General features: G+C 42.8%; 59 protein-coding genes (2 of these 59 cut by a window edge). 15 read left to right on the plus strand and 44 right to left on the minus strand.

All coding sequences use genetic code 11. The annotated features are described in order from the left end of the window. The 12 genes from AEQ18_RS05530 to rpsP all read right to left on the minus strand — a co-directional run. On the minus strand, positions 1-162 hold the start of the coding sequence (locus tag AEQ18_RS05530) for a GAF domain-containing protein (protein WP_054115377.1). It extends 300 nt beyond the left edge of the window; only the first 162 of its 462 coding nucleotides appear in the window; it begins with the start codon at positions 160-162; the stop codon falls past the left edge of the window. A 100-nt stretch (positions 163-262) separates the two neighbouring features. Next, positions 263-901, minus strand: coding sequence for an NAD(P)H-binding protein (locus tag AEQ18_RS05535; protein WP_054115378.1), 639 nt, complete (start codon positions 899-901; stop codon positions 263-265). Between the two features lie 143 nt (positions 902-1,044). Beyond that, positions 1,045-1,479, minus strand: a complete 435-nt coding sequence (locus AEQ18_RS05540; RefSeq protein WP_054115379.1) for an Rrf2 family transcriptional regulator — start codon at positions 1,477-1,479, stop codon at positions 1,045-1,047. A 141-nt stretch (positions 1,480-1,620) separates the two neighbouring features. Next, positions 1,621-2,025, minus strand: coding sequence for a glyoxalase (locus tag AEQ18_RS05545; protein ID WP_054115380.1), 405 nt, complete (start codon positions 2,023-2,025; stop codon positions 1,621-1,623). A gap of 89 nt (positions 2,026-2,114) precedes the next feature. Continuing rightward, entirely contained in the window at positions 2,115-2,672 is a 558-nt protein-coding gene (locus AEQ18_RS05550) for a sugar O-acetyltransferase (protein WP_054115381.1), read from the minus strand. Positions 2,673-2,920: 248 nt separating this feature from the next. Further along, positions 2,921-3,268: a 50S ribosomal protein L19 gene (gene rplS, locus AEQ18_RS05555; protein WP_054115382.1), complete on the minus strand. Its 348-nt coding sequence runs from the start codon at positions 3,266-3,268 to the stop codon at positions 2,921-2,923. Between the two features lie 154 nt (positions 3,269-3,422). Further along, positions 3,423-4,157: a tRNA (guanosine(37)-N1)-methyltransferase TrmD gene (gene trmD / locus AEQ18_RS05560; protein ID WP_152911891.1), complete on the minus strand. Its 735-nt coding sequence runs from the start codon at positions 4,155-4,157 to the stop codon at positions 3,423-3,425. Further along, complete coding sequence (gene rimM, locus AEQ18_RS05565; protein ID WP_054115384.1) at positions 4,147-4,668, minus strand: ribosome maturation factor RimM; 522 nt, start codon at positions 4,666-4,668, stop codon at positions 4,147-4,149. The genes trmD and rimM overlap by 11 nt, the downstream gene beginning before the upstream one ends. 180 nt (positions 4,669-4,848) lie before the next feature. Then, positions 4,849-5,667: a hypothetical protein gene (locus AEQ18_RS05570; RefSeq protein ID WP_054115385.1), complete on the minus strand. Its 819-nt coding sequence runs from the start codon at positions 5,665-5,667 to the stop codon at positions 4,849-4,851. 79 nt (positions 5,668-5,746) lie between these two features. After that, entirely contained in the window at positions 5,747-6,010 is a 264-nt protein-coding gene (locus AEQ18_RS05575; RefSeq protein WP_054115386.1) for a hypothetical protein, read from the minus strand. Positions 6,011-6,125: 115 nt separating this feature from the next. Next, positions 6,126-6,371, minus strand: coding sequence for a KH domain-containing protein (locus tag AEQ18_RS05580; RefSeq protein WP_054115387.1), 246 nt, complete (start codon positions 6,369-6,371; stop codon positions 6,126-6,128). Between the two features lie 11 nt (positions 6,372-6,382). Beyond that, complete coding sequence (gene rpsP / locus AEQ18_RS05585; RefSeq protein WP_054115388.1) at positions 6,383-6,658, minus strand: 30S ribosomal protein S16; 276 nt, start codon at positions 6,656-6,658, stop codon at positions 6,383-6,385. A gap of 247 nt (positions 6,659-6,905) precedes the next feature. Between rpsP and AEQ18_RS05590 the strand changes: the two genes are divergently transcribed. Next, positions 6,906-7,457, plus strand: coding sequence for an NADPH-dependent FMN reductase (locus tag AEQ18_RS05590; RefSeq protein WP_054115389.1), 552 nt, complete (start codon positions 6,906-6,908; stop codon positions 7,455-7,457). Positions 7,458-7,505: 48 nt separating this feature from the next. Here AEQ18_RS05590 and AEQ18_RS05595 read toward each other — a convergent pair whose 3' ends face one another. Together AEQ18_RS05595 and AEQ18_RS05600 are read right to left on the minus strand one after the other, a co-directional pair. Next, complete coding sequence (locus tag AEQ18_RS05595; RefSeq protein ID WP_054115390.1) at positions 7,506-8,030, minus strand: dihydrofolate reductase family protein; 525 nt, start codon at positions 8,028-8,030, stop codon at positions 7,506-7,508. A 34-nt stretch (positions 8,031-8,064) separates the two neighbouring features. After that, complete coding sequence (locus AEQ18_RS05600) at positions 8,065-8,634, minus strand: DNA-3-methyladenine glycosylase I (RefSeq protein WP_054115391.1); 570 nt, start codon at positions 8,632-8,634, stop codon at positions 8,065-8,067. A gap of 98 nt (positions 8,635-8,732) precedes the next feature. On the opposite strand from AEQ18_RS05600, the gene AEQ18_RS05605 reads away from it, so the two are divergent. The 4 genes from AEQ18_RS05605 to AEQ18_RS05620 all read left to right on the plus strand — a co-directional run bounded on the left by AEQ18_RS05605 (position 8,733) and on the right by AEQ18_RS05620 (position 12,331). Beyond that, positions 8,733-9,119, plus strand: a complete 387-nt coding sequence (locus AEQ18_RS05605) for a GntR family transcriptional regulator (RefSeq protein WP_054115392.1) — start codon at positions 8,733-8,735, stop codon at positions 9,117-9,119. Next, on the plus strand, positions 9,116-9,997 hold the full coding sequence (locus AEQ18_RS05610; RefSeq protein ID WP_054115393.1) for an ATP-binding cassette domain-containing protein: 882 nt from the start codon (positions 9,116-9,118) through the stop codon (positions 9,995-9,997). Before AEQ18_RS05605 ends, AEQ18_RS05610 begins: the two co-directional genes overlap by 4 nt. A gap of 10 nt (positions 9,998-10,007) precedes the next feature. Beyond that, complete coding sequence (locus AEQ18_RS05615) at positions 10,008-11,165, plus strand: ABC transporter permease (protein ID WP_054115394.1); 1,158 nt, start codon at positions 10,008-10,010, stop codon at positions 11,163-11,165. Positions 11,166-11,257: 92 nt separating this feature from the next. Further along, the gene (locus AEQ18_RS05620) at positions 11,258-12,331 is read left to right on the plus strand and encodes an endonuclease/exonuclease/phosphatase family protein (protein WP_054115395.1); all 1,074 of its coding nucleotides are present in this window, start codon (positions 11,258-11,260) and stop codon (positions 12,329-12,331) included. Positions 12,332-12,379: 48 nt separating this feature from the next. Here AEQ18_RS05620 and AEQ18_RS05625 read toward each other — a convergent pair whose 3' ends face one another. The 4 genes from AEQ18_RS05625 to AEQ18_RS05640 all read right to left on the minus strand — a co-directional run bounded on the left by AEQ18_RS05625 (position 12,380) and on the right by AEQ18_RS05640 (position 14,963). After that, entirely contained in the window at positions 12,380-12,574 is a 195-nt protein-coding gene (locus AEQ18_RS05625; RefSeq protein ID WP_054115396.1) for a CsbD family protein, read from the minus strand. Between the two features lie 154 nt (positions 12,575-12,728). Next, positions 12,729-14,147: a signal recognition particle protein gene (gene ffh / locus AEQ18_RS05630; RefSeq protein ID WP_054115397.1), complete on the minus strand. Its 1,419-nt coding sequence runs from the start codon at positions 14,145-14,147 to the stop codon at positions 12,729-12,731. Between the two features lie 14 nt (positions 14,148-14,161). After that, entirely contained in the window at positions 14,162-14,500 is a 339-nt protein-coding gene (locus tag AEQ18_RS05635; protein ID WP_054115398.1) for a putative DNA-binding protein, read from the minus strand. Further along, positions 14,490-14,963, minus strand: a complete 474-nt coding sequence (locus AEQ18_RS05640) for a DUF523 domain-containing protein (protein ID WP_054115399.1) — start codon at positions 14,961-14,963, stop codon at positions 14,490-14,492. Before AEQ18_RS05640 ends, AEQ18_RS05635 begins: the two co-directional genes overlap by 11 nt. 145 nt (positions 14,964-15,108) lie before the next feature. Between AEQ18_RS05640 and AEQ18_RS05645 the strand changes: the two genes are divergently transcribed. Then, on the plus strand, positions 15,109-15,813 hold the full coding sequence (locus AEQ18_RS05645) for a response regulator transcription factor (protein ID WP_054115400.1): 705 nt from the start codon (positions 15,109-15,111) through the stop codon (positions 15,811-15,813). Then, positions 15,810-17,534 carry a sensor histidine kinase gene (locus tag AEQ18_RS05650; RefSeq protein WP_054115401.1) on the plus strand — a complete coding sequence of 575 codons (1,725 nt, stop codon included), beginning with the start codon at positions 15,810-15,812 and terminating at the stop codon, positions 17,532-17,534. Before AEQ18_RS05645 ends, AEQ18_RS05650 begins: the two co-directional genes overlap by 4 nt. A 76-nt stretch (positions 17,535-17,610) precedes the next feature. On the opposite strand, the gene AEQ18_RS05655 is transcribed toward AEQ18_RS05650, so the two are convergent. The 3 genes from AEQ18_RS05655 to AEQ18_RS05665 all read right to left on the minus strand — a co-directional run bounded on the left by AEQ18_RS05655 (position 17,611) and on the right by AEQ18_RS05665 (position 22,125). Then, positions 17,611-19,596 carry a GH25 family lysozyme gene (locus AEQ18_RS05655; RefSeq protein WP_152911888.1) on the minus strand — a complete coding sequence of 662 codons (1,986 nt, stop codon included), beginning with the start codon at positions 19,594-19,596 and terminating at the stop codon, positions 17,611-17,613. Between the two features lie 251 nt (positions 19,597-19,847). Then, positions 19,848-20,759, minus strand: a complete 912-nt coding sequence (locus AEQ18_RS05660) for a phosphate ABC transporter substrate-binding protein PstS family protein (RefSeq protein ID WP_054115402.1) — start codon at positions 20,757-20,759, stop codon at positions 19,848-19,850. 193 nt (positions 20,760-20,952) lie between these two features. Next, the gene (locus AEQ18_RS05665) at positions 20,953-22,125 is read right to left on the minus strand and encodes a pyridoxal phosphate-dependent aminotransferase (RefSeq protein WP_054115403.1); all 1,173 of its coding nucleotides are present in this window, start codon (positions 22,123-22,125) and stop codon (positions 20,953-20,955) included. A gap of 173 nt (positions 22,126-22,298) precedes the next feature. Here AEQ18_RS05665 and AEQ18_RS05670 point away from each other — a divergent pair, with 173 nt between their 5' ends. Then, complete coding sequence (locus tag AEQ18_RS05670; protein WP_054115404.1) at positions 22,299-23,018, plus strand: DUF2087 domain-containing protein; 720 nt, start codon at positions 22,299-22,301, stop codon at positions 23,016-23,018. Between the two features lie 80 nt (positions 23,019-23,098). On the opposite strand, the gene AEQ18_RS05675 is transcribed toward AEQ18_RS05670, so the two are convergent. The 8 genes from AEQ18_RS05675 to map all read right to left on the minus strand — a co-directional run bounded on the left by AEQ18_RS05675 (position 23,099) and on the right by map (position 30,815). Then, positions 23,099-23,623: a prevent-host-death protein gene (locus AEQ18_RS05675; protein WP_054115405.1), complete on the minus strand. Its 525-nt coding sequence runs from the start codon at positions 23,621-23,623 to the stop codon at positions 23,099-23,101. Between the two features lie 113 nt (positions 23,624-23,736). Then, the gene (locus AEQ18_RS05680) at positions 23,737-25,884 is read right to left on the minus strand and encodes a heavy metal translocating P-type ATPase (RefSeq protein ID WP_054115406.1); all 2,148 of its coding nucleotides are present in this window, start codon (positions 25,882-25,884) and stop codon (positions 23,737-23,739) included. A gap of 37 nt (positions 25,885-25,921) precedes the next feature. Beyond that, on the minus strand, positions 25,922-26,134 hold the full coding sequence (gene copZ, locus AEQ18_RS05685; RefSeq protein WP_054115407.1) for a copper chaperone CopZ: 213 nt from the start codon (positions 26,132-26,134) through the stop codon (positions 25,922-25,924). 32 nt (positions 26,135-26,166) lie between these two features. Further along, the gene (locus tag AEQ18_RS05690) at positions 26,167-26,610 is read right to left on the minus strand and encodes a CopY/TcrY family copper transport repressor (protein WP_054115408.1); all 444 of its coding nucleotides are present in this window, start codon (positions 26,608-26,610) and stop codon (positions 26,167-26,169) included. 113 nt (positions 26,611-26,723) lie between these two features. Continuing rightward, the gene (locus tag AEQ18_RS05695) at positions 26,724-27,710 is read right to left on the minus strand and encodes an aldose epimerase family protein (protein ID WP_054115550.1); all 987 of its coding nucleotides are present in this window, start codon (positions 27,708-27,710) and stop codon (positions 26,724-26,726) included. A gap of 108 nt (positions 27,711-27,818) precedes the next feature. Continuing rightward, positions 27,819-29,033 (minus strand): undecaprenyl/decaprenyl-phosphate alpha-N-acetylglucosaminyl 1-phosphate transferase, encoded by a 1,215-nt coding sequence (locus AEQ18_RS05700; protein WP_054115409.1) that lies wholly within the window; start codon positions 29,031-29,033, stop codon positions 27,819-27,821. A gap of 19 nt (positions 29,034-29,052) precedes the next feature. Beyond that, on the minus strand, positions 29,053-29,976 hold the full coding sequence (locus AEQ18_RS05705) for a YihY/virulence factor BrkB family protein (RefSeq protein ID WP_054115410.1): 924 nt from the start codon (positions 29,974-29,976) through the stop codon (positions 29,053-29,055). A gap of 74 nt (positions 29,977-30,050) precedes the next feature. Beyond that, a complete protein-coding gene (gene map, locus AEQ18_RS05710; RefSeq protein ID WP_054115411.1) occupies positions 30,051-30,815 on the minus strand; it encodes a type I methionyl aminopeptidase in 765 nt (254 codons plus the stop codon). A gap of 176 nt (positions 30,816-30,991) precedes the next feature. Between map and AEQ18_RS05715 the strand changes: the two genes are divergently transcribed. Beyond that, positions 30,992-31,435 (plus strand): flavodoxin, encoded by a 444-nt coding sequence (locus AEQ18_RS05715; protein ID WP_054115412.1) that lies wholly within the window; start codon positions 30,992-30,994, stop codon positions 31,433-31,435. 39 nt (positions 31,436-31,474) lie between these two features. On the opposite strand, the gene AEQ18_RS05720 is transcribed toward AEQ18_RS05715, so the two are convergent. Beyond that, complete coding sequence (locus AEQ18_RS05720; RefSeq protein WP_054115413.1) at positions 31,475-32,050, minus strand: TetR/AcrR family transcriptional regulator; 576 nt, start codon at positions 32,048-32,050, stop codon at positions 31,475-31,477. Positions 32,051-32,280: 230 nt separating this feature from the next. On the opposite strand from AEQ18_RS05720, the gene AEQ18_RS05725 reads away from it, so the two are divergent. The 6 genes from AEQ18_RS05725 (at position 32,281) to AEQ18_RS05750 (ending at position 37,777) form a co-directional block, all read left to right on the plus strand. Further along, positions 32,281-33,516 (plus strand): aminopeptidase, encoded by a 1,236-nt coding sequence (locus tag AEQ18_RS05725; RefSeq protein ID WP_054115414.1) that lies wholly within the window; start codon positions 32,281-32,283, stop codon positions 33,514-33,516. A 140-nt stretch (positions 33,517-33,656) separates the two neighbouring features. Further along, the gene (locus tag AEQ18_RS05730) at positions 33,657-34,304 is read left to right on the plus strand and encodes a metal-dependent transcriptional regulator (RefSeq protein ID WP_054115415.1); all 648 of its coding nucleotides are present in this window, start codon (positions 33,657-33,659) and stop codon (positions 34,302-34,304) included. A gap of 12 nt (positions 34,305-34,316) precedes the next feature. Further along, on the plus strand, positions 34,317-35,840 hold the full coding sequence (gene zwf / locus AEQ18_RS05735) for a glucose-6-phosphate dehydrogenase (RefSeq protein ID WP_054115416.1): 1,524 nt from the start codon (positions 34,317-34,319) through the stop codon (positions 35,838-35,840). 102 nt (positions 35,841-35,942) lie between these two features. Next, positions 35,943-36,734: a hydroxymethylpyrimidine/phosphomethylpyrimidine kinase gene (locus AEQ18_RS05740; protein ID WP_054115417.1), complete on the plus strand. Its 792-nt coding sequence runs from the start codon at positions 35,943-35,945 to the stop codon at positions 36,732-36,734. After that, positions 36,731-37,210 (plus strand): ECF transporter S component, encoded by a 480-nt coding sequence (locus tag AEQ18_RS05745; protein WP_054115418.1) that lies wholly within the window; start codon positions 36,731-36,733, stop codon positions 37,208-37,210. The genes AEQ18_RS05740 and AEQ18_RS05745 overlap by 4 nt, the downstream gene beginning before the upstream one ends. A gap of 6 nt (positions 37,211-37,216) precedes the next feature. Then, the gene (locus tag AEQ18_RS05750) at positions 37,217-37,777 is read left to right on the plus strand and encodes a TIGR01440 family protein (RefSeq protein WP_054115419.1); all 561 of its coding nucleotides are present in this window, start codon (positions 37,217-37,219) and stop codon (positions 37,775-37,777) included. 66 nt (positions 37,778-37,843) lie between these two features. On the opposite strand, the gene AEQ18_RS05755 is transcribed toward AEQ18_RS05750, so the two are convergent. The 14 genes from AEQ18_RS05755 to mraY all read right to left on the minus strand — a co-directional run. Beyond that, entirely contained in the window at positions 37,844-39,283 is a 1,440-nt protein-coding gene (locus tag AEQ18_RS05755) for a glutamate synthase subunit beta (protein WP_054115420.1), read from the minus strand. A gap of 2 nt (positions 39,284-39,285) precedes the next feature. Beyond that, positions 39,286-43,797 (minus strand): glutamate synthase large subunit, encoded by a 4,512-nt coding sequence (gene gltB / locus AEQ18_RS05760; RefSeq protein ID WP_054115421.1) that lies wholly within the window; start codon positions 43,795-43,797, stop codon positions 39,286-39,288. 385 nt (positions 43,798-44,182) lie between these two features. Next, on the minus strand, positions 44,183-46,978 hold the full coding sequence (ileS, locus tag AEQ18_RS05765; protein WP_054115422.1) for an isoleucine--tRNA ligase: 2,796 nt from the start codon (positions 46,976-46,978) through the stop codon (positions 44,183-44,185). Between the two features lie 572 nt (positions 46,979-47,550). Then, on the minus strand, positions 47,551-48,315 hold the full coding sequence (locus tag AEQ18_RS05770) for a DivIVA domain-containing protein (RefSeq protein ID WP_054115423.1): 765 nt from the start codon (positions 48,313-48,315) through the stop codon (positions 47,551-47,553). Between the two features lie 18 nt (positions 48,316-48,333). Then, entirely contained in the window at positions 48,334-49,116 is a 783-nt protein-coding gene (locus tag AEQ18_RS05775) for a YlmH family RNA-binding protein (protein ID WP_054115424.1), read from the minus strand. Between the two features lie 19 nt (positions 49,117-49,135). Further along, positions 49,136-49,390: a YggT family protein gene (locus tag AEQ18_RS05780; RefSeq protein ID WP_054115425.1), complete on the minus strand. Its 255-nt coding sequence runs from the start codon at positions 49,388-49,390 to the stop codon at positions 49,136-49,138. A gap of 35 nt (positions 49,391-49,425) precedes the next feature. Then, complete coding sequence (locus AEQ18_RS05785) at positions 49,426-50,052, minus strand: cell division protein SepF (protein ID WP_054115426.1); 627 nt, start codon at positions 50,050-50,052, stop codon at positions 49,426-49,428. A gap of 13 nt (positions 50,053-50,065) precedes the next feature. Next, positions 50,066-50,740, minus strand: coding sequence for a YggS family pyridoxal phosphate-dependent enzyme (locus AEQ18_RS05790; protein ID WP_054115427.1), 675 nt, complete (start codon positions 50,738-50,740; stop codon positions 50,066-50,068). A 12-nt stretch (positions 50,741-50,752) separates the two neighbouring features. Continuing rightward, on the minus strand, positions 50,753-51,997 hold the full coding sequence (gene ftsZ / locus AEQ18_RS05795; protein WP_054115428.1) for a cell division protein FtsZ: 1,245 nt from the start codon (positions 51,995-51,997) through the stop codon (positions 50,753-50,755). Between the two features lie 32 nt (positions 51,998-52,029). Next, positions 52,030-53,352, minus strand: coding sequence for a cell division protein FtsA (gene ftsA, locus AEQ18_RS05800; protein ID WP_054115429.1), 1,323 nt, complete (start codon positions 53,350-53,352; stop codon positions 52,030-52,032). A gap of 151 nt (positions 53,353-53,503) precedes the next feature. Beyond that, positions 53,504-54,484: a cell division protein FtsQ/DivIB gene (locus AEQ18_RS05805; RefSeq protein WP_235505493.1), complete on the minus strand. Its 981-nt coding sequence runs from the start codon at positions 54,482-54,484 to the stop codon at positions 53,504-53,506. A 77-nt stretch (positions 54,485-54,561) separates the two neighbouring features. Further along, entirely contained in the window at positions 54,562-55,656 is a 1,095-nt protein-coding gene (murG, locus tag AEQ18_RS05810) for an undecaprenyldiphospho-muramoylpentapeptide beta-N-acetylglucosaminyltransferase (RefSeq protein WP_054115430.1), read from the minus strand. A 5-nt stretch (positions 55,657-55,661) separates the two neighbouring features. Next, positions 55,662-57,029 carry a UDP-N-acetylmuramoyl-L-alanine--D-glutamate ligase gene (gene murD, locus AEQ18_RS05815; protein ID WP_054115431.1) on the minus strand — a complete coding sequence of 456 codons (1,368 nt, stop codon included), beginning with the start codon at positions 57,027-57,029 and terminating at the stop codon, positions 55,662-55,664. A gap of 15 nt (positions 57,030-57,044) precedes the next feature. Further along, positions 57,045-57,671, minus strand: partial view of a phospho-N-acetylmuramoyl-pentapeptide-transferase gene (mraY, locus tag AEQ18_RS05820; protein WP_054115432.1) — the 3' portion only. The gene runs 336 nt beyond the window's last position; only the last 627 of its 963 coding nucleotides appear in the window; the start codon falls outside the window, past its right edge; it ends in the stop codon at positions 57,045-57,047.

Genomic DNA, 57,671 nt, shown 5'->3' on the forward strand with positions numbered 1-57,671 from the left:
ACCTTCATCAAATAAATAATAGCCCGCAAAAACAGTGTCTATTAAGGTTTCATTTAATAAAGCAGCAGAATTGGCTAAGTTTGCGATCCAATTGCTCTCTGCCTCCAAAAGCCCCTTCAATTGAAGCAACATTAATTCATACATCTCGATTTTTTTATCCATTTGATCACCTCTGTTCTTGATTATAAGCATTCCGCAGTGATTTGTCTTGTAAAAAAACCAATCTTCTCAACAAAATGCGTTGAGAAGATTGGGCCATTTATTAGGCATCAATGACTGTAAATCGTGTATTGTGCTGTTGTGGTGTTTCGATCTCGTCAAGAATTGCTTTGGCTAACGTACCGCTGGAAGTGACTGATTGTTTTTGGTCGTTGAACAACAAGTGATCTTTTCCTGAAATTGCCGGTACAGCTTCCCCTGTTTGGAATAAGTTCCCTGGGGAAATACCTACCCAATCAACATTTTTGACCGTTTGTAAAAACAGATACTCATCTAGCTGATTTTCTGGAATGGCGATCCAGCTTTCACTGCCAGGTGCTTTTTTCAAATCGTTGATATTGCGCTCACCTTGTTCGTTTAGCAAACTGCCCGCGCCTAAAATAAAAAAGAGTCTGGTTTTTTGCTCGCGGAAAAATGCCACTAATTTCGTTGCCAGATCAACATGCAAATATGCTTGATCAGGACTCGTTGCAAATGCATCAATGATCACATCAAAATCCTGCAGATCTGATTGCGCTAAAGAAAACGCATCTTTTTCAATGATCAGACTATTTTCACCTAACTGCGCTTTGGCTTTGGCCGCATTTCTGACAATGGCTACTACTTCATAACCTCTTTGTTGTCCTTCTTTAAAAATAGCAGCCCCTGCATTGCCCGTAGCGCCAATAATTCCGATTTTCATATGATTCATCCTCTCTTCATTTTCATGTCTTCTCTACATAGTTGTTACTAAATTAATTACAACTAAAGTATAGAAGAATCCTTACTTGCTGTCAATCATTTGACTTTCCAGTAAAGCCTTCACGAAAAAGAATCCTTATGCCATCACTTTATGCTGTTCATAGATTGTGTCTGAATGCCTTCGATGATCGATTGCAACGAAATCGCCGCCATCTCAGCTTCTATTTTTTGTTGCAATGAGGCGTATGTATGCTCAAGCACGGTTTGGATATTACCGCCAATCAGGCAATTGGGATTGGTTTTTTTATCCGCGTGTAATAAATGATGATCCTTTTCGACACTATCATAAATATCAAGCAACGAAATATCAGTTGGCGCCTTGGTCAAAGTTGGGTTTGGTTTTCCTCGCTGGCTATCGATCAATCCTGCCATCCTAAGATCACTCATGATCCGTCGAACATACGCTGGGTTGGTTTCGACACTTTGGGCAATACGGTCACTTGACAGATCAGTTCCTTTGAACAAATGGATATAAGCAAGGATATGGATGGCATCGCTATATTTGGTTGAATATTTCATCCTCTCACTCCTTTTCTATCTTGATATCATACCTCTTTTTGCCCAATATGACAAAGGGGGATGACGTTTTGCGTGCCTTGCGTCATTCCCCTTCTTCTATCTGCATAGATCAATCATATTTACGGTTCTGTCAAAGAATCTTTAATACCCTTTCATCCAGGCTGACTCTAGTTGATTGCCATCTAAATCAATGATCTCATACCCGACCATCACATCTTCTGGTATCCCCATGTCTACTTGAAAATAATCCCCGCCGTTGGCCTTGGCTGTTTCAGCAAAGTGCTTTGCTCCTTCTGGCGTATCAAAGCTAAAAGCCGTCAATGCCCCACTGGTTTTTTGCGTATCGGCAATCTCTCTGCCATTTAAAAAGCGACGATAAAAGTCATGTGACAAAAGCATGACCCAAATCGAATCGTTCCACATCATTCCACTACTGGTTTCGTTGGAGAATTCATCATTTTTTACAAACCCTAGCGCTTCATAAAAAGCCGTAGCACGTTTGACATCAGTAACTGGTAAATTGACAAAGACCATTTTTTGCTGCATATTTAATCGTCCTCTCTGCACCATTTAGTGTGTGCGGTTTCATTATACACCAGTTCTTGTCTTCTCCCCTATCAATGCACACGCATTGTTCAGAGATGTTTCGTCACTACACAAGGTGAACCTACTGCCACGCAATTGGCAGGGATATCTTTGGTGACGATACTGCCGGCACCGATGACTGTATTTTTGCCGATGGTCACACCAGGCAAGACAATACTCCCTGCCCCTAGCCAGACATTGTCCTCAATCGTGACAGGCAAATTATACTGCGCTTTCTTCAAACGTAATGCTGGATCCAATGGATGGGTGCCTGCGGCAATCGTCACATTGGGTCCGATCATCACATCATTGCCGATCTCGATGCGGGTATCATCGACTAATGTCAAATTGAAATTGGCGTAGACATTGTTGCCGATATACGTATTGGCTCCCCAGTTCGCCCGTAATGGTGCTTCGATATAGACATTTTCTCCTAATGCACCTAATAATTGAGCTAAGATCTTTTGTTTAGCTGGCTCATCGGAGGGTCTGATTTGGTTAAAATCATAAAGCAATTCGTTGTATTTCTTTTGTTCTTTGCCAATCTCCGAATTTTCATAATAGATTGAACCATTGTGCATGCGTTGTTTGATTTCTTCTAAGTTCATTTGACACCCCTTACATTCTAACTGATGATTTACTGTACAATAAACTAAATACTGTGCTCGACTACATGCGAGACATCACTTGCAAAAAAGCAGGTGTGCACCTCAATCTATTTTATGTACAAGACCATTTTATCATGTTTGTTGCTAAGAGAAACCGCTTTTAGACAAATATGTCAATCAATGTATTAGTCGACAAAAGAAAAAAGCCCTTGAAACCAAGGGCTTTTGCTTCATCTGATAATAAATGATTAACGACGAATTTCTTTGATACGCGCTGCTTTTCCGTGTAATGCACGCAAGTAGTACAATTTTGCACGACGCACTTTACCGTAACGAACAACTTCGATTTGTGCAACACGAGGTGTGTGCAATGGGAAGGTACGTTCAACACCGACACCATTTGATACTTTACGTACTGTATATGTTTCGCTGATTCCAGCACCGCGGCGTTTGATCACAACACCTTCGAATAACTGGATACGTTCCCGTGTACCTTCGACAACTTTCGCATGGACGCGAACAGTGTCACCAGGGCGGAAAGCTGGGATATCACTACGTAATTGTTCTTGAGTTAGTTCTTGAATCAATGGATTCATCTTTATCATTCTCCTTATTCCCAAACATTCATAAAGCCATCAGCTCCAGCGGAACATCGTAATAGTTGAGTTTACACTCACTGAAATATCTTACCATAGAATATACTCTACTGTAAAGAAGATTTTCTTGTCAGATATAAATTACTCCGATGGATCAATCTTCAGCTTTGATCTCCTCAAGCAGCTGCGCCATTTCAGGTGTCAAGGGATACTCAGCCAACATATCGGGCCGACGCAGATAGGTGCGACGCAAAGATTCTTTTAATTGCCACGCTTCGATCAGCTTATGGTTGCCATTCATCAAGACAGCTGGCACTTCCATCCCTTCAAAGACAGCCGGACGGGTATATTGCGGATGTTCTAATAAACCAGTCGAGTGAGAATCTGTTTGGGCAGACACATTGTTGCCCAGTACTTCTGGCAACAAACGAACTGTGGCATCGATCATCACCATCGCCCCTAGCTCACCACCTGTCAGCACATAATCCCCTAAAGAAACTTCATCTGTCACCAAACTGCGGATCCGTTCATCATACCCTTCATAATGACCGCAAATAAAAACCAAATGCTGTTCTGCAGAAAACTCCTCGGCCATTTTTTGATTGAAGGGTTTCCCTGCGGGGTCTAATAAAATGATCCGCTTTTTGACATCTGGTGCCTGTGCTTCAATGGCTTTCAAGTTGTCATAAACCGGTTGGACTTTCAACAACATCCCCGCACCACCGCCATAAGGATAGTCATCAACGGTTTGATGCTTGTTGTCCGAGAAATCGCGGAAATTTGAGACATTGATTTCTAACAATTCTTTTTCACGGGCTTTGCCTATGATCGATTCACCTAGCGGCCCATCGAACATGCGTGGAAACAACGTCAACACATCAATCCGCATCATCCAACAACCCTTCTGGAATCTCCACTTGAACTTCTCCATTGGCAAGGTCGATTGCTTTGACGACCGATTCAATGTATGGGATCAACGCATCTTTCTTTCCTTTGCGTTGGATGACCCAGACATCATTGGCACCTGGTGACAAAATTTCTTTGACTTTGCCGATCACTTGATCGTTTTCTAAAACGGTCAAACCAATAATATCATGGTAATAAAATTCATTTTCTTCTAGCTGCGCCAAATCTTCTTTGGATACTTTTAGGATACCGTTACGGAATGGTTCAACATCATTGATGTTCGGATAGCCTTCAAAGGTCAGCAAATCAAAGTTTTTATGTTTGCGGTGACCCGAAACGGTCAAGTCCAACGCTGGCTGATTTTCACGAAACAAGGTCAACTGCTTGCCTTTGCGGTAGCGTTGTTCCGGAAAGTCGGTTTGGGAGATCACCCGCACTTCTCCACGAATACCATGGGTATTGACGATCTTGCCTACATTTAAATATTCGGTCACGTTCGTTCCTCATTTCTTCTGATTTCTATCCTATTTTAGCACAGGCAATGTCTGAATTCTACCTGTAAAACCCGTCGCTCCTTTTCGTTTGATGGACAAAACGCGCCTCTCTTCGATGAATCGATTATCGAAGAGAGGCGCGTCGAATCCCCTATTTCTACTCAGAGATACTAGTGATGATTATTGATTCATCGATACAGCCATCTCTAGTGCCGAAATGGCCTCTTGATGTTCAACAGTATAGACCCGATCGTCTTCTTGCCACACAACAGTCGTGGCCAAATAATCATCTTGTCCCATATCGATTGTGATTTGACCCACATCTGGCACAGGCAGCATATGTTCTTCTAGATAGGCAACGACTTCTTTGGCTTGACCTGTCGGATCTTGCTGGTCTTGGTTTACTGCGCGCACGGTCAACGACCAATTGCCTTCTTGCCAGCTCAGGTATGTGGATCCAGCTGCCCCTTGGCTATGTCCGGTGATGCCATGCCCCAAATCGACTGCTTGTCCACCTTCATCTGCTGTGACATTGACCGCTGCAGCAGCATCCTCTGTTGCGTCATAGACTTTTGTCTTATATCCCGCAATCGCCGTTTCATTATTCAATGTCGTATCGTTGACTGCTAGTTGCGTATCCAATCCATAGTAAAGGATCGACAAATCATTTTCATCGCCATCCGTGGCTGCATTGACGATTTTATCTTCACCAACTGGTACTTTGGCAGGCAAAGTGATGTTCGGAAAGTTTTTTGCCAATTGATCAAATACACTGGCCTCACCTGTCGCAGTGTCTTCTCCGCTGTCACTATCCATATCGGATGACACTGACGACATCTCAGTGCTCGTGCTGTCAGTTGTCATACTTTCACTCGTTTGGGTACTTATTTGTTCACTGGTTGATGTACTTGTCTGGGTTTCATCTGTATCGCCACTGCTGCAAGCTGCCAAAACGCCAACAGTCAATAAGGTCATCAATAAGCCAACTTCTTTTTTCACAATAAATTCCCCCTTCACTTAAGCATACGCCTGCCAAAAAAAAATGACAAACAATGTACACTGTTTGTCATTTTTCTCATTAAAATGAAAGATTACTGATCCAGCGTTGGATCGTTGATCCGATGTCTTTGAGCCATTGGACAAGTTGATCGCCTAGCGTGGATAGATCACCCCAGCGAAAGTTTTGTGTCCATTGGTTTAGCTGCGTCATAATTTCCTCGCGATAGACCCATAGCAGAAAGAGCAACAATAAAATACCTAATGTCCGCCATAAAAATGAACCGACTTTATAAATAAAGACCACGATCAGCAATACCACGATCCATGCAATGATTTGTGACATTTGCTCCACCTCCCTCTCGCATATTATCGCAAAAAACAGACCTTTTGTCATACATCTCGAGAATGAGATCATACAAAAAAAGCATTCCTTAAAAAAGAATGCTTTCGTTTCTTACTTATTTGCCATCAATGATATTCAAACGAACTTTTTTGGGTCCATTGGTGCGCACACCGTAAACGATCGTCCGTATCGCTTTCGCGACACGACCTTGTTTGCCGATGATGCGCCCGATATCTTCAGGTGCTACGGTAAGATTATACTCTAAGAAATCATCTGATTCGACCACATCAAGTTGAATCTCATCAGGCTTGGTAACCAATGGTGAAACGATCATTAAGACTAATTCTTGCAAATCTTTCATCCGAGGTCACCTTATTTCTTTGCGTATTTTGCTTCGTGATGTTTTTTCATAACGCCTTCTTTAGAAAGGATATTACGAACTGTATCAGAAGGTTGTGCGCCTTTAGACAACCAATCTAGAACTAAATCTTCTTTGATCGTTACTAGAGCTGGATCTTGTAAAGGATTGTAAGTACCTACTGTTTCGATGAAACGTCCATCACGAGGAGAACGTGAATCTGCTACGACAATACGGTAAAAAGGTTTCTTTTTAGAACCCATACGTTTTAAACGAATTTTAACTGCCATTATTTACACCTCCATATGTTTTAATCACAAGAGCTAGTTTAACAGGTTTTCACGACGGTGTAAAGAGTTTTTTCTTTACAGTTAAAAAAAAGCGCAATTTCCCTTCATGGATATCTTTTGCCAGAATAAAAAATCACGCGTATCATTAGTAGTAGCACAAGATCTTTACGCACAATACTTTTTATTTGCACTTTTAACTTACTTTTGGTAAGTTAAAAGAGTAATCAAACACGAGGAGGAATTTTATATGTCAAAAAAAATTGGTTTTATCGTAGGTAGCTTACGCGAAGGCTCATTCAACAAAATCGTGGCCAAAAAATTTGCCGAATTATTGCCTGAAGGTTTCGAAGCGGTCTTCCTTGAGATTGGACAACTGCCATTTTATAACGAAGACTTGGATGTAGAAGGCCATGTCCCAGCTGAATGGACTAGCTTCCGTCAAGACGTGCAAGGTGTAGATGGGGTCTTCTTCTTCACACCGGAATACAACCGATCTGTACCAGCCGCATTAAAAAATGCCTTAGATGTTGGTTCTCGTCCTTACGGCGCAAGCAGCTGGGGAGGCAAACCTGCATTGGTTGTCAGCGTATCACCTGGTGCGATCGCAGGTTTCGGTGCCAATCATCACTTGCGTCAATCTCTTGTATTCTTAGATATGCCAACCTTGCAACAACCTGAAGCATACATTGGCGGTATCACAAACTTGATTGATGAAAACAATGAGATCAAAGCAGATACTGTGAACTTCTTCCAAACCATCACAGACAAATACATTGAATTTTTCAATCGCTTCAACTAAACAGCCTATTAAAGAGGTGCAGCATTTGCTGCACCTCTTTTCATTGCGCTATTGATTTCTTGCGGGCCGCACATAATGCAATTCAATCAGTTCCCCCATTTGCGTTGTATCGACGAATTGCAACCGTGATGTGTAGTCCCCTTCTTGAAACAATCGTTTCCCGGATCCCAGCAGCACTGGCGCGATTTGGATGTACCACTCATCGATCAGGTCTGCTTCTAGAAGCGGTTGCAGCAGCTGCCCCCCGCCAACGACCCAGATGTTTTTTGCTTTATGGGCGTGTATGAATGCAACTGGATCTTCTTCTACAATCGTAGCATCTGGCAAAGGAGCAGAAAGCGTGCGTGAAAAGACATAGTTTTCTTTCTCTGGATAAAGCAATGCACCTGAAAGCAGCTTCTTTGCTTCTTGATAGGTCTTACGTCCCATCAATGTCGTATCGATTGTCTTGAAAAACGCTTCATAAGTCGTCTGCTCACCTGTCTCTGTTTCAAATAACCAGGCCAATCCGTCCTGTTGATCTGCTAAAAAACCATCTAAACTAATCGCGCCATAAAAAACAACTTTCCCCATATCCTTCATCCCTTCTTAGTTATAATCCGATGTATCAAACTTCATGGCCCTGATCTTGACGGCAAATACACGTAACCAAATGGTCATTGACCATACCGACTGCTTCCATAAACGCATAAATCGTTGTGGTACCCACAAATTTGAATCCCCGCTTTTTCAAATCCTTTGCCAATTGATCAGAAACAACTGAATGTGTAGGCACTTCAGTGATAGCTTCAAAGTGATTGACGATTGGCTGATCGTTGACATATTGCCACAAGAACGCCGCAAAACTGCCATATTCTTTTTGGATTACCAACACCTGTTGGGCATTATGGATGGCCGCTTCAATTTTGCGCCGATTGCGAATGATTCCAGCGTCCATCATCAATGATTCAACTTTTGCTTCGGTGTATCCGGCAACCGTTTGAATATCAAAGTCATCGTATGCTTGATCAAAATTTGCCATTTTATTTAAAATCGTTTGCCAACTTAGCCCCGCTTGATTCATATCGAGAACGAGTTTTCGAAATAACTGTTGGTCATCATATTCAGGTCTTCCCCAAACTGTATCGTGGTACACTTGCATCGCCGCATTGCTCATCGCCCAATCACATCTTGTCACACTACCAACTCCTTTTTACATATTTTAACATAAAGCCCTTTACTTCCACTAGTGTACTACGTATACTAGTACACATAAACAGAAAGGAGCTGATAGCCATGGTCAGTATCAATAAGACCAGCAGCAAACCTTATTATGAACAATTAGTATTAAGCCTTAAAGAAGACATTATCAACGGTATATTGGTTGCTGGAGATCAAATTCCATCTGTACGGGAAATGGCAAAAACGCTGCTGATGAACCCAAATACGGTCAGTAAAGCCTATAAAGTCCTAGAGACGGAACAAATCCTAGTGACCATCAAAGGGAAGGGAACCTTTGTCCAAGAAACAGATCGCTTGCCAAGAGATGAATTGCGGATTCAACAGCTGAGAGAACGGCTAAAAGAACTTGTGATCGAAGCCACGCACTTACACCTCAGCATCCAAGAAATCACAGAATGGTTAGCAGTATTTGAAAATGAATTGGGAGGCGATTTAAAATGAAGATTGAACACGTAACAAAGTTGATTGACCAGCAGACGATCTTAGAAGATGTCAATTTTGCCTTAGGCAGAGGTGAGATCGTCGGCTTGATTGGCCGAAACGGTTCTGGAAAAACAACTTTATTTCGAACCATCGCAGGCCATTACCTGCTAGATGATGGGGAAATATCGGTAGACGATCAGCGCATAGATCTTTATCCTGAATTCAAGGAACAAATTTTTTATATTGACGAAAAAGAGAACTTTCTTAATGCGTATTCCTTAAAGAAGATCAATCAGTTTTATCGATTGGCTTATCCTCGATTCGATCAAGATTTATATTTAGAAACGATGCATGCCCATGGGTTACCACTCAATCATGCTTATCGCCGGATGTCCAAAGGGATGCAAGGCTTGTACAAAATGATTTTAGCCATTGCATCAAATGCAACTTTCTTACTGTTAGATGAACCCTTCGATGGTTTAGACGTCATCGTACGCAAGAAAGTAGTTGGTCTACTATTGGAAAATTTAGGCGAAACGCAACGGACGGCTTTGATTGCTTCTCATAATCTAAATGAATTAGAAACGATCATCGACCGCGCACTTTTGATCAAGGGCAAGACGATTGAAGCTGATTATCGCCTAGAGTCTCTGAGAGAACATGCCCGCAAGATCCAATTGGTCTTTCGCAGCAAGCAAGTGCCACCGCTGATCAAACAGCATGCAAAATTGATCCATCGACAAGGCCGGGTACTGGTGGCATTGTTTGAACATTACGATCAAACCTTAGCGGATGACATTCGTCGGTTAGAACCATTGTTGTTCGAGGAATTGCCATTGACTTTAGAAGACTTATTCGAGGCCAACCTCAGCCGCGAAACTTTGATGAAAGGGTAAAGGTGACTATATGTTGACGCAAATTTTTAAAGAACGTTATGGCAAAACATTGATTGGGGCTTGTTTGATCTTGATTGCCATCTATCTTGGTGCTGGTTGGCAAAGTCAAAGAGACTGGCACACGCAATATAACTACTTGTATTCAGATGAATTTATCTATGACTATACCAACCATCCTTCTTATTACGTCAAAAGTTACGACGGAGAGAAAGAAATTCACTACGAATCGATTGATGCCTATCGACAAGATGTATTGTCAATTGGCAAAAATCACGACGGGGATGATACGTATTTTTACAATGATTTCAGTTATGCCCAACCTCAATTGATTCTGCTGACGCTATTCATTTTAGGTTTTCTGGCCTTTTTTGTAGACTATCGAACCAATTTCACCCGCTTTCTACTCACCTTGCCAGTACAGAAAAAAACACTTTTTCGAAAAAAAATAGGTTTTGTTTTATTACCGATCAGTATGGCTTTGTTGATTGGCATCGTAGGAAATTGTTTGATTCGGTCATTGATGATCGACCAATCCTACTTTATGATCCCTATGGCAAACTTGCTCTTATCTGGCCTAAGTACATTCTTTACCAATATACTGGTCTTTATGGTTGGCTTGTTTCTAGGGATCTCACTAGGCAATCTCGTGGCTGGTCCCCTTTCCGTCTTGTTCGTTCTTTTTCTATCAACGATCGGCAGCAATTTTTACAGTAGTTTCCGACTATTATACAGTTTGGCTTTCTTGAACGGAAAGGAAGATGTCTATGCGCCTTTTTCGCTATGGATCGCTTGGCCAGAAGGAAGGTACTACGACTGGTGGGTATATCTTTTATATGCAGGACTGTTCTTACTTTTATTCGTAGTGATGGAAAAAGTCTTTCTTGCTTTGTCATTGGATAACGAAGGGGAGTATGTGACAGTGCCCTTCTTAAGAGCACCTGCCTATTGGATCATGGCCTTAGGCACTTGGTTCTATCTGTTCATGGCCAACTACTATCCCCACGATTTCTTTTATATCAAACTGTATGATGACTTTTCTGAGACCTATCAAGGGATCATCTTCAGATCCTTGCTGCTGCTCTTCGTCTGCTTGATCATCAGTTTACTGATGGTCTATCCGAAAGCACTCATGGGTTGGTGGCACAAACGGCGGAACAAACTTACTTAAATCTCATTGACGCTTTGAATCAGTTTTACGCTTCTAGTAAAACTGGTTTTTTTGTTGGCTTTTTTGTATGATAGGGTTAAAGGAGGAGGAAAATGAAAAAGATGTTGATTTATATTGGTGTCGTGGTTGGTGTGATCATCGTGGCATTGCTTTGCTACATCGCGTATTTATTCTTAAGTTATCAGCGGATTGCTGACAAACAGGTCCTGACACCTGAAACCAACAATCAAGAAGTCTTGACAACTGACCAACGCTATCGCGGCATGACTTTCAATATTGGGTATGGTGCTTACACTGCCGATTATACCTTCTTTATGGATGGTGGCAAAAGTTCTCGGGCCAAAGACCAAGCAACTGTTGAAGGCAATATGACTGGCGTAGCTGAAACGACCACAGCGATTGATCCAACGATTTCCTTTTTCCAAGAAGTCGATCAAGATGGTGATCGCTCTCGGCACGTAAACGAAGTGGCCTTTTTACAAGAACAATTTCCAAACAACAGCAGTGTCTACGCACAAAACTACCAATCTGCTTATTTGTTCTACCCATTCTTGGATCCCATTGGACAAGCGACATCTGGCCTCGTCACCCTTGCCAAAAGCGACATAACAGAAGCGATCCGCTATTCCTTGCCGATCGAAACCAATTTTAATAAATTTTTTGATTTGGACCGTGCCTTTTCTGTCAGTCATATTCCTGTATCAAATGGCAAAGAACTGATTGCGATCAATGTCCACTTGTCAGCTTATACCGATGATCCTGCGGTGCAAGAAGCACAGGTCAATAAATTATATGATGTGATGACGCAGTCTTATCAAGCCGGTCATTATGTATTGGTTGGCGGCGATTTCAACCATGATATGCTTGGGGACAGCCCAACGATTTTCAATACGACCGCCGAGCGGCATAGTTGGGATCAGCCTTTCCCAGAATCAACTTTGCCTGAAGGGTTCACGGTTCCTAAAGGCACCATCGCTGAAGATGCGATTCCCACTACCCGCAAGTTGGATATTCCTTACGAACCTGGGGTTTCTTATGTGAGTGTGCTAGATGGGTTTATGGTGTCCGACAATATCTCTGTCCAAGCGGTTGCCGTTCATGATGGTGGATTTGCCTATTCTGATCATAATCCAGTTGTGATCGATTTTAAATTGAATGAGCAATAAGATAAAAACCCCCGCTCACTTGATATGAACGGGGGTTTTATTGATCGATCAATCTCTTTTATCGTCTTTCTTGTCAAAGAAGTCATTCACTTTGCGGGATACATCATCTGCAAAGTCTTCTACTTTGTCTTTGGCTTTGCCGTATTTATTTTGGGCTTTGCCTTTCAATTCTTCGGAGTCATCCCCCGTAAGTTTACCTTTTGTTTCAGTTACTTTACCTTCTACACGATCCTTGTTTGTCATCGTCAATGCTCCTCTCATCATTTCTATAAACCAATAGTAGCACCAACTGCGGGAAAGTACGAATGATTTGCTTGCCAATGCACGAGCAGCAAAAAAGCAGCCATTGAACGACTGGCTGCCTAATAGCGTATTTTTCTATTGAATCAAAAGCGCATTATTTCCGCTTCTTCTTCTTTTTCTTTTGCTTCTTGACCATGCGGTTCATCGCCATTTTGCCTAATTTACCTTTGACGCCGCCACCGAACATTTGATCCATCCCAGGAATATTCATGTTGCCTTTGCTCATTTGCTGCATCATTTTACGGGATTCTTTGAATTGTTTGATCATTCGATTGACTTCGACTACACTATTTCCTGAACCAGCTGCGATTCGACGGCGTCGGCTTGGGTTCAATAGATCGGGGTTTTCCCGTTCCGCTGGTGTCATAGAATAAACCATGGCTTTTTGTCGGGCGATTTGCTTAGGATCGACTTTGACATTTTCAATCCCTGGCATTTGACTCATCCCAGGAATCATTTTCAATAAATCTTCAATCGGTCCCATCCCCATGACTTGATCGATCTGTTCAACAAAGTCGTTGAAGTCAAAGGAATTTTCCTTCATTTTTTGGGCAAGCTCTTCTGCTTTTTTCTCATCATAATCTTGTTGGGCTTTCTCGATCAGGGTCAGCATATCCCCCATGCCCAAAATACGGCTTGACATGCGATCTGGGTGGAAAACTTCCAAATCAGTCAGTTTTTCACCAGTACCAGTGAATTTGATCGGTGCCCCGGTCACTTGACGAATCGATAACGCGGCCCCCCCACGGGTATCCCCATCTAATTTGGTGATGACCACACCTGTGATGCCGAGTTGTTGATTGAAGCTTTCTGCCACATTGACCGCATCTTGCCCGGTCATCGCATCGACCACCAATAAGATTTCATTCGGTTGGGCTAAATCCTTGATTTGCTTCAATTCGTCCATCAATTGTTCATCGATATGCAACCGGCCGGCTGTATCGATCAACACATAATCATTTTTCTTTTCTTTGGCAACAGCCAATCCTTGGCGTACGATCTCGACTGGGCTGACATCTGTACCCATATCAAAAACAGGCACATTCAATTGCTGACCCAATACTTTCAATTGGTCAATGGCCGCTGGTCGGTAAATATCGCCGGCGATCATCAACGGCCGTGCATTCTCCGTCTTCATCAAATGATTAGCTAATTTGCCGGCGAAGGTCGTTTTACCGGCCCCTTGCAAACCTGCCATCATAATGATCGTTGGGATCTTTGGAGACTTTTCGATGCCTACGGTTTCAGAACCTAGCGTTTTGGTCAGTTCTTCATCGACGATTTTGACGATTTGTTGTGCTGGGGATAGACTATCTAAGACTTCAACACCAATTGCCCGCTCGCGGACATTTTTGGTGAATTCTTTTACGACTTGCAAATTCACGTCGGCTTCAAGTAGCGCCAGACGAATTTCCCGCATCATTTCTTTTACGTCCGCTTCAGTCACTTTTCCTTTGCGGCGTAGTTTGCTCATTGCCTGCTGGAGGCGATCTGTTAAACTTTCAAATGCCATTCATATTCATTCCTTTATTCTTCGATTTCTTGAAACTGTTGGATAAACCCTTGTAACATTTCATCTTTCGGATAATGGGTTTGTGTATATTCCGTGATTTGTTCAAGCAATGTTTCTCGCATAATGTAGTTAGAAAACAAGTGCAGCTTTTTTTCATAATCTTCTAAAATACGTTCTGTCCGTTTGATATTATCATAGACTGCTTGGCGGCTGATTTCATATTCTTCGGCAATCTCACCTAAAGAAAAATCATCTGCATAATATAATTCCATGTAATTCATCTGTTTTTCTGTCAGCAATGTGGAATAAAATTCAAACAAAGCGTTCATTCGATTGGTTTTTTCAATTTCCATTTGCTTCCTCCAGGCTTTCAAGCCACTCGACATCCGACATCACTTGCAAGCCTTGTTGGCGAAAATACGCACATGCAACGCCGACACCGGCTTTTTTGATACCAGAAAACTGACCATCATAAATCATGCGGCTGCCGCATGAGGGACTTTTTTCTTTGAGTATCAATTGATCGATTTCTAATTTTTGCAGCTTCTGATACGCTAAGATCGCGCCAGCTTTAAATTGTTCTGTGACGTCTTCTCCTGAAATCGTCCTGACGATTGCCTGACCTTGCCAGACTGTTTCTCCATCACCGCCAATGATTTCTGCTGGTTCCCTAGGGATCGGCAACCCACCCAGAACTTCTGGACAGACCATCACGGCTTGACCTGTTTGCACAAGTGTCATCAACTGAGGCACTGTTTGACTTCTTCCATCGTAGCGGCATAAAACACCGCCCAGACATGCACTGATCCCAATCATTCAAACCCCTCAGCTTTCTATGAAATCGTCCTCTATTATAGCATTTATTTAGCCGATACAATAGTACCAATTCCCTATTCGTGCTAAAATAGGTCTTGTTCGTTGAAAATCATTCGTTTCTTAAAAAGAAACCAAAGGAGTACATATGAAAAAAATTCTAGTTGTGGATGATGAACCGTCTATCGTCACACTTTTGACCTTTAATTTAGAAAAAGAAGGCTACCGCGTGGTTTCGGTGGCTGATGGGAAAGAAGCTTTTGAAATGGCTGTAGCCGAAGCCTTTGATTTTATCATTTTGGATGTCATGCTGCCTTCAATGGATGGGATCGAGATCACAAAAAAATTACGGCAAGAAAAAATCGAAACGCCTATTTTGGTATTAACAGCCAAAGATGATCCGATCGATCGGATATTAGGCTTAGAAATTGGTGCTGATGATTACTTGACGAAGCCTTTTAGTCCTAGAGAAGTGCTTGCAAGGATCAAAGCCATTTCCAGACGCTTAGAGCCTAGAGGCATGCGTGAGGAAGATAAACCAGCCGAAATGATCCAAGTCGGCAAGATCGTCGCTGATATCACCAACTATCAAGTCACTGTTGCTGGAGAAAAAATCTTTTTGACCCCTAAAGAATTCGAACTTCTGGTCTACTTTATGAAACGTAAAGGACGGGTCATTGACCGCGATACCTTACTCAATCGTATATGGAATTTCGATTTTGATGGGCAAAGCCGCATCGTTGATGTTCATATCAGTCATTTAAGGGAAAAAATCGAGAAAGATCCAAAACAGCCAGAATATTTGGTGACAGTACGAGGATTCGGCTATAAGTTTCAGGAGCCGGATAGATGAAAAAACGCTTTGGCTATAGTTTATGGGCCATCTTGCTATTTATCGTTTTTTTCCTTTGCTGGCAGTTATTGAGCAGTTTCTATCGCCAGCAAGTGATCGCACAGCAAGCCGATTTTTTAGAAGAAAAAGCCTCGATCTTTTTAGATCTTTCCCAAACCCAAACAGACACATTGCAGCAGTTCGCCGATGCCTATGTTCAAAACGGCAATAGCCGGATGACCTTAATGGATGCGCAAGGCACCATTATCTATGATACGTATGATCATACATTGCATGAGGACCGTTCAAACCGACCCGAAGTTCAAGCTATTTTGCGTGGCAGCAGCGTCGGACAATCACTTAGAGAAAGTGATACGTTACATGAAGAATTGCTGTATGTGGCTGTGCCAATCAAAGAAGACGGCAATCTTACCCAAATTCTGCGCATTGCAGAGCCCACAGCTGCCTTTTTTGCTAAAAGCCAATCAATCGAACAATCGATCTTACTGGTCTATGTTCTGTTCTGCTTGTTTATCAGCGTACTGATTTTTCACACACTGCGCCAAAAGAATCGGCCCGTTCAAACAATTTTGCCTGTCATCAAAAAAATGATTTCATCCCCTGAACAACAAGCGATCATCATGCAAGAAACACCAGAACATGATGAACTCTATCAATTGATCAATCAACTCAGCGAACAAATGAGCCAAACATACCGCGCGTATGCAGCCTCAGAAGCGCAGCTGTATGACTTGTTGGGTGAATTGATGATTGGTGTCTTTATCATTGATGACGAGGACCAATTGTTGTTGATGAATCCAACGATGCAAGATCAACTCGCGATTTCCCAAATGCCACCTATGCCAGTGGCATTTACTGAAGTCATCCATGATACGCAATTGATTCAGTTGATTTATCAGTTCACAGAACATACCCCTGTATTACATGCAGAAACAACCATTGGCAGTGACCATCCACGTGTCCTTGATATCACTTTGCGTTCATTTCAGGAAAAGCAACGGATCGGTTTGGTTTACGACTTGACGAGAATCCGGCAGTTAGAAAAAATGCAGCAAGATTTCGTCGGCAATGTGTCCCACGAACTGAAAACACCAGTCACATCTTTGATTGGTTTTACCGAAACATTGCTTGATGGAGCGAAGGAAGATCCTCAAACGTTGCAGGCTTTTCTGGAAATCATTCAAAAAGATGCCTATCGTTTGAAAAATCTGATCCAAGAAATTATCCAGCTTTCAAAGAATAGCGACTCGTTTGCTTACGAAGATCAGCCGATTGATGTCGCTGCGCTCGTATCGAGTATTACGCAAACTTACAAACCCCTTGCTGATCAAAAACAATTGGTTTTCGAGATCCATGGTCCAAACCAGCTGTCCATTACAAGTAAGCTGGAATTGCTGCAGCCAATCATCAAGAACTTGATTGAAAATGCTGTGACTTATGCCAAACATGGGGGTACCATCACATTGTCTTATCAGATTGTTGGTTCCACCCTACGCCTCCAAGTAGCTGATCAAGGAATCGGGATCGCCGAAGAAGACCAAGAACGGATTTTTGAACGCTTTTATCGTGTAGATAAAGCCCGTGCCCGCAATTCCGGCGGAACCGGCTTAGGCTTAGCGATCGTCAAAGATTACACGACGATTTTAGGCGGCACGATCTCCGTGGACAGTTTCCCTAACGTTGGTACGACTTTTACGTTGACATTCCCATTAGATAACTAAACAACCACGGCACAGACAATGACTGTTTGTGCCGTGGTTGTTTTTACGTGTTTCCCGTGTTTCTCATCAACAACATTTATTTGACTAATTTTGTTCCGTTGGCATTGATATAACCATACCATGTGCCTTTGCTGTCGTATAGTGAATAATAGGTGCTGCCATTAAAATGATTGTAATAGACCTTGACTTGGAACGTTTGCTCATATAAATTGCTGCTTTTGTTTTTTTCTTTCCATGAAAAGTTTTGCCAAATTGAATAATTCTTACTCGATATCGTGACCGATTGGTTGCTGGAGATTGCAGCACCGCCTGCGTTGTTGGCGACTTTGGTTCCAGTGGCATTGATATAGCCATACCATTTGCCCTGATTGTCATACAGTGAGTAATAGACACTGCCATTCAAATGTTCATAGCGAACTTTGACCAAAAATGTTTGATTCAAGTAATCTTTGCTGGAATATTTCAATTTCCATGAAAAATTTTGCCATATCGAATAGTTGGCACTTTTGATCGTAACGTAGCGCCCATCTGAGATCGCCGGACCTTGATTTGCTTGCACAAACAATTTGTTTGTGGGAATATAACCAATCCACGTCCCATTCATATCGTAGACTGAATCATAGACTGTACCATTGAAATGTCGGTACGTACCGGTCACTTTATATGTGTTTTTTAACATCGCAGCTGTCACTTTGGTGGTTTTATTAAAGCTAAAATCACGATAGATCGTGTCTTGTTGTTTAAACTTCACATAGGTATTTTTTGATTGCCAATTGCCTTGTGCACCGGTCGCGACTTTGGTTCCGCCAGCATTGATATAGCCAACCCATTTCCCTTGATTGTCATACAGTGAATAATAGGTACTGCCATTGATATGCTCATAGCGGACTTTGATTTGCAATGTTTGACCAAGGTACGCTTTTGAATCAGCTTTCTTTGTCCATGAAAAATTTTGCCATATCGTATAATTGTCTTTGGTGATCGTTGCATAGCGGCCGTCAGAGATGGCCCCACCTTGTCCTTGACTGATAAAATATTTGTTGTAATCCGAATTCATGTCAAACGTCCCGGAAACGCCTGGGAAGGTTACATTATAGGTCCATTGCCACGCACTATATTCTGTATGCTTTTGAAAGGTAGGTTGATACGGATACTGGGCGATCCAGACCTTATTCTTACCTAAAACCTCTGGATCGATCACTTTCTCTGTGATCCATGAGATACCGATATAATGATGGGTATTCGTATAGCCAAGAGCCTTTAAGCGATTTTCAAAGACTTTTGCTAATGCCGTGTGATCGGCTTTATTTTTTATATTCGATTCCTCGTAATCATTGACCATCAACATTGATGTTGGCAAATTCAATTGTTTGGCATAGCTGACAAAATAATCTGCCTCTGCTTTAGCACCACTTTCCGTAGTGTACCAGCTATAATGATAGACGTGTACGATCAATCCTGCCGCTTTGGCATTGGCGATCTGAGAAGCCGCTAAAGGATTTTGATAGGATGTTGCTTCGGTCAATTTGACGACCACTGCGGACACACCATAGCTTTTAATGATCTTGAATTGATCTACAGTAATCATGCCATTATGAGAAGAGATGTCGATGAAATCTTGGCTAGGTGTCGTGGAATCCCCGGCTTCGATATACGGAACCGAAGAAGCCGCACGTAACTCACGTGCCAGGCTGACCTTAATGTCAGAACGATTGCGATAGGTTGGATCCAATCCTAAACTGGTATCATAATAGACTTGATCTTCTGTTGGTTGGGTTTCACTAGTTGATGACGCTTCTGATGCATCGACTGATGACGAAACTGTCGTTTCTGCAGTACTAGAAGCAATCGTTGATGTGCTGGTTTCTGATGATGCAGTAACATTCGTATTGCTTTCGACACTTGATGAACTTTCGGTCTGTTGTGTCGCAGGTTCAGTGACAGCTGTTGCACTTGTACTGCTTGATGTTTCACTGCTTAATTCTGTTGTTTCTGCATATGTACCGACAGCGCCCCAGAAAAATATTGTGACTGCACATACCCCTAATCTTATACGTTTCATTTTACCCCTAATCATTTTTTTCCCCTTTCAATTACCGTTGCTTCTATTTTACCGAAAAAAAAGAAAAAAAACACCGAAAAAGATAAATTTAACGGAATTACTTTGTATAAATATGCCATTGCTATTTTTCTATGATTCATCTATACCTACTGTCCACGCTATGATCTCATGCTTCGTGACAAACAATGACTAAATAAATGTATAAAAAGCGCACCTTCTCTTGGGAGAAGATACGCTTGGGGGCACTATATTTATTCGACGTTGGTGACATCTCCGTCTACACTGCGTTCAACTTTCATGTCAGTGATCGGCAAGTAGCCTAGATCTTTGACTGCGCCTTGTTGGACATCCTCCGTCAAGATATAATCAAGGAATGCTTTGACATTGGCATCTGGTTCACCATTGGTATACATGTGTTCATAAGACCAGATCGGCCATTGATTGTCTGCAATAGTTTCGGCCGTTGGTTCAACACCATCTAGTGACAACGCTTGAAGGGTATCATCTAAATAAGACAAAGCAAGATAGCTGATCGCTCCTGGTGTTTCAGCAACGATTTTGCGCACCGTCCCTGAAGAATCCTGTTCTTGCGTTTGGATCGTTTCAGCACCGTCTAGACCCCATTTTTCAAATGTCGCCCGTGTACCACTGCCTGAAGCACGGTTGATGACCGCAATTTCTTGATCCGCACCGCCTAACTCAGACCAATTGGTGATTTTTCCTGTAAAAATACCAATCAGATCTTGTTTGCTGATGTCCGTCACGCCAACTTCTTTGTTGACGACAGGCGCCATACCCACCACTGCGACTTTGTGATCCACTAGCTTACTTGCATCAACGCCGTCTTTTTCTTCGGCAAAGACATCTGAATTACCGATTGTTACAGCGCCGGCTTCCACTTGACTCAAACCAGTGCCGCTGCCGCCGCCTTGGACTGTAATTGTATAGTTGGGATTTTCTGATGTATAACTTTCACTGGCTGCCTCAACCAAAGGCTGCAATGCAGTTGATCCTACTGCTAAAATTTCTACGTTTTCTGTTGCAGCGCTACCGGATGAAGCCGATCCGCTGGCAGCTTGGCTGCTTTCTGTGCTGGCACCGGAGCTGCCACAGCCCGCTAATAATAATCCTGTTGCAAAAAATAAAAGTCCCAATTTTTTCATTCGATAAATCTCCTTTCGTTATAGTCCTAGTGTAGCAAGACGGTGTAAACCCTTGATAGATTTCATGTAAAGATTCGATTGAGTTCTGTAAATCTTTTGTAAACAAAAGGTTTGCGTTGGCACACCTTGCTTCTATTTATCGCTGATTTCCTGTATGGACACAAAAAAAAGAGCATCATCTGCTCTTTTCTTCTTACTGATGGTTCGTGACATAATCCGTTAGCCGGTTCATTGCTTCCTCTAGATTCTCCATGCTGGCTGCATAACTCAACCGTACATAGCCCTCTGCTTCGGGGCCAAAAGCAATGCCTGGAATAATCGCCAATTGATTCTTTTCTGCCAAATCAACGCAAAAGGCCATTGAATCTTGGTCAAAGCCTGTCGGTATTTTGGCAAAGAGATAAAATGCCCCAGAAGGTTTGGCGATATCAAATCCTAATCCAGTCATTTTTTCAAATAAAAAGTCACGTCGTGCCCGGTAATCAGCTTTCATTACTTCAGCATCATTGATTCCTTCAACCAATGCGCGAACAGCTGCTTTTTGTGAAATCGTCGAGGCAGCGGTCACCAAATATTGGTGTACTTTGATGATCTCTGCAGTCAGATTTGCTGGAGCGAAAATAAAGCCGATCCGCCATCCCGTCATCGCATGTGATTTTGACAATCCATTGATGACGATCGTTTGATCCCGCAAATACTCAGCAATTGACACATGTGGTTCATCATACGTCAATTCTGAATAAATCTCATCGCTGATGACGAAGACTGGATATTTTTTCAGTACATCTGCTAGTGCTTTGACTTCTTCTCGGGTATATACCACACCTGTAGGGTTGCTTGGATAATTCAAAATAACGGCTTTCACTTGATCACCGTGTTCTTCTAGCGCGGCTTCTAAGACATCCGGTGCCAAAACAAATTCATTGTCTGAGGTGTCTAAATAGATCGGTGTTGCATGAGCCAAAGTGATGATTGGTTCATATCCCGGATAGATAGGTGCAGGTAAAAGCACTTTGTCGCCTGGTTCTAATGTTGCCAATAAGGAAGCCGAGATGGCCTCTGTCGCCCCGATCGTGACTAGTACTTCTGATTGATGATCATAATCCAATTGGTATTTTGTTTTTAGGAATAGACTGGCAGCTTCCCGCACGTCGGCAAGTCCTGCCATACCAGAGTAGTGACTGAAATTTTGTTCGATCGCTGTCACCCCAGATTGTTTGACGTGTTCTGGTGTATTGAAATCAGGCTCCCCCAACGTCAATTTTAATATATCTGGAATCGATGAAACCCGTTCGTCGAATGTACGAATCAAAGATACCGCGATTTTGTAAACTTCTTGATTAAATCGTTGACTGACATCTGCCATAAATGGTCACTCCTTTAGTGTAAGCAATAGTTTCGCTATTGTTGTTAATCCTACCACAAAATCGAAACAAACTTAAGATAAAACGCGAATTAAATTAAAAACCAATTTCGTTTGATTATAAACCAACATTAATATATAATGTCTATAAATAAGTAAACAAGAAGGAGTTAATTATGGAAAACAGCATTGTAGATAAATTAAACGACTATCAACGCGGCTTTAGTCAAACAGAAACTACTTACCACTGCCTATTTTGCACGGCCACTTTCAACAAAGAAGAAATCTATCCCCATGATGGTCACTTTTTTACTGCCTACAATCGAATCAATACCCATATTGCGGATACACATGGTGGCCCCATCGCTGGCCTTTTGGCTCAATCGAAAGAACAAACCGGTCTATCCGAAAGCCAACAAGAGATCCTACAACTCTTTGCTGAAGGCTTGAAAGACGCTGTCATCGCCCAACGTTTAGGTATTTCAACCTCAACAGTTAGAAATCATCGGTTTAAATTAAAGGAAAAACAACGACAGGCGCTGGTTTTTTTAAGTATTATGTCCTTGTTGCAAGACACGCCCGAAGTCCCGCCTCATAAAGGGGCCACAATGATTGATGATCGGTATGCGATCACAGCGGATGAACGCAAAAAAATTATTGCAACCTACTTTGATGAAGCTGGATTTATCAAGCAATTCCCTAGTAAAGAAAAGCGGAAATTGGTCGTCTTGGGTGTACTTGCAGAGCGCTTTGATTCAGGAAAAAACTACTCAGAAGCCGCTGTCAATGATATCTTGAAACAAGCAATCAGCGATTATGTCACCGTTCGACGCTATTTGATTGAATATGGGTTCATGAAGCGAACAAATGACGGAAAAACCTATTGGCGTACCTAAAAAAACAGCCATCCTCTTATACATGAGGAAGGCTGTTTTTCGTGATGTCATTTGTTTCGTGCACTCATGTGTATCACCAATTATTTTTCTTTCAAGAAAATTTTCTTGATGATCAATTTATCAAACAATTGGGTTTGGTTGTCTTGTTCACCAATCACTTCTGCAGTGATTGCTTTACCATCTTGCTTCTTTCTAAGTTGATAGATGATTTTCCCAGATTCTTTCAGTTCACTGATCATATCAACGACACCGCCAAAACCTGTTTTTCGGGTAATAAATCCTAAAGCAACCATCCGCTCATCTAAGTTCTTAGCGGAAATGCTGGCCCCCGTGATCAAGGCTTGACGCATGATATGCAGAAATTCTTCCAATCCTTCAACTGCCGGCTCTTCGATTTCTTCTACTATCGGTCTGGCCCGCAACGCATGTAATTCTTGTAATAACTTTTCGTATTGCTCTTGTGTCAGCATGACCCCCGCCACTTTTTCACGATTGAATACATAGACGGCTGTCCCGGCTTCTCGCGCTTGATTAAATACATCCATCGGAGATTTTTTTACTTCAGTGATCGAAGTAGTGGGAACATCCAGCTTCTTCAGTTCCATAATCAACGTCCTCCCTGTTCTCAACGCATTCATTATAGCATAAAGTATCTCAGAGGCTATACAAGATTTTGGTTGCAAAAGTAAAAGCCGCGTTGATTGTCCGTTGTTGGAGGTTATCTCTCATGTGCTTCTTTTTTGATTGACAGGGTCATGGCATTGAGCGCGACAATAATCGTACTTAACGACATGAGGATCGCCCCCACTGCTGGATTCAATAAAATACCTAAAGGCGCTAAGACCCCTGCAGCCAATGGGATTGCTACGATATTATACCCAGCTCCCCACCAGAGGTTTTGGATCATTTTGCGACGGGTTTGTTTGGCCAATGACAAAAAGTGCAAAACATCATTGGGATTGCTATTGGTCAAAATGACATCTGCTGAATCGATGGCCACATCTGTTCCTGCCCCAATGGCAATGCCGATCGTTGCTCTGGCTAAACTTGGCGCATCGTTGATACCGTCGCCAACCATTACCACACGTTTGCCTTGTGCCACGTAAGATTTGACCAGCTGTTCTTTGTCTTCTGGCAACAGTGCAGCGTGAACCTCATCGATCCCTAAATAGGCTGCCACAGCCTCAGCTGCTTCTTGATTGTCGCCAGTTGCCATGATTGGTGTGATTTGCATCTCTTTCAACGCCCGAATAAAATCAATGGCTTCTTCTTTGACCTGATCCCCCAAGGCGATAACGCCTGCGATTGCGCCTTGATGAACAAGAAAACTGATCGTATTGCCTTGTTCTTTGAAGGATTTGATTTTGTCCTCTGGCACAGTCAGTCCCAATTGTGTCAACCCTTTTTGATTGACGATCTTCCATGTTTCTTGATCGATCACACCGGACAAACCGATACCAGCCTCGGTTTGGATATCCGTTGCTGCTTTGGGTGAAATATTTTCTGCAGCAGCTTTTGCTAAAATACCTTCTGCAATTGGATGATTGGCCGTTTTTTCCAACCCTGCAAAATAGGCAAGTACATCATTATTTGTCATTGTCCCCATCGATAAAACATCTGTGACCGCAAAAACGCCTTGTGTCAAAGTACCTGTTTTATCTAGGATCAATACATCGATCTCATGGGCATTTTCCAATGCTTGCCGGTTTCTCAGCAAGAGGCCATTCTTAGCAGCAATCGACGTCGAACGCGCGATCACTAATGGAACCGCCAGCCCTAATGCATGAGGACAAGCGATGACAAAGACAGTCACCATTCGGTCAAAGGCAGTGGGCAGATCTGAGAGATAGAGCCAAACGATAAACGTGCCAATTCCTGCGATCAACGCAACATAAAACAACCATTTGGCGACTGTGTCCGATAACGTTTCTAATGACGACTTATCCGCTTGGGCATTCCGTACCAATTCCATCACTTTTGCCAAATAGCCGCTTTCTCCCGTACCCGTTACTTGGATCACGATCGATCCATTGCCATTGACAGAACCACCTATCACAGATTGTCCGCTTTTTTTTGTGACGCGCTTAGACTCTCCGGTCACGGCAGACTCATCAATCGTTGTTTCCCCTTCAATCACTTGCCCATCGGTAGGCACCTTATCACCAGCGCGTACGATCAGATGATCGCCTTCGACTACTTGATCCAATGGAACACGTTCTTCCCCATGATCATTTTTGCGTGTGACCTCTTTGGGCAGCAGGGCAGCCAATTGCTCAACCGCATTGCCAGCGTTCATCACTGCATTCATTTCGATCCAATGGCCTAATAACATGATGACGATCAATGTAGCCAGTTCCCAGAAAAAGTCCATCACATGCCCGCCGCTTAAGAAATGATTGGCAATGAAGGCATATAAACTATAAAAATAGGCAACACTGATTCCCATAGCAACCAATGTCATCATCGCTGGACTCTTTTGCTTCAACTCCATTTTGGCGCCACTTAAAAAAGGCGCACCGCCATAAAAGAACAATATCGTCGCTAAGATCAGGACCAGCCAGTCTGAACCTGGAAACGTAAATTGAAAAGGCAGATCGACCCCCATCATTGGTGATAGAAATATGATTGGTATGGCGAGAACCAATGAGAGCCAAAACTTTTGTTTAAAATTCCCCATATGCATACTATGATCCATGCCACTCATGTCGTGATGATCGTGAGTGGTCATCTGCATATGATCCATATGATCGTGATCTTCATGATCGTGATCTTCATGATTGTGATCTTTATGTTCGTGATTCATCTGTTCATGATCCATCTGATGATGATCCGTCATGGTATGATTATCTGAACGATATTTTCCCATCCTTACATCCCCCTATCCTCAGCTTTCATTGTGCAGGCTATGCCCGAAACTGACCAGTATAGCCGGCATCTGTCACTGCTTTGATCAGCATGTCATCCGTCACTTGGGTTTCATCATATTTCACTTTGCTTTGTGCTTTCTTCAAATCAACTTTGGCTTTTTTGACACCTGGTACGTCACTCAAAGCTTGCTCGACTTTGGCAGCACAATGGGCACAATTCATCCCGTTGATCGTCATGATTTTTTTCATCTTAATTCCCCTTTTCTGTTTAGTTATCTTGGTTAATGCCCATGGACCTTACACTGACACTGACCAGGAATACAATTACAATCGATCGTAGCAACTGGCTGTTTTGCAGCGAGTGCTTCTTGCAGCATGGCGATATCCGCTGCAGTCAATTCGGCTTCCATGATCATTTCGGCGATCGTTTGGCCAATTTTTTTGGCGCAAATATGAGAAAATAAATTCTCTGTTGCACTGCAAACAGTCGCCTCTTCTGAAACCAATGGTGTATAAATAAATTTCTTTCCTTGAGATTCCGGCTGTAAGATCCCTTTTTTGACCAAACGCCCTAAAAGCGTTTTGACGGTTGCCGCTTTCCAATTTTTGTTTGCACTGAGCAAATCAGTGATTTCTTTGGCAGTCGATTGGCCCATAGTCCAAATCACGCGCATCACTTCCCACTCGGAATCGCTGATTTTGATAGGTTCCTTGATTGTTTCCATTGTTGACACCTCACTTTTATAAACCCGATAACCAAAGTTTACAACTGTAATCGTAATTTGTCAAAAAAAGATGCTTCATTCATCAAGAATGAAGCACACCTGTAGTTCTCTCTTTATAAATGGACACGATACGTCGTGACGGAGTGGAACGGGGTGTCAGGGCGCAAGCTGATATCGCCAAATTGACTATATTTTTCCGTACCTGGAACGCCTTGTGTTTCGATCGCCATTGCGCCATGATTCGCCATTGGACCGGTTTTCATTGCTGCCCCGACTTCGCCCGTTCCAGTCGTATAAATCACGACTGCGGGACGGTCTGTTGTCACGGTTAAGCGCACTTTCTGATCTGGGCTTGTCACTTGCAGATCCCAGGCTTGATCATGATCAAGTAAAAATGGATCATCTAATAACGTATCCCCAATCTCACGTTCGTTCGTAAAATCAAATTTGGTTCCTGTGACCGCGGTTTTTTCTCCAGTTGTCGTAACATCCTCATTGGTTTCTGCGACATGTTGGGCATTGATCTGGACCAAATGTCCATCAATGGCTTGCTGGGTATCCCCTGTCAAGTTGAAATAGCCGTGGTTGGTCGGGTTGAATAGTGTTGCTTGATCCGTGACAGCATCGTATGCAATGGATAGTTCGTGGTCATTTGATAACGTATAGGTCACTTGATAGCGAACATTACCCGGAAATCCCCCCGTCCCATCCGTACGGTTCGTCGTAAAAATCACCCCTGCGCTATTTGCCTCTTCGAAAGTTTCAGCAAGCCAAGTATCCGTATCTAAGCCTTTGAAACCACCATGCAGCGTATTGCCATCATCATTGTCTTCTGTTTGGTATTCTGTACCATCGATCACGAAACGGGTACCAGCGATCCGTCCCGCGACAGGTCCGATCGTTGCACCATAATAGCGGGCATCGATATGTCCTTGGATCGAGTCATACCCCGCTACAATATCTCTTCCTTCTTCGATTGGAATGACCCAATCTAATAAGCGAGCACCTTCAGGACTTACTCTAACAATGGTACCGCTCTCATTCGTCAACTCATAAATCGTTCCCATTGTATCTGAAGTCAGTTGTTTGACACTTGTCATTTGCATATTCCTTCTTTCCTTTACATTTTGATAGCCACCTTCAGTATAGACTTTCATGACACTCCGCGTCAAATATGCACAAAAAAAAACAAGCAGTACCTGCTCGTTTCATTTTTTGTGCTTTGGTTGATAGTGTTTGCGCTTCATTCGTTCATCTTTGATTTGCGCAGCATCTTCAATGCGTTCTTTTTCTGACTTTCTTTCGGTCCGTTTCTCCGAATGATCCTTCAGTATCTCCTGGCGATACCGACGATTGCCTAAAAATTTCAATGCATGCATCAGAGGCTGCCGGTTTTCTCCCACCAAACCAATCAATTCAATAAATAATTCAATCCCAAAGCCAGTACTGATGATCAGCAATATGATCGCCGTGTTGCTGGCATAATTCATCAGCAATGCAATAAATGAAAAGACCAATGCCAGTGCATAGATCGTCAAAACGGTTCCTCGGTGCGTAAATCCTAACGATAGCAGCCGATGATGCAAATGCATTTTGTCGGCAGATGAGATTTTTTGTTTATTGAACTTGCGGCGGATCATGGCATACACTGTATCCGTGATTGGTACACCAAGAATCAGCATTGGTGTCACAACTGTGATGAACGTGGCATTTTTTAACCCTTGCAATGACAATACTGAAATCATAAAGCCCAGAAACAAAGCCCCTGTATCCCCTAAGAAAATCGTTGCGGGATAAAAATTGTATGGGAAGAAACCGACGATCGCAGCAATCAGTGTGAATATCACCATAGGTACCTCTACCGAATTCGGCAAGAAGAAATAACTGATGATCCCTATCGTGGTCAAACTGATGATCGACACCCCACTAGCCAACCCATCTAATCCATCAATCAAATTGACTGCATTGGTGATCGCCAAAATCCAAAGAATCGTCATTGGCAGACCCAGCCAGCCCAAATCAAATACGCCAATATATGGAATCGATATCGTGCTGATTTTGATATCGGCCACAAAATAAATGACGAGTGCGGCAATCGTCAAGCCCATCACTTTCTGCAACGGACTCAATTCAAAGATATCATCCATTAACCCTGTAAAGACCACAATCGCAGCCCCCAGAAGCATTGGCCATACATAATCGAATGGAAGCATTTCTCGAAATTCCCATAATAAAGCAAAAGAAAAAGCAAGGAAAATACTCAATCCGCCTGCTGTTGGCATGGTCTTGGTATTGATCCGCCGATCGCCTGGTCGATCTACCGCGCCGATTTTAAATGAAACCAATTTGATGATTGGCGTGAGGATCAATGAGATGATCATCGTGATAAACAAACGTACCACAAATTTAAAGGCAAAATCCATCTTGTTTACTCGCTTTCCATTATTTCTCTTTATTTGTGAAGGTATCTTCTATTTTAGATGATAGCCGTTCTACGGGGTCTTTTCGTGTTCTGATTTCCTGTCCGGTCACATATTCCTCTACCACAGCATTGATGATACCGCCTAAGATGACGATCGTCGCAGCAAGATTCAGCCAGATCATCAGCACAATGAAACTCCCAATAATTTGGTACCCGCTGATTTTGGCGGTGAAATAGCGTGCATACAAACCAAAAACTTGTGACAACAGCATCCAGCCAACTGTGGAAAAGATGGCACCTGGAAGCGTGGAGCGCAGTTTTACCTTGGCATTGGGTACGAGCCAATAAATCATCATCATAATGAACAGTAGGGCGAAAATCGTCAGCGGCCACTTCAGGGTTTGAAATGTACTGATGATATTATCTGGAAACTGGAAAATTGGCTGCAGCAAATCTAAGATCATCTTCCCTAGGCCAAAGACCATCGTTACACCGACGATTGCGATCATAAACAACAACAATATGACAAAGGATACGGCGCGTACAACAATGAAATTAGCGCGCTGATCAACACCAAAAGCTTTATTCATCGCAATCTGCAGGGCATTGATACTTTGACTGGCAGACCATAATGCAGCCAATACCGAGATAGACAACAAGCCCCCAGAACTAGTGGTCAATAAGTTTTCGATAGCCGGGCCGATAAAATCATAGATTTCACTCGGAAACAATTCCTGGACATAGGGTAACACTGTATTCGGATCGATGGATAAAAATGGCAGTAAATTGCCCACTGCGATCAGCAAAGGAAACAGTGAAAACAATAAATAGTAGGCGACAACTACTGATGTTGTGCCCATTTCTGATTCCGTGATTCTCACCTGTGTTGTTTCGATAAATCGCATCAGTTTCTGATTGCCTTTGACTTTATCTACGATTTTCATGTTGTCCATCCTCCGCCAGCGGTCATCTGCCTTTTTGTCATTTTTTGTTTCTTTGTATGCGCGTCCTTCATTCGTTAATACGTACCTTCTTCTCCTTGAGAAGTTAAAATCTTGGGACCTTCTTTTGTGATCGCCAAACTATGTTCATATTGACAGCTTAATCCGCCATCTAACGTATAGGCAGTCCAACCATTCGGGTCCATTTTCATCTTCCATGTACCTGTATTGATCATCGGTTCGATCGTGATGACCATACCTTCTTTCAAACGCAAGCCTTTGCCTGCTTCGCCATAATGCGGAATCATTGGACTTTCATGGATCGTTGGTCCAATGCCGTGGCCGACAAAGTCACGGACTACACCGTAGCCTTCTTTTTCGGCATAAGTTTGAATCGCATGACCAATGTCACCAATACGGTTGCCAACTTGTGCTTGTTCGATACCCAAATATAAGGCTTTTTTCGTCACGGCCATCAAACGATCGATCTCTGGCGTCGATTCTCCGACCACATAGCTCCAACAAGAATCAGAGATTGCTCCTTTTAAATCGATACACATATCTACTTTGATCAAGTCGCCATTTTTCAATGGCTTTTTCCGAGGAAACCCGTGGCAGATCTCATTGTTGATGCTGCAGCAAGTTGCATATTTGTAATCTTCAAAACCAATTTGAGCAGCGATACCGCCATGACTTTCAATGTAGTTTCGGACAAACACCTCAATATCCCAGCTGGTGATACCCGGTTGAATAAAGTCCCGCAATTGTTTGTGCACGTCGGCTAATAAAGCACCGGACGCAGCCATACTATCGATTTCTCTGGCTGATTTTAATGTAATCATGTTCTCGTCTCCCTCAATTAAATTCCTCTTATTTTAACACAGAAAGACACCGTTGGACAAAATTCACCGCCATTATAAAGAGTTTTTCAAGATTTGTTTTCAATTTCCCGTGGTTTTGCTATAATCTAATAGAGTTTTCCCGAGAGAACTGTAGAAAGATTGGAGGAAATAAGCCAATGACTTTAGCAAAAATCGTTTATGCGAGTATGACCGGCAACACAGAAGAAATCGCCGATATCGTCTCAGAAGCATTAGAAGATGCAGGTCTAGAAGTAGAAATGAACGAATGCACCCAAGTGGATGCCGAAGACTTTGAAGATGCCGATATTTGCATCGTCGCTACTTATACCTATGGGGATGGCGAATTGCCGGACGAAATCGTTGATTTTTATGAGGATCTGCAAGAATTGGACTTAAGCGGAAAAATTTTTGGTGTTTGCGGATCTGGTGACACGTTTTATGATGACTTTTGTCAATCAGTGGATGATTTTGAAGCTGCATTTAGCAAGACTGGTGCAACCAAAGCTGCGGATAGCGTCAAAGTCGATTTAGCTGCTGAAGAAGATGATATTCAGCATTTAGAAGCCTTTGCCAAAAAAATCGTTGCGGCGATTGGCTAACAGACAAAACGCCTCTTTCAAAAGAAAGAGACGTTTTTGTTAATGATACGTAATATCGATCGGTGTTTCTCTAATGAGAATATTGTCCACCGTTTCAGTCATTAATTTTGCGATTTGGTCTTCAGTTGGGTGAATGATGCCAGAAGACATTAAAGCAGCTAATCCAGTCGCAACGATCCAAACACCTGTATGCAGCGACTGCAATTCCACAGTCGACAACTCACTATATTTGGCATCTTTTTTCACAGATTTGACAAACAAATCAAATGAAAATTGCTGCATTGAATCTCCTCCACCGTATTCTTCTAAATACAAAGCACGGTATAGGCGTTTTTCTTTATTCGCAAAACCGATATAATTCAATGTCAAATCAACAATGATATCTCCACGACGTTCAATTGGAAATACCTCCGTCGCTAAGTAGTCAAAAATTTGACTGATCAGTGCACTCTTTAAATCTTCCATATTCTTAAACTCTAAATAAATCGGTTGGGTTGAACACTTCATTTTCGCTGCGATATTGCGTGCGGTAAAACGGGTGAATCCTTCGGTCGCGACAACTTCATAGGCAGCTTTTAAAATCTGGTCTCTAGTGATCGTTTTCTTTCTTGCCATAATTTTTTAATCTCCTTAATCCTGCTATACATCGCTTTCAGAAAAACCTTTTTCTTATTGTATCATGTTTTTTTAAGTTTGCAAAACAACTTTTAAAATATACTTGTTCAATGTTTCAAGGAAAAAGACTATATTTTGCCTGTTTTTTTGCAATCAATTTGGTTTGTGAAGAAAAAAAATAAGTGCTATCATAAAGTGAGTTATAAAAAGAAGAAAATGGAGGAATTTTAATGGTTTTACCAAATTTTAATCAAAACTTAGAAAAATATGCCCAGCTGATCACTGAAGTTGGTGTAAATGTCCAAGCAGGACATACGATCGTGATCCAAATCGCTGTTGACCAAGCACCTTTGGGTCGTTTATTGACGACCAAAGCTTACGAATTAGGCGCTGCTGAAGTCATCGTACAGTGGACAGATGATGTTGTCCAAAAAGAATTTTTGAGCCATGCGGCAGATGACCGACTTTCAAACATCCCTCAATACAAAATTGACCAGACAAATGATTGGGTCGAAAAAGGAGCGAGCCGGATCAGCGTTGTTTCCGCCAATCCAGATGCGCTTGCGGGTGTTGATTCAGACCGTGTTGCGTTATTCCAAGCAGCCTCAGGCAAAGCAATGATGAATTTGCGTCAAGCAACCCAAGCCAACAAAGTCAGTTGGACTGTCGTTGCAGCAGCTGGTGCTGATTGGGCTCAAAAAGTCTTTCCGGATGTTGCTGCCGATGAAGCCCAAGACAAACTATGGGATCAAATCTTCAAAACGACACGCATTTATGAAGAAGATCCAGTTGCCGCTTGGAAAAAACATGATGAAACGTTACAAGTCAAAGCCGAAGCGTTGAATAAGGAACAATTTTCAGCGTTGCACTATACAGCACCAGGCACTGACTTAACAATTGGCTTACCGAAAAATCATCTTTGGGAAGGCGCTGGCAGCTACAATGCCCGCAATGAGAAATTCATGGCCAACATGCCGACTGAAGAAGTCTTCACAGCCCCTGATGCCCGTCGGATCGATGGCTATATTTCAAGTACCAAACCATTGAGCTATGCTGGAACGATCATTTCTGGCATGAAATTTACCTTCAAAGATGGCAAGGTCGTTGATTTTTCTGCAGAACAAGGAGAAGAAGTCCTTGGCAAATTGCTAGCGATCGATGAAGGTGCCAAAAGCTTAGGCGAAGTGGCATTGGTTCCTGATCCATCCCCTATCTCGCAATCAGGCATTATTTTCTTCAACACCCTATTTGATGAGAATGCATCAAATCATTTGGCGTTAGGCTCAGCTTATGCCTTCAGTTTACAAGGCGGCACCGAGATGTCAGAAGACGAATTAGCTGCTGCAGGGTTGAACAGAAGCCAGACTCATGTTGACTTTATGGTTGGTTCTGATCAAATGTCCATCGATGGCATCAAAGAAGACGGTTCCACCGTTCCAGTATTCCGCAATGGTGACTGGGCATAATGCAGTTTTTTTCGGAGGCGCATCCTGCGCTTCCGTTTTTTACATAGAATATTTATTCAGCATCAGATTTTACAATAGTCATAGGCTATTTTTTTTGATAAAATCAATGTTGATAGTCTTTGATCAGAGAGGATGATACGATGACACCAAATCGAGAAGATTATTTAAAGCTGATACTAGAGCTTGGTGGTGACCAAAAAAAAATCAATAACAAACAAATCGTGTCAGGATTAGCGGTTTCCGCAGCCTCCGTTAGTGAAATGATCTCTAAGCTACTAAAGGAAGGCTTGGTCGAACACTCTCCTTATCAGGGCGTTCAATTAACCAATACCGGACTTGCCTCTGCCAGTGCATTGATCCGCAAACATCGCTTGTGGGAAGTGTTTCTCGTTGAGCACTTGCATTATTCGTGGAATGAAGTGCACGATGATGCCGAGGTTTTAGAGCACGTGACTTCTGAGACCCTCGCCTCACGCTTGGAAACCTACCTCGACAATCCCCGTTTTTGTCCTCATGGCGGCATGATCCCTGAACAAGGTCAGATGATTCATGAAGGAGAAAAAAATACCATGAGCAGCTTCCCTGTCGGCACGAAGATTCGGATTGCGCGCGTTCTTGATGAGCGGGAATTATTGGATTATCTTGTAGCGATTGATCTGAATATCCATGAAGAATATCAAATCATCGATGCGGCGGCTTATGAAGGACCCATCACGATCAAAAATGACGCAAAAGAAATCGCGGTCAGCTACAAAGCGGCTAGTACGATTTTTGTCGATAAACTGTAAGGAGTGAACAGAATGGAAAAAAAGGTACTTTTTACAATCTTTGGCGGAACTGGTGATTTGGCCCAGCGCAAGCTCTACCCTTCCTTGTTTCGGTTATACAAGAAAGGTGATTTAAAAGAAGACTTTGCCGTGATTGGCACAGCACGTCGTCCTTGGTCTGACGAACATTATCGAGAAGTGATTTTAGATACGATCCAAGATTTGATCGAAGACCAGGAACAAGCTGAAACATTTGCTTCACACTTTTATTACCAATCCCATGATGTCACCGATACAAGTCATTACGATTCCCTAAAAAATTTAGCTGATACATTAGATAAACAGTATCATTTAGAAGGCAATCAACTGTTTTACTTGGCGATGTCCCCTGATTTTTTTGGTACGATCGTTTCTCATCTGAAATCACAAGGCATGTTAGACACGGATGGTTATCATCGTGTGATCATCGAAAAACCATTTGGCAGTGACTATGAAACTGCCAAAGAACTTAATGATGCGATCAACACCGTATTTTCAGAACAAGAAATCTATCGTATCGACCATTATTTAGGCAAAGAAATGATCCAAAATATCTCTGCGATCCGTTTTGCGAACAATATTTTTGCTTCGATGTGGAACAACCGATATATCGACAATGTACAAATCAATATCGCAGAAAACTTAGGCGTTGAAGAACGCGGTGGGTATTATGATAAAAGCGGTGCATTGAAAGATATGGTCCAAAACCATATTTTACAAATTCTTTCATTGCTTGCAATGGAGCCGCCAGTCGCCTTCTCAGAAAAAGAACTGCGGACTGAAAAAATCAAAGCCCTGAATGCCATCCGTATCTATTCCGAAGAAGAAGTCAAAACGCACTTTGTTCGCGGACAATATGCCAAAGGAAAGCTAGAAGACACATCATTTGCTGGGTATCGTGAAGAAGGCAACGTGGATGAGGCGTCAGCGACAGAAACATTTGTAGCCGGCAAGTTCTTGATCGACAACTTCCGCTGGTCTGGTGTTCCATTCTATGTCCGGACAGGCAAACGCTTGACTGAAAAAGGAACCCGGATCAATATTGTTTTCAAACAAGTCCCAGTCAATGTCTTCAAACAAGACTTGAACGAAGCAAATACCAACGAGAACCTTGCACCAAATGTCTTAACGATTTACATCCAGCCAACAGAAGGTTTTTCATTGTCGCTAAACGGCAAAGAAATCGGTCAAGGATTTGACACGGTCCCTGTAAAATTGGATTACCGCAATAGTGCAGAGATCGTTGAAAATACCCCCGAAGCTTATGAAAAATTGCTGCTGGATGCGCTGAATGGCGACGGCACCAACTTTACCCATTGGGACGAAGTCGCACAATCATGGCGTATCGTTGATGTCATCCGTCACGCTTGGGATCAAGAAACACCTGACTTCCCTAACTATTCAGCTGGAACCATGGGACCCCAAGCAGCGTATGATCTATTGGCTACTGATGGTTTTGAATGGATTTGGCGCCCAGATGAATGGTATCGTGAACGAAATTTATTATCAGACAATTAAACAAACGACCAATTGGATGGTTCAAAAAACACCCAATTGGTCGTTTTTATTTTGCTGATTTTTTGTATAATTGAAAGAAAAAGCGGATCACGGAGGACCTTTATGCATCAAGTATTAACGATTGCCGGTTTGGATAGCTTAGCTGGCGGCGGCGCAACCGCAGATATTAAAACATTTGAAGAATTCAACGTTTTCGGTCATGTTTTATTGACATCTGTAGTTGCGATCGATCAACCGATCCTATTTCACGATTTACCATTGTCTGTGATCCAGGCGCAACTTGACTCTTTAAAAAAAGCCGTTGATTTTTCTGCCATCAAAATTGGCTTGATCCATCAAGTACCTGCGATTGATTTAGTAAAGGAATTTATAACTGAGCTCGACAGTCCTGTCATTTTAGATCCGGTACTTGCCTTCAAAGAAGGAGATACACAATTTAATCAAGCGTATCAAGAAGGTTTGATTCAATTGTTTCCGTATAGTACTTTAGTCACACCGAACTTGGCAGAAGCCGAGCATTTCGCTGCTATGCCGATCCACACAGTTGCTGATATGAAATTGGCAGCCGAAAAAATCAGTCATCTTGGTGCGAAGCAGGTGCTGATCAAAGGCGGCAGCCGAATCCCAGGTGCTTTCGCTTATGATGGCTTGTACCAACAAGGAACATTTACTTTATTGGAAGCACCAAAAAGTACCGCTCAAACAACAAATGGCGCCGGCTGTACCTTATCTGCAGCTATTGCCGCGTTATGTGGACAAGGCATCCCACTAGAAGAAGCTGTTCACAGAGCCAAAGCCTTTGTCTTGGCGGGTATCGAAGCAGGGATTTCTTTAAACAATCAAGAAGGCATTGTGAATCAACTGGCCTATTTCAGAAAGGAGTATACACAATGAACGTCAAACAACTGACACGAATTGCTATGCTGACCGCTTTGACCACTGCCTTGTCATTGGTCTTCATCATTCCCGTTCCCCAAACGAAAGGTTTTGTCACATTATGCGAAACCGGCATCTATACCGCAGCGTTGTTGTTCGGACCAGCTGCCGGTACATTCGTCGGTGGTTTGAGCGGTGGCCTGATTGATCTATTGTCGGGTTATCCCGAATGGGCGGTTTTTTCAATTTTGATCCATGGATTTCAAGGTTGGTTGGTGGGACGCTTGGCCCATCGCCCTGTCTTAGCAGTCACGCTGGGTAGCCTCATCATGATTCTAGGGTATGCGGCTGCCACGATCCTGTTATTTGGTTTAGGTGCTGGTCTTGCATCGATCCCTAGTAATTTGATCCAAACGATTTTCGGCAGTATCGTTGCATTGCCTTTGGTACAAGCATTACGCCGCACCAACAAATTTCCTTTGAATGAGAGATGATCATACATGATAGCAACAGATGAATTACGCAAAGCATTACAAACAATCGTCAATGAGGTGCTTTCAGCAGCCAATGTCAAAGAAAATGAGCTGTTCGTGTTGGGCTGCTCCACTAGCGAAGTCGTCGGGAGCATGATTGGCAAAAATTCGAGTCAGGAAACCGGCGTTGTGATTGTTGAAACAATTCTGGATATCCTTAGACCTAAAGGCATTCGATTGGCTGTCCAGGGGTGTGAACATCTCAACCGCGCACTCGTTGTCGAACAATCGACTGCAGACCGTTATCAATTGGAAGAAGTGGCAGTCGTTCCTGACTTGCATGCTGGTGGGGCCTGTTCGGTTGCAGCCTTTCAATTATTTGATGCACCGGTTGAAGTGGAACACATCGTTGCCAAAGCAGGGATTGACATTGGCGATACTGCCATCGGTATGCATATCAAGCACGTACAGATACCCATTCGACCTAGTATCCAAACCTTAGGCGGTGCCCATGTGACCGCTTTAGGTTCACGGCCGAAATTTATCGGCGGGCCTCGCGCCACTTATCTTGATCCATTGCAAAAATAATCAACAAAATAAAAACGGCAGCACATCAACCAAAATTGTGTGCTGCCGTTTTGTGTTGTCTAGCATTTATTGATAGACCAATGTACGCAATGCTTGATCGACTTTCTCTGCAGCCAGTCTGCCTTCGCGAATGGCCCAGATCACTAAGCTAGGTCCACGCTTCGCATCCCCTGCAACTAAAATCCGTTCATTGTTCGTGGTATAGTCATCATAAACTTCCTTGACACCAAAGGCATCCAATAATGTGGTTTCAGGACCTAAGAAGCCCATCGCCAATAAAACCAAATCCGCTTTGATCACTTCTTTTGTTCCAGCGATCGGTTGAAAACGATCATCCACAGAAACTGTTTCTAAAGCAATCAGTTGTCCTCTTTCGGCCCCAATAAACGCAGTTGTCGAAACCCCATGATAGGTCACCTGGCTGTGGAAAACCTCAGCCGCTTCTTCTTGACCATAACCAGTACGCGCCGTCAGCGGATATTCTGGCCATGGATTTGTCGCTGCGCGCTGTAAAGGCGGCTGTGGTGTGATTTCCAATTGCCGAACAGATGCCGCTCCTTGGCGTACTGCCGTCCCGATACAATCATTCCCCGTATCACCACCACCAATGACAACAACGTGTTTGCCAGTCAATTTTTTGCTGGTCGCTTCTTTTCCATGTTTCAACACATCTTTTGTTGCTTCAGTTAAGTAGTCAACCGCAAACTGGACACCAGTCAATGCGCGGCCAGGGATCGTCAAATCACGAGGGACACTTGCGCCTGTCGATAAAATGATACGGTCATATTGCGCAGCTAACTCATCCGCTGAAATATCTCGGCCAATCTCTGTATTGCCAATAAAACGAACACCTAAGTCTGCCATCAAATCAATACGTCGCTGAACGACATCCTTATCCAATTTCATGTTTGGGATACCATACATCAGCAAACCGCCAAAGCGATCACTCCGCTCATAAACTGTGACTTGATGCCCCAATTGATTCAACCGCCACGCTGCGGACAAGCCGGCAGGGCCGCTCCCTACGATGGCGACTTTAAATCCGGTCGATGCTTGGGGCATACCAGAAGCTTTGACCCAATCATTTTCAAAAGCAGTATCAATAATGAAACGTTCATTGTCATGGATCGTTACACCTGAACCATTCAAAGCTTCCGTACAGCCCTTCTCACAAGGCGCAGGACAAACCCGGCCGGTCATTTCAGGTAATGGATTGGTTCGTGCCAATCGCTCGAAGGCGGCCTGTGTTCGGCCTTGATAAACCAAATCATTCCACTCAGGAATCAAGTTGTCATTTGGACAACCAGATACGGTCCGCTGACCGCCAAAGAATGAACCAGTATGACAAAAAGGAATCCCACAGTTCATACAACGGGCGGCCTGTTCTTGACGTTCTTCTTCCGGTAAAGGAGTTTGTAACTCCTCCCAATCAGTGATGCGCTCAGAAACTGGGCGTGTCGGGTTCTCAACTCTTGCATGTTTTAAAAATCCAAATGGATCTGCCATAATTACTCACGCGCCTTTCCTGGAATCGTTAATTGGGTACCTACAACAGACTCGAAGGCTTTTTCTAATAAAGCATCCCCTGCAAATCCTTGTGCGGCAAATTCTTCTGTTGCTTCAACCATATGATGATATTCGGTTGGATAAACTTTGACAAAATCATTTTTGGCTTGGGCCCAATCTTGTAAAATCTCGGCAGCTTTTAAAGAGTCAGTATAAGCAAAATGTTGTTCGATCATTTCTTTTAATTGCTGATCATTGCCGCTTTCATCGATCTGATACAAATCGACCATTTCCATATTGCACTTCGCAGCAAAGTCATGGTTTGGATCATAGATATAAGCGACCCCACCAGACATCCCAGCGCCGAAATTACGACCGGTCTTGCCTAAGATGACCACAACACCACCAGTCATATACTCGCATCCATGATCACCGACACCTTCTACAACAACTTTCGCGCCACTATTCCTTACACAAAAGCGCTCACCGGCTGTACCACGGAAGTATCCTTCCCCTTGATTAGCCCCAAAACAAGCAACGTTCCCGACGATTGGCGAGTGTTCGACATCATAGGCAGCATCTTCTGGCGGCACAATGATCAAACGGGCACCACTTAATCCTTTGGCTACATAATCATTGGCTTCTCCTACCAATTTCAGTTCAATGCCTTGTGTAGCAAACGCCCCAAAACTTTGCCCGGCAATGCCATGATAGGTATACTGCAATAGTCCCGGCGTCACCTGATCATTGCCAAATCGCTCAGCGATCCAGCCGCCTAAGCGGGCACCGACCGACCGTTGGACGTTATTGATAGGTTGATGCATCGCCATCGGTTGATCCTGTTCGATCGCTGCTTGCGCAAAGGAATCTAATTCAGGCCATTGACGTTTTTCTAAGAATGGATCAGTTACTTTCCGCTCAATTGGGATCGCTGTGCCAATCATTCTAGAAAAGTCGAGGGATTTGGCTTTTCCTTTTGCCACAAACCGTGGTGTCAATACTTCTGCATGGCCGACCATTTCATCAATTGTTCTAAAGCCTAGTTCTGCCATCGTTTCTCGCAAATCCTCAGCTAAAAAGTGCATCGTATTGATGATATGCTCTGGTTTACCGGCAAAGAATTTGCGCAGTGCCGGATTTTGTGTGGCAATCCCCACCGGACAGGTGTTCAAACTGCAAACCCGCATCATCACACAGCCAATTGCTACCAAAGCCAATGAAGCAAAGCTATACTCTTCAGCACCAAGCAATGCGGCTATCGCTATGTCACGACCGGTCATTAACTTGCCATCTGTTTCTAAAGTCATACGTTGGCGTAGATTGTTCATAGCCAATGTTTGATGGGCCTCAGCGATGCCCATCTCCCATGGCAGCCCTGCATCACGAATCGAATTTCGTGGGGAAGCGCCAGTTCCGCCGTCATATCCAGAAATCACGACAACATCTGCACCTGCTTTGACAACCCCCGTTGCAATCGTGCCAACACCCGTACTAGAAACCAATTTGACATTGATGCGGGCATATGGATTGATGGCTTTCAGATCATAGATCAGCTGCGCCAAATCTTCGATCGAATAAATATCGTGGTGAGGGGGCGGAGAAATCAATCGCACGCCCGGTGTTGACCCGCGAATTTCTGCTACCCAAGGGAAGACTTTGTTACCTGGTAATTGACCGCCTTCACCCGGTTTGGCTCCTTGGGCCATTTTGATTTGCAATTCATCCGCACTCATCAAGTACTCCGCATTGACGCCAAAACGTCCCGAAGCGACCTGCTTGATCCGACTGTTGTAATTGATACCATTGACTGGTTTGAATCGATTGCGGTTTTCGCCGCCTTCCCCACTATTTGATTTCGCCCCTATGGCGTTCATACCTTCCGCGATACAACGATGGGCTTCTTCGCTTAAAGACCCATACGACATCGCCCCTACTTTGAAACGCTTAACGATCGTTTCCACCGGTTCTACCTCAGCAAGAGGAATACTCGGCCGATTTTTATCAAATGTCCACATAGCGCGTAATGTCGTTGGATGTGCGACAGCATCTTGGTCCATCTCAGCTGCATAGGCTTTGTACAAGCTGTAATCGCCTGTTCGTACCGCTTTCTGGAAACCATAGATCGTTTTCGGATTAAACAGATGATGTTCGCCATCTGCTTTATATTGAAAACTACCGCCGGATTCAAGATAATCTGTTTGTTTGCTGCCGTATGCTGCTTCATAACGATTCATGTATTCTTCTTCAATTTGTTGTAATGACAAGCCGCCGATCCTTGTTGCTGTACCAGCAAAATATTCTTTGATCACAGCTTCAGAAATACCGACTGCCTCAAAAAGCTGGGCCCCATGATAACCAGCGATCGTTGAGATCCCCATTCGCGACATTATTTTGATAATGCCTTTCTCACAGGCTTTTCGATACTTCTCGATGTTATCTTGCAACGCCACGTGTACCAACGTTTGATATGCGCCATAGGGATGGATCCCGCTGGCACCATAGCCGATCAACATCGCATAGTGATGCACTTCGCAGACTTCTGCTGTATCCACCACGATTGATGCCAACGAGCGTTTACCTTTCTTCACAAGGTAATTATGCAAACCTGAAACAGCCAATAAAATCGGAATCGCCATTTTGCCTTTTTGCGGTTGCATCTCTGGTGAATCGCCACGATCACTTAATAGAATGATCGTTGCTCCTTGATCGATCTTTGTTTCAATTTCCTTGAACAAATTTTCTAATGCAGATTGCAGTCCACCGCTTTGTTCATTTTCAAGTGAATAGAGAATCGATTGTACCACCGTTTTTTGTCCCGCTTGATCTAGGTCTTTGATCTTCAAATAGTCTGCTGTCGTCAGCACAGGACTGCTGATTTTCAATTTATTGCAATTGATTTGATTATCTTTGGCGACATCCCCATCTCGACCCAAAAACAATTCTGTGCCAATCACCAGTTGTTCTCTAATGGCATCGATTGGCGGATTGGTCACTTGCGCAAATTGCTGCTTAAAATAAGTAAACAACGATTGCGGTTTTTCGCTCAAGATGGCCAATGGTGAATCAAATCCCATTGAGATGACAGGTTCTTCTCCATTTTCGGCCATTGGCATGATCAACGTGCGGATGATTTCATCTGTGTAGCCATTCAGTTTCCAAAGCTGCTGCATGTCAGCAACTTGGGTATCTGCATCCGTGTTCGTCATCAAGTCATTAGGTGTCAATAAATGGTCTTGGAGCCATTCTCGATAAGGATAAGCTTTTGCATAATGATCTTTGATTTCTTGGTTGCGCAAAATCTTTCCGTTGACAGTATCCACCAAAAACATATTTGCTGGGCCTAATACCCCTTTTTCAATCACTTCAGCTGCTGGCAAGTCAACGACACCAGACTCAGAAGCTACGATCACAAACCCAGATGTTGTGATCGAATAACGTGACGGACGCAAACCATTTCGATCAAGGGCTGCGCCTACCATATCTCCATCGGTAAAACATAGAGCGGCTGGTCCATCCCATGGTGCCATGAAGCTTGCATTGTATTCATTGAAGGCTGTCAACTCTGGGGATAAGCCAGCTTCATCAGACCATGCTTCTGGCACCATCATCAACAGCGCCTGTGGAATATCTCTACCTTGTCGATATAAATACTCCATGCAATTTTCTAATTTGGCAGAATCAGAATTCTCTTCATCATAGACCTCGATCTGGTGTCCGTGCATCCAATTTTCTGCGCCACGCAAAGTATTGATTTCCCCATTATGGGCTAAAAAGCGAAATGGTTGTGCGCGATTCCAACTCGGAAAGGTATTGGTAGAAAAACGTGAATGAGTCAGTGCGATACTTGATGTCATTTCTGGATGCTGCAAGTCTTTGAAAAACAAGCCTACTTGATAGGCATGAAGCATCCCTTTATAGACAATCGTTTTACTTGATAAACTACAGATTGAACATTCCTCTGCTGGATAAGTCTTTTCCAATTTACGACGCAATCGATATAATTGATCTTCAAAAGGACGCCCAGGTGCAGCATCAACCGGTTTTTCGATAAACAGTTGCAGAAATGATGGCATGACTTTTTGCGCACCTGGTCCGCATTGATAATAATCATAAGGGACATCTCTCTGCCAAATAACATGAAAACCCCAGCTTTCGATATCCTTGATGATTTCGTCTTGCATTTGAACCGCCCGCAATTTATCTGATGGCAAAAACAGCATGCCCACTGCATAATGTCCTTTTTGCGGCAATTGAATAGCGGCACGTTTGGCTTCTTCTTGAAAGAAAGGATCTGGCATGGCCATCAAAATCCCTGCCCCATCGCCTGTATCCGGTTCTGCTCCAGTACCGCCACGATGATTCATTCGTTCAAGCATCGTCAATGCATTTTGAATCAATTCCCTAGAATACACACCATCCTTTTGGGCGATAAAGCCCATCCCGCAGGCATCTTTCTCAAATTGCGGGTCATACATTGAGGGTGTTACGTTCTTACTATTTTTCAAATCATTCATCGTTCACACTTCCTTGGAATATTCTGAATTTTCCGATTTTTCAACAGGTTAAATCTTCCTTTTTTGCTTAGGAAACTTTTGTCGCAGGATTGATTGATATAGGAAAAAATATTTCTTTATTTTATCATTTAGTCGAACCCTCTAAAACCTTATATACAAATGTAAGGTTAAGGTTTTTATATTATACAACATTATTCTCGTTATTTATAAGTTTTAAATGAGAATCGTTTTCATCTAAAACATTGGTAGAAGGTGTCATGAATACGTGATTAATACCCACATCCTGATTTGATTTGATGAGAAAAAAGCCCTTTTTCATCCTTTACAGCACAAAAAAACAGGTAATCATAGAATGAATTACCTGTTTCATGTCATGTCTATTCGGTTATTTCTCGAATCCTTCAGCAACTGCTTCTGGATAATTTTCTTCGACGATTTCAGCACAGTGTCCGCATAACGTTGGTAAATGATCATGTCTGCCGACATCTTTTCTCATTTGGCGGCATCGCTCACAGACTTCACCCTCAGCTTTTTCGACAAGAATTGCAACATCTTCAAATGCATATGCATCTGCTGGCACTGCCGTTCCTGCCTCAGCAACTTCAAAGAAGTCAGGCGAGATGATCAGCAATTGCGGAATATCTGAATCAATTGCTTTCAATAAGGTAGCTACAGGTTCCGAAGGATACACAGTGACCTTCGCTTCAAAAGACTTACCGATCAGTTTTGCATTCCGGGCTTCTTCCAAAGCTTTTAATACGTTGTCGCGGAAATCTAAGAAGGCAGACCATTGATCCAATAGCTCAGCTTGGTTGGCAAATACTTGGTAGCCAGGAAGCTCTGCCAATTGGACATAGTCATCTTCTTCTTTCAAATAAGACCAGATTTCTTCTGCCGTATGTGGAATGATTGGCGTCAATAGTTTGGTCAATGCTACGGCTGTTTGGTAAAAAACAGTTTGCATGGCACGACGTTGGAAATCGTTTTGGCCTTCGATATAGACAACATCTTTGGCAAAATCTAAATAAAAGGAAGACATATCAACTGTTAAGAAATTGATAACCGTCCGATAGATATGCAAAAAGTTGTATTTGTCATAGCCGTCTTCACGAATTGTTTTAATGGTTTGATGCAAACGAACCATCATGTATTGGTCGACTGAACGTAGATCTTCAAAGGCCACAGTATCTTTTGCTGGATCAAAATCATTGGTATTGGCCAATAAGAAACGCATCGTGTTACGAATTTTCCGATACACTTCAGATACTTGGTTCAAAATGTCCATAGACACACGTACATCTGATTCATAGTCAACACTGCTGACCCATAGACGTAAGATATCCGCACCCATTTGTTTGATTACTTTCTCAGGAGCAATCGTATTTCCTAAAGACTTACTCATCTTGCGGCCTTCCCCATCTAAAGTAAAGCCTTGAGATAAAACAGCTTTATAAGGAGCCACTTCATTGATTGCAACACTTGTTGTAATGCTTGAATTGAACCAACCGCGGTATTGGTCTGAACCTTCCAAATACATATCCGCAGGGAACGTCAATTCAGGGCGTTGACGCAATACAGCTTCGTGTGATGAACCTGAGTCAAACCAGACATCCATGATGTCGGTTTCTTTAGAAAACTTGCCATTCGGCGAACCTGGATGAGTAAAGCCAGCTGGCAATAATTCTTCAGCTTCTTTTTCAAACCAGATCGTTGATCCATGTTCAGCAAACAAGTTGGCCACGTGTTCAATCGTTTCCGGTGTGATGATTGCTTCTCCATTTTCAGCATAAAAAATAGGTAATGGGACACCCCAAGCTCTTTGTCGGGAAATCACCCAATCGCCACGGTCGCGGATCATATTGTACAAACGTGTTTTGCCCCATGGAATGATCCAATCGACTTTTTCGATTTCATCTAAGATGTTTTGGCGGAACTTATCAATGGATGCAAACCATTGAGGTGTTGCACGATAAATGACTGGTTTTTTGGTACGCCAATCGTGGGGATAACTATGCGTAAAGAAATCCAATTTCAGTAAAGCACCTTTTTCTTCTAATAAAGCTGTGATCATTGGATTGGCTTTATCATAAAAGATGCCTTCAAAGCCAGGTGCTTCCTCTGTATACATCCCGCGACCGTCAACTGGGGACAAAACATCTAAGCCATATTTTTTGCTGACGATGTAGTCATCTTCACCATGGCCTGGTGCTGTATGCACTAAGCCAGTACCGGCATCTAAAGTCACGTGATCGCCTAGCATAACTAATGACGTGCGGTCATAGAAAGGATGTTGCGCCGTCATATATTCTAGTTGGGTACCTGAGAATTCTTGCAAGACCTCGATCGTTTCCCAACCGATCGCGTCTTTTACAGTTTCTAGAAGGTCTTTTGCTACGACAAATTTACGACCATCCGCTAAGATTTGCACATATGAAAAGCTAGGATTGACCGAGATACCTAAGTTTGCAGGCAATGTCCATGGTGTTGTCGTCCAGATCACTAAGGAAGTATCTGTATCCAGCAAGTCTTTGCCATCTGCGATGGGGAAAGCCACATAGATCGATGCAGATTTGACATCTTTGTATTCAATTTCAGCTTCTGCTAAAGAAGATTCACTGGATGGTGACCAATAGATTGGTTTCAAGCCTTTATAAATATAGCCTTTTTCAGCCATTTTACCAAAAACACGGATCTCAGCTGCTTCATAATCAGGCGTCAATGTGATGTAAGGATGATCCCAATCGCCAGAAACGCCCAATCGTTTGAAATCGGCACGTTGTGTATCTACTTGCGTCAAAGCATATTCTTCACATTTTTTACGGTATTCAGCCAAACTCATTTCTTTACGTTTGATGCCTTTATTTGTTAATACTTGCTCGATAGGCAATCCGTGTGTGTCCCAGCCAGGTACATAAGGTGAACGGAATCCTGACATCGACTTTGAACGTACAATGATGTCTTTGCTGATTTTATTCAATGAATGACCAATGTGGATATTTCCATTTGCATATGGCGGGCCATCATGTAAAACGAATGACGGCTTGCCTTCGTTCAATTCTTGTCTTCGTTGGTAGATTTGTTCATCTTCCCAGTTCTTTTGCCATTCAACTTCACGGTTAGGTAAATTCCCGCGCATCGGAAATTCGGTCTTTCCTAGTTGGAGTGTTTCTTTCATTTTCATTTCGTTTGCTCCTTTTTGATTGCTTGCAGCTATTTTGATAAAGACCATCGTTGGTCTAGATGCCATGGACCATGGACTGTGAAGGTGACTACGTTCCCTTCGGTCGCCTAGTACTGTTCATCATCTACTCTGTCACGCTTCGCGTGCCAATCGTAGTGATTCTTTGTGCGGTGACTACGTTCCCTTCGGTCGCCTAGTACTGTTCATCATCTACTCTGTCACGCTTCGCGTGCCAATCGTAGTGATTCTTTGTGCGGTGACTACGTTCCCTTCGGTCGCCTAGTACTGTTCATCATCTACTCTGTCACGCTTCGCGTGCCAATCGTAGTGATTCACAGCAAAAACACGTTCTTCCCGTGAAGGGACGAACGTGTTCGTGGTACCACCCAAATTTTATTGCCAATGGCAATTCTTTGTTGATCGCTAACGGGATCAGGCGGCGGTTTTTAATCGAACAATCCTGTTCTTTCGAAACTGCGACTCACAGATGATTTGATTTCCTACAGGGTTTTATTTGGCTTCCACTCTCCCAAACTCGCTTGAAAAATATAAGAAATTTTTTTGTTCTGCTTCTAGTCGTTATCTGTTTTACTTAATTCATCTAATAAGTTTCTTGCATCTTCCAATGTCTTCACTTCACTGCTGTCGCTGACATCAACGATTTTCTCACTTGATTCAACAATATCGACATCAGGTATCGTTTGGCCATCTACTGCTTCTGAGTTTACTCCAGAAGTATTTTCACTGTCAAGTTCTTTTGATAAAACTTCTCTAATGACTTGATGCGAATCTTGGACATAGCTTGAAAATGGTGCCAGAATTTCTTCCCACTCTGGGCTTTTGACTTGCGCTAATTGTGTTTGCAGCATTACCAGCAGATTGTTGTGGAACACGCGGGTTTTCTTTTTCAGATCATTGGTTTCAGTTGCCAGTTGACGGGCATTATTGGTTGCATCTGTTAAGATCTCTTTGGCTTTTTCTTCAGCAGCAACATTCAACGCATGCGCACGTTTTTCAGCAGTAGCAACCATTTCATCTGCTTTGTTTTGCGCAGATGTGACAATGACTTCAGACTCTTTGCTAGCACTGGTTTTTACTTTGTCTGCAGTATCTTGTGCCACAATGATCGATTGATTCAATGCATCTTTTAATTCATTGAAGTATTCCAGTTTTTCTTCTGCATGTTTCAATGATTTTTCTAGTTCACGATTTCGTTGCACCGCTTCTTCATAATCACGAACGATCATATCTAAGAAATCATCGACTTCATCTTGATTGTACCCTCTCATTTTCACTGAGAAATTTTTATTCTGAATATCTAATGGAGTTAATGCCATAGTTTACACCTCTTTGATTTATTTACGTAGCACACCTAACAACAATCTAACCTTTTCTTTTTTGGTCGTACCTTCTAAGCCTTGTATTTGGATTCGGCCAAAGCCTCTTACTGAGATGATATCCAGTAGATCCAGAACAAAGTCTGGTCGCAATACTTCAGTCCAATTGACTTTGACTTTTCCGGACTCAATCAGCTGTTTTGATCGTTGTCGAGAAATATGATACACGGCAGATATCACAGTATCCAACCGAAGTGAACTGACTGTTTCGTGTTCCTCAGTCCAGCCATCTTTTGGCATGACCAGTTCCGTATATTTCGTTTCTTCTAATCGAACAGATACATGCCCGATTTTGTCTACTTGCAATTGAACAAATTGACTCACTTCCGAAGCAACAAATACTTGCCACGTTTCACCATCTGACAAGATATCGCCAAAGTATTCTCGCTTGACCCCGGTCCCCATCAACGTTCCTAAGACTTTCCCATGACTTAGCACTGTAAATTTTTTGGGATAATTGATCGTAAACAAGGTCATATCAAATTCATCTGTTGTTGGCACATAATAATCAGGATAGATCAAACAGCGCCTTCTTTCTGCTGCTTCATATCCACCGAAAAAACGATAGCTTAGATCCGTTGATTGTCTGATCAAACTTTCAAGTATATAGGCTTGTCTAGGATCAAGAAAATCAGTTAGAAACGGTGCATATTGCATTTGTACTTGCTCTATCCAACCTTCAGCAGAATCAATAAAAGGGCGCTCATCGTTGCGGAAATGTTGATAGACATTTGCGTTCACCGATAATCACCCCTTACTTCTAAAATAAAATTGATGTGACAATGACAGTCAACCCCTGTGAGGCCAATTGCAAAACGATCACTGCTACTGCGATCGTAAAATCAATGCCGCCAATACTAAGGTTCACTCGGTCAAATAGACTCAAATACGGCTCACAAACTTTTGATAAGAATCGGCCAAAAGCAGATTGGTATCCGCCAGGAAACCAAGACAATAATGCATAGATCACAAGCAAAATCGTATATAAGTAGACTGCATCATTGAGCAGATTCAATAAATTATAGATTAAAATCGGCGTTCCTCCTCAAATTAAAGATCAAAGAAATTCGTATCTGCCAAGGTTTGCGCAGTTCCGTCTATTTCCATTCCTTTAGGGGTGCAAAGAAAAATCTCATCACCGACCCGTTTGATATCACCATCTTCAGCGTACACTGTTCCTGTCAAAAAATCAACTATTCTACGAGCTTGGTACTCTTCAATTAAGTGAAAATTAACAAGTACAGCATCCCCGTTGATGACTTGCTTGGCTATCCCCATTGCTTCAGAATACACCCGTGGTTCAACGATTGTGATCTTGCCAGCCATTTTCGGCTTCGTGTCTTTCGCTTTTGCAGTGCTCCGCTGCTGCGCCATCGGCACCACTTTTTCTTCTGTTTTGAATGCAGCCTTGTTACGCTCCGGTACCGCAGTCGTTTGCTGATGACTAACGGATTGCGGTTGATACCGATGTTGTGATGATTGCGTTTGATTCCTTGTTTCTGGCTCGGCATAGGTGTATGCTGTCCCATTGGCCGCTTTTGGGGCTGTATATGTGTTTTGATTGACCGCAACTTTAGGTACAGCACGCAAGTTCGTGTCTTGTGCGAATGACTCACTCTCGTAGTCTTCTTCATCTGTTAAGCCAAAAAAATTGGTTAGTTTATCTTTAAGCGACATCCGTCAACCTCCTTTATTCTTGAAATAATGCTGTGCCTACACGTATAAATGTGGTGCCTTCTTGGATTGCTTCTGAGAAATCATTACTCATTCCCATACTTGTATCCAAACAAGGGGCATGTGTAAGCTGCAGATCAGCAATTCGCTGTTGCAATTGTTTTAAGGTTTTAAATAGCTGATGCCGTTCGTTGCTTGAAGCATCGATTGGTGCCATCGTCATTAATCCAACAACATGAATTTTATCCAAAGATGCAAGATCTTGAATGAACGAATCGACTTCTTCAGGAGAAATGCCTTGTTTTGAAGCCTCTTGCGACACATTGACTTCAACAAAACAGTTGATCGGCTGCTCTGCTCTCTTTTGGATTTCTTGGGCTAACTTAAATGAATCCAACGCGTGAAAATAGTCAATTTCATTGATGATCGATTTTACTTTTCTGCGCTGTAAATTCCCAATGAAATGCCATTTGACATCCGGATAGTTCCTAAGTGCTTGTTTCTTTGACAGCAATTGCTCGACGCGGTTTTCCGCGCAATCCCTGACACCATTTTCCAACAATGTCTGAGTCATTGACGTGTCCACAGACTTGGTAACTGCAACCAAATGCACATCTGATGCCTGTCTAGAAACAAGAGCACAGGAATCCTGTATCTCTTGCTGGATCTTGTGCAAGTTCTCAGAAATCATGTGCTCTGCCTCCTAGCGTTTACGACGGAAAAATGGTGGTGTACTTAGTTCGTCGTCATCATTTGATTTGACATCTTCACGGCTGAATGTATCAAAATCTTTCTTTTCAACATTTTCAAATGTATTCTCTTCAACTTTAGGACGCACATTTTGCTCTTTGCGAATATCCCAATCGCCAAAACCGCTGTTGTCCTCTGCTTGTGCAGGACGTGCTTGATCCATATCTAACGTTGGTTTTTGTGGAATAGAATGGATTTGACTTTGACTTTGTCTATTTGAACGAGCTGTGCGTTCTTTCTTTGACGGATCGATGCCTGTAGCAATCACAGTCACGCGAATTTCATCGCCTAAATCTTCATTGATCGATGTACCTAGAATAATATTGACATCACCTGTAGCAGCATGTGCAACGATATCTGAAGCATCTTGCGCTTCAAATAATGTCATATCCAAGCCGCCAGTAATGTTCAATAGGACTTGTTCTGCACCATCGATCGATGTTTCAAGCAATGGCGAAGAAATAGCTTTCTTCGTTGCTTCGATCACGCGTTCTTCACCGCTGGCTACACCGATACCCATCAATGCTGTGCCTTGATTTTCCATCACTGTTTTCACATCTGCGAAATCAAGGTTGACATAACCAGGTGCAGTGATCAAATCAGAGATCCCTTGCACACCTTGACGCAAGACATTATCCGCTTCACGGAATGCTTCAAGCATCGGCGTTTTCTTGTCCACAACTTCAAGTAAACGATTATTGGAAATGATCAATAATGTATCGACATTTTCTTTTAATTTGGCAATTCCTTCTGCTGCAAAACGGCCGCGTTTAGGTCCTTCAAAAGTGAAAGGACGTGTCACAACACCCACAGTCAATGCGCCAATCTCTTTGGCAAGTTTTGCTACGATTGGTGCAGCACCCGTCCCAGTTCCGCCGCCCATACCAGCAGTGATAAAGATCATATCTGCGCCTTCTAGTGAATCACGGATCGCATCTTCACTTTCTTCTGCAGCTTTTTCCCCAACTTCAGGTTGAGAACCTGCACCTAAACCACGGGTATATTTAGGGCCTAATTGGATCACTGTTTCTGCTTTTGAATTTTTTAATGCTTGAACGTCTGTATTGGCCGCAATAAACTCTACGCCTTTAACGTTTTCTTCTATCATACGATTGACAGCATTGCCGCCGCCGCCACCGACACCGATGACTTTGATCACAGCACCATCATTGATGTTATTATCAATTGAAAATTCCATAGTTTGTCTTCCTCCTGAAAATGATTTTTAGGTTATTCAAAGATATTTGAGAAGAAATCTTTCACACGATTGGTAATCGATCCGCTCGCTTTTTCTTCTTCCACTTCTTCATAGGTTTCTTCTGGTGCTTCGTATTGTTGTTCATAGCTGACTTCTTGTTGGACAGCAACAGGTTGTTGATGCGACGTTTTTTCGCCAGTGATCGCACTCTTAGCCAATTGGTAGACTTCACTCAAGTTGGCCGAGTAATCAACAATACTGATCACATTTGTAAAGACAGGATTACGCAACCCCATATGGTTTGGTACATATAATTTTACGTTTGTTTCAAAGACTTCTTGTGCCAAGTCTACGACACCTGGCAAACTAGCTGCGCCACCGGTCAAAATCACACCGCCTGGCAATTCTAAGCCATCGATCTCATTCAATACTTCTTTTGATTTATTGAAAATTTGTTCCATCCGTGCTTCGATGATCTCGGATAGATACCGCTCATCGATTTTGACTGGTTCTGATTTACCAATCACATCCACTGGAAATTCTTCACTGGCAGACGTTCTTTCTGGATAAGCATCACCATAATTGATTTTTAAGGCTTCTGCATTATTGAAAGAAGTATTCAATACAGTTGAAATATCTTTAGTGACAAATTCGCCACCTTCTTGATTGACATGTGTAAACTTCAATTGTTTATCATGCATCGCAGAAGTGGTCGTTTGTCCGCCGCCGATATCGATGACGATCGTCCCAAAGTCTTTTTCACCATCAGACAAAATTGATTCTGTCAAAGCTAATGGTGTGATGACCATTTCATTCACGATCAAGCCAGATTTTTCAACACATTTTCGGATGTTATGGATGATCGTTTTTGGTCCAGTGTAGACAACACCGAACATTTCTAAACGAACACCGATCATGCCGCGAGGATCTTTGATGCCTTCGAATCCATCAACTGTGAATTCTTGCGGCAAGATTGCAATGATTTGTCTTTCCGGAGGCGTTGAACGCACAAGGGCGGCAGAAGCCACATTGCGAACATCTTCGTCTGTGATCTCTTTAGATTCACTATTGACCGCAATCATTCCTTGGCAATTTTCAACATCAAGTAAATTTGCGGGCACACCTACACTGACACTGCGAATTTGGATTCCTGCTTTTTCTTCTGCTTGTCTTACTGCTCTTTGAATGGCTTGTACCGTTTTGTCAATATCTACAATGATCCCACGGTTGATCCCTTCAGATTTTGCATTTCCTACACCAATAATATTCATTTGGCTGTCAACGTATTCAGCAACAACAACTTTAACCGATGTCGTTCCGATATCAAGGCCAACATACATTCCCGTTTTTGCCATGGATGGGGTTCCCTCCTAGTTAATTGGATATATAGCGAACCATCACAGTCCGTTTTTAATGTTCAATCGAATAATTTGTTCACTGTTACCAATTCTACCATATATTGGCGATTTATAGAAACAAGTTAATAAAAAAACTCTTGATTTTTTTCTAAGAATCAGCGTCAGTGGACTCTTCTGTCTGTGCATCCTCATCTTTGGTGCTGGAAATTGGATAGGTAAAGATCCCGACTTCCATATCAACAATACTGGCTTCCGTCAAATCACTGGCGATTTGGGGATAATATTGCATTTGGCTCGCCATATTGGAAATATTCACGATCACTTGATTGCCATCGTTCATGAACAACGTCAATAATTCATCATTGCTTTCTCTTGGGCTCGATTTGATTTGAGAGATCCCGTCTTGTATTTCTTGACTCAATTGCTGATAAGCGGTCAAAACTGACTTGATCTGTGTTTCATCTGTAAAATCTTCCAGTATTGGCAAACCTTCGATTGGTTGGTCGCTCGTCTCGGATAGAACAACACCATTTTCCAATATCGCAGCATATGTATCGTCTTTCGCCAGCAATGCCACTTCTGTGTACTCTTGTACCGCAATCTCAAAGTGATTCAGTCCGGCTAATGAAATCGTGACTTGTTTGATTCGAGGAATTGCCTTTTCGATTGCTGCTTCACGGGCGTTACGGCTAAAAAATTGTGGCCATAGGTCTTCATTCAGCGTCAAATTTGAATCAGCGATAATCTCTTCTTGCGACACTTCTTGGTTTCCTTTGACCTTTACTTCCGTCAGTCTGCTAAAAGGTGAGACAAAATATAAAACGATCAATAAAGGAACTATCAGGATTCCGATGATCAACGCTAAACGACGGATCAGCAACCGATTCCGATACTGCTTCAAGTTGGGCAACCGATCAGCAAAAGACCGTGGCTCTTCGTAAGCCAACTCTTTTTCTTCAACTTCACCTTCCGCTTCTTCAATGTGGCCATCTGCTTCTTCCACAGCGGATGGTTCGGTCTGGATTTCGCCGATTTCATCCTCTTTCTCGGATTGTGACCATCGGGGCTGATCACCTTTATCTTGCAAGTATTTTAAATTTTCTCTTTGCCAAGGGGTCAATTCTTCCATTGACGAGGGGGTTTGATCATCATGAGGTTGTTTGTCTTTACTAATGATAATCGCTCCTTTCTATCCCACACATTGTACTATTTGATGATCTCTTGCACAAGTCGAAATAATCTTTCAGAAGCATCGCTGATTCCTTGCTCTTTAGACGCTTGAGCCATTTCCTTGCGCATGCTTTCGTTTTCCATAATACTATCGACGGCAGCGACTAAGTTGCTGCTGTTCAACGCATGATCTGCAATCATTTTGACCGCCCCAGCCTGAACCAGACTTTGTGCATTTTTGGTTTGATGATCATTGGTCACATAAGGACTAGGGATCAAGATCGCCGGGATACCCAGTGCTGTAAATTCAGCAATCGATGTGGCTCCTGCGCGACCGATCAATAAGTCGCTGTTGGCCATCACCTCTGCCATTTGATCAATATATGGACGAATACTAATATTTGGGAAAGCGTCTTTAGACATGCCGATTTTTTCTTCAATTTCTTTATAATAGCGTTCACCGGAAGCATATAGCACTTGATAGTCTTTTTTGGCAAAAAGCGGAATGGCTTCAATCAATGCTTGATTGATTTTTTGGGCACCTTGGCTGCCGCCGAAAATCAGCACAGTTGGCCGATTGGGCTTCAAGTCATACGCAGCTAAAATAGCAGATTTTTGTGCATCTCTGACTTCTTGTCCTCGAGGATTGCCGACCAAAACTGTTTTTTTGGCAGGAAAATAACGTGCCGCATCCTGGAAAGCAATGGCGATCCGATCCACATATTTTGTCAAAAATTTATTGGTGATCCCTGGTACACTATTTTGTTCATGGATGATCGTTGGAATGTGCAGTCTTGAGGCCGCAAAGACAACGGCACCAGAAACATACCCACCTGTCCCGATCACGACATCAGGTTGGAAATCTTTGATGATCTTTTTAGCAGCTAGATAACTTTTTAAAAACAACTGGATTGTTTTCACATTGTCCATCGATAGTTTGCGTTTGAATCCTTGGATCTCTAAAGTTTGAAAAGGAATCCCTGTGGGCGGCACGATTTTATTTTCTAAACCTCTGGTGGCACCGATATAAAGGAACTCTGCTTCTTTGTCGATAGACCTTACATAGTCAACAAAAGATAAAGCTGGGTAGATATGTCCGCCTGTTCCGCCGCCAGTCACTAAAATTTTCATGGTTTTCACTCATTTCTTTTCAAATCTGATATGGCTGTCATAAACTTGTCACCACGTACTTCGAAGTTAAGGTATTGATCCCAACTGGCATTCGCTGGTGATAACAATATCGTGTCCCCTGCTTGACTATGTTTGAAAGCAAGAGGTACAGCCGTTGTTACATTTTCGGTTATTTCAATCTGTGGTACTTGTGCTTCTCTGGCAGCTTTGGCCAATTTTACCTTTGTTTCGCCGAATAAGACGATCGCTTTTAAGCCTTTAAAATAAGGAATGAGATCATCAAAATCATTGCCGCGGTCTAATCCGCCCGCCAACAATATCAAGTGTTGATTGTCAAACCCATCTAATGCCATTTTGGTGGCCAGACTATTGGTTGCTTTAGAATCATTATAGAATTTCACATCACGATAGGTACCGACATATTGCGTTCGATGAGGCACGCCGCTAAATGTGTGCAAGGCTTCTTTGATGTCTTCGTTTGAAATACCTGATAATTTGCCCACTGCGATTGCCGCTAATGCATTCTCTACATTGTGACTGCCTGGTACGCCAACCTCCGTAACCGCCATGATGGCTTCATCATTAAAGTACAACTGACCATCTAGCAGATAGGCCCCTTCTACTTTTTCTTTTGTTGAAAAAGGCACCACTTTGGCTGCTGTTCGTGCTGCCAGTTTTTGCAGTTCAGGCTGATTCCAGTTGATGACCAAATAATCATCTGTTGTCATATTTTGCTGCAAACGCCATTTTGCATGGACATACTCAGGTCGGCTGCCATGATAATCGATATGGGCTTCATAGATATTGGTGATGACTGCGATATGCGGACGCAACTGCTCAATCCCCATCAGCTGAAAACTAGACAATTCCATGACCAGTCGATCTGCTGCTGTAGCTGTTTGCGCAACAGAACTAGCTGGAAAACCGATATTTCCAGAAAGAAGGGCTCGTCCTTCTGTCATACCTGCATTCAAGATGTGTGCGATCATCGTCGTTGTTGTCGTTTTGCCATTTGTCCCTGTGATACCAATGATCGGGGCATCCGAGATTTCATACGCCAATTCCACTTCCGTAATCACCGGAATGCCTTTAGCTATTGCACCTTGCACAATCGGTTGAGTATACGGAATACCTGGGTTTTTGACCACCAATGAAAAGCCTTCATCCAGTAGTTCGATTGGATGACTGCCTGTGATCACTTTGACGCCTAACGCCAAAAGATCTTGTGCTTCTGGATTTTCAGCAAAAGGTTTGCCGTCATTGACGGTGACCAACGCGCCCAAATCATGTAACAATTTGGCCGCGCTGAATCCACTTTTTGCTAATCCTAACACAAGAACTTTTTTATTTTGATATGATGTTATATTTTTCATTTTATTTTCCATCTCCTACCATACAATGACTAATGTAAGTATCGAACAAACCAATGCAATACACCAAAAAACAGTGTCGATTTTCCATTCTGACCACCCACTCATTTCAAAGTGATGATGAATCGGAGACATTTTGAAGATTCGTTTGCCAGTTAGTTTGAAAGAAGCAACTTGCAACATGACACTGGCGGTTTCACATACATAAATCAAACCTACCAGTAGCAATGTCCACTCTTGATGCAGCAAAATTGAAATCGCCGCTAAAAGACCACCTAAGGCAAGTGAACCAACGTCACCCATGAAAATCTTTGCAGGTTTACGATTGTAGGGAAAGAAGCCAATCAAACCGCCAATGACCGCCAAACACACGATCAATACATCAATTTGCCCTTGGCGCCAAGCAATGATGCCATAGGTTGCAAATGATATTGTACCCAATCCAGCAACCAATCCATCTATGCCGTCTGTTAAATTGACCGCATTAGAAAATCCAACCAGCCAAAAAATAACGAACAAGCCATAAAAAACATTTAATGGAATAGCCATACCGAATAGGTTGAGGGTATTGGCATTCCCTTCGGATAAGAAAACCAAATAAAATACGATACCACCAGCGATTTGTCCAATCAATTTCTGAAGTGA

Source organism: Enterococcus sp. RIT-PI-f (assembly GCF_001297065.1).
Lineage (GTDB): Bacteria > Bacillota > Bacilli > Lactobacillales > Enterococcaceae > Enterococcus_D.

What these genes read in the sequence shown, in the direction of transcription:
- AEQ18_RS05535 (WP_054115378.1), bottom strand. Translation starts at nt 901, where the DNA reads ATGAAAATCGGAATTATTGGCGCTACGGGCAATGCAGGGGCTGCTATT.
- AEQ18_RS05540 (WP_054115379.1), bottom strand. Translation starts at nt 1,479, where the DNA reads ATGAAATATTCAACCAAATATAGCGATGCCATCCATATCCTTGCTTAT.
- AEQ18_RS05545 (WP_054115380.1), bottom strand. Translation starts at nt 2,025, where the DNA reads ATGCAGCAAAAAATGGTCTTTGTCAATTTACCAGTTACTGATGTCAAA.
- AEQ18_RS05550 (WP_054115381.1), bottom strand. Translation starts at nt 2,672, where the DNA reads ATGAACTTAGAAGAAATCAAACAACGCATGCACAATGGTTCAATCTAT.
- rplS (WP_054115382.1), bottom strand. Translation starts at nt 3,268, where the DNA reads ATGAATCCATTGATTCAAGAACTAACTCAAGAACAATTACGTAGTGAT.
- trmD (WP_152911891.1), bottom strand. Translation starts at nt 4,157, where the DNA reads ATGCGGATTGATGTGTTGACGTTGTTTCCACGCATGTTCGATGGGCCG.
- AEQ18_RS05575 (WP_054115386.1), bottom strand. Translation starts at nt 6,010, where the DNA reads ATGTCACAAATCATTGCATGGATCGTGGTATTGCTGATCGTGGTCTTT.
- AEQ18_RS05580 (WP_054115387.1), bottom strand. Translation starts at nt 6,371, where the DNA reads ATGAAAGATTTGCAAGAATTAGTCTTAATGATCGTTTCACCATTGGTT.
- rpsP (WP_054115388.1), bottom strand. Translation starts at nt 6,658, where the DNA reads ATGGCAGTTAAAATTCGTTTAAAACGTATGGGTTCTAAAAAGAAACCT.
- AEQ18_RS05590 (WP_054115389.1), top strand. Translation starts at nt 6,906, where the DNA reads ATGTCAAAAAAAATTGGTTTTATCGTAGGTAGCTTACGCGAAGGCTCA.
- AEQ18_RS05595 (WP_054115390.1), bottom strand. Translation starts at nt 8,030, where the DNA reads ATGGGGAAAGTTGTTTTTTATGGCGCGATTAGTTTAGATGGTTTTTTA.
- AEQ18_RS05605 (WP_054115392.1), top strand. Translation starts at nt 8,733, where the DNA reads ATGGTCAGTATCAATAAGACCAGCAGCAAACCTTATTATGAACAATTA.
- AEQ18_RS05610 (WP_054115393.1), top strand. Translation starts at nt 9,116, where the DNA reads ATGAAGATTGAACACGTAACAAAGTTGATTGACCAGCAGACGATCTTA.
- AEQ18_RS05615 (WP_054115394.1), top strand. Translation starts at nt 10,008, where the DNA reads ATGTTGACGCAAATTTTTAAAGAACGTTATGGCAAAACATTGATTGGG.
- AEQ18_RS05620 (WP_054115395.1), top strand. Translation starts at nt 11,258, where the DNA reads ATGAAAAAGATGTTGATTTATATTGGTGTCGTGGTTGGTGTGATCATC.
- AEQ18_RS05625 (WP_054115396.1), bottom strand. Translation starts at nt 12,574, where the DNA reads ATGACAAACAAGGATCGTGTAGAAGGTAAAGTAACTGAAACAAAAGGT.
- ffh (WP_054115397.1), bottom strand. Translation starts at nt 14,147, where the DNA reads ATGGCATTTGAAAGTTTAACAGATCGCCTCCAGCAGGCAATGAGCAAA.
- AEQ18_RS05635 (WP_054115398.1), bottom strand. Translation starts at nt 14,500, where the DNA reads ATGGAAATTGAAAAAACCAATCGAATGAACGCTTTGTTTGAATTTTAT.
- AEQ18_RS05640 (WP_054115399.1), bottom strand. Translation starts at nt 14,963, where the DNA reads ATGATTGGGATCAGTGCATGTCTGGGCGGTGTTTTATGCCGCTACGAT.
- AEQ18_RS05645 (WP_054115400.1), top strand. Translation starts at nt 15,109, where the DNA reads ATGAAAAAAATTCTAGTTGTGGATGATGAACCGTCTATCGTCACACTT.
- AEQ18_RS05650 (WP_054115401.1), top strand. Translation starts at nt 15,810, where the DNA reads ATGAAAAAACGCTTTGGCTATAGTTTATGGGCCATCTTGCTATTTATC.
- AEQ18_RS05655 (WP_152911888.1), bottom strand. Translation starts at nt 19,596, where the DNA reads ATGAAACGTATAAGATTAGGGGTATGTGCAGTCACAATATTTTTCTGG.
- AEQ18_RS05660 (WP_054115402.1), bottom strand. Translation starts at nt 20,759, where the DNA reads ATGAAAAAATTGGGACTTTTATTTTTTGCAACAGGATTATTATTAGCG.
- AEQ18_RS05665 (WP_054115403.1), bottom strand. Translation starts at nt 22,125, where the DNA reads ATGGCAGATGTCAGTCAACGATTTAATCAAGAAGTTTACAAAATCGCG.
- AEQ18_RS05670 (WP_054115404.1), top strand. Translation starts at nt 22,299, where the DNA reads ATGGAAAACAGCATTGTAGATAAATTAAACGACTATCAACGCGGCTTT.
- AEQ18_RS05675 (WP_054115405.1), bottom strand. Translation starts at nt 23,623, where the DNA reads ATGGAACTGAAGAAGCTGGATGTTCCCACTACTTCGATCACTGAAGTA.
- AEQ18_RS05680 (WP_054115406.1), bottom strand. Translation starts at nt 25,884, where the DNA reads ATGGGAAAATATCGTTCAGATAATCATACCATGACGGATCATCATCAG.
- copZ (WP_054115407.1), bottom strand. Translation starts at nt 26,134, where the DNA reads ATGAAAAAAATCATGACGATCAACGGGATGAATTGTGCCCATTGTGCT.
- AEQ18_RS05690 (WP_054115408.1), bottom strand. Translation starts at nt 26,610, where the DNA reads ATGGAAACAATCAAGGAACCTATCAAAATCAGCGATTCCGAGTGGGAA.
- AEQ18_RS05695 (WP_054115550.1), bottom strand. Translation starts at nt 27,710, where the DNA reads ATGACAAGTGTCAAACAACTGACTTCAGATACAATGGGAACGATTTAT.
- AEQ18_RS05700 (WP_054115409.1), bottom strand. Translation starts at nt 29,033, where the DNA reads ATGGATTTTGCCTTTAAATTTGTGGTACGTTTGTTTATCACGATGATC.
- AEQ18_RS05705 (WP_054115410.1), bottom strand. Translation starts at nt 29,976, where the DNA reads ATGAAAATCGTAGATAAAGTCAAAGGCAATCAGAAACTGATGCGATTT.
- map (WP_054115411.1), bottom strand. Translation starts at nt 30,815, where the DNA reads ATGATTACATTAAAATCAGCCAGAGAAATCGATAGTATGGCTGCGTCC.
- AEQ18_RS05715 (WP_054115412.1), top strand. Translation starts at nt 30,992, where the DNA reads ATGACTTTAGCAAAAATCGTTTATGCGAGTATGACCGGCAACACAGAA.
- AEQ18_RS05720 (WP_054115413.1), bottom strand. Translation starts at nt 32,050, where the DNA reads ATGGCAAGAAAGAAAACGATCACTAGAGACCAGATTTTAAAAGCTGCC.
- AEQ18_RS05725 (WP_054115414.1), top strand. Translation starts at nt 32,281, where the DNA reads ATGGTTTTACCAAATTTTAATCAAAACTTAGAAAAATATGCCCAGCTG.
- AEQ18_RS05730 (WP_054115415.1), top strand. Translation starts at nt 33,657, where the DNA reads ATGACACCAAATCGAGAAGATTATTTAAAGCTGATACTAGAGCTTGGT.
- zwf (WP_054115416.1), top strand. Translation starts at nt 34,317, where the DNA reads ATGGAAAAAAAGGTACTTTTTACAATCTTTGGCGGAACTGGTGATTTG.
- AEQ18_RS05740 (WP_054115417.1), top strand. Translation starts at nt 35,943, where the DNA reads ATGCATCAAGTATTAACGATTGCCGGTTTGGATAGCTTAGCTGGCGGC.
- AEQ18_RS05745 (WP_054115418.1), top strand. Translation starts at nt 36,731, where the DNA reads ATGAACGTCAAACAACTGACACGAATTGCTATGCTGACCGCTTTGACC.
- AEQ18_RS05750 (WP_054115419.1), top strand. Translation starts at nt 37,217, where the DNA reads ATGATAGCAACAGATGAATTACGCAAAGCATTACAAACAATCGTCAAT.
- AEQ18_RS05755 (WP_054115420.1), bottom strand. Translation starts at nt 39,283, where the DNA reads ATGGCAGATCCATTTGGATTTTTAAAACATGCAAGAGTTGAGAACCCG.
- gltB (WP_054115421.1), bottom strand. Translation starts at nt 43,797, where the DNA reads ATGAATGATTTGAAAAATAGTAAGAACGTAACACCCTCAATGTATGAC.
- ileS (WP_054115422.1), bottom strand. Translation starts at nt 46,978, where the DNA reads ATGAAAATGAAAGAAACACTCCAACTAGGAAAGACCGAATTTCCGATG.
- AEQ18_RS05770 (WP_054115423.1), bottom strand. Translation starts at nt 48,315, where the DNA reads ATGGCATTAACTCCATTAGATATTCAGAATAAAAATTTCTCAGTGAAA.
- AEQ18_RS05785 (WP_054115426.1), bottom strand. Translation starts at nt 50,052, where the DNA reads ATGTCGCTTAAAGATAAACTAACCAATTTTTTTGGCTTAACAGATGAA.
- AEQ18_RS05790 (WP_054115427.1), bottom strand. Translation starts at nt 50,740, where the DNA reads ATGATTTCTGAGAACTTGCACAAGATCCAGCAAGAGATACAGGATTCC.
- ftsZ (WP_054115428.1), bottom strand. Translation starts at nt 51,997, where the DNA reads ATGGAATTTTCAATTGATAATAACATCAATGATGGTGCTGTGATCAAA.
- ftsA (WP_054115429.1), bottom strand. Translation starts at nt 53,352, where the DNA reads ATGGCAAAAACGGGAATGTATGTTGGCCTTGATATCGGAACGACATCG.
- AEQ18_RS05805 (WP_235505493.1), bottom strand. Translation starts at nt 54,484, where the DNA reads ATGGAAGAATTGACCCCTTGGCAAAGAGAAAATTTAAAATACTTGCAA.
- murG (WP_054115430.1), bottom strand. Translation starts at nt 55,656, where the DNA reads ATGAAAATTTTAGTGACTGGCGGCGGAACAGGCGGACATATCTACCCA.
- murD (WP_054115431.1), bottom strand. Translation starts at nt 57,029, where the DNA reads ATGAAAAATATAACATCATATCAAAATAAAAAAGTTCTTGTGTTAGGA.